Here is a 55,724-nt window from a genome sequence, read left to right as displayed (position 1 = left end):
GCGGAAGGGGCGGCGGGCAGGTACTGGACGCTGAATCCGGTCAGGTCGTAACCGGCGGAGCCGGCGTTGGCCAGCTCGATGAAGTCGCGGCTGAGTGTGGCGCCCGAATTGCCCCCACCGCCGTACACCTCGGAGATCACGGCGGTCGAGGACGGAGCCGCGAATGCGGCGGGCAGCGCGGTGGCCGAGAGTGTGACGGCGACGGCGCCGGCCAGCAGAACGGAACGGGGTCTGGATATGTGCACGGTGAGTTGCTCCCGAAGTGTGGTGAGGGCAAAAGCTATGCGCGTAGAACCGGCCGTGACAAGACATCAGAAGTTAATTCCAGAAATCGCTCCGACGGCAGGGAAGCGTTGTGGGGAAGCGGCGAGGGGTGGGAGGCGCCGGGGCGCGGGGGTGTCTTCCGGCCTCCCTCGGCAGATGGTGGCCGCCCACCGGGGGTCCGGCTCGTGGCGGGTCCGGTGGCTCCGACTCGACGTGCAACCTTAGGGTGGAGAGGAGGGCAGGGGAGCGAGCGGGTGAGGGTGGTCCCGATGGCGGCGACGGACCCGATATTCAGGGCGCTCGCCGATCCGAGCCGCCGGGAGCTCCTCGACCGGCTCGATGCGCGGGGCGGCCAGACCCTGCGCGGGCTGGGCGAGGGCCTGGGCATGAGCCGGCAGGCGGTGAGCGAACATCTGGCGGTGCTGGAATCGGCGCTGCTGGTCACGGTCGTGCGCCGGGGGCGGGAGAAGCTGCACTACCTCGACCCGGTGCCCATCCAGGAGGTTGCCGACCGCTGGACCGACCGGTACGGACGCCACCGTCCGGCCGCACCGTCGCGCCTTGAGCAGAGCCGGGAAGGAACGGTCATGGGCAAGCCCGAGTTCGTCTACGCCATCTACATCCAGACCACCGCCGAGCATCTCTATCAGGCGCTGACCGACCCCGAGTCCATCAAGATCTACATGGGTGGATACGGCCCCGAGTCGACCTGGGAGGTCGGCGCGCCGGTGCGGTGGAAGATGGATCCGGACGGTGAGTTCGAGGAGGTCGGCCAGCGCGTCCTGGAGGCGGAGCCCGGTAGGCGGCTCTCGTACACCTGGCACACCTTGCAGCCCATGCACCGTCAGATGTTCGACTTCGCCTCGGACGAGGAGTGGGAGAAGGCCGTCCGGGAGCGGTCGAAGGTGACCTTCGACATCGAGCCCGCCGACGAGCCCGAGCTGGGTATCAGGCTGACGGTCACCCACGACGGGTTCGACAGCCCGGACAGCAGGATGCTGGAGGGTGTCAGCGACGGCTGGATCGCGATCCTCTCCTCGCTCAAGACCCTTCTGGAGGGCGGGAGGTTCCTCGACGAGCCGGCCTGACGCCGAGGTGCTCCGGCATCGGTTCCGTTCCGGCGTGTCCGCCATGGGGCCGCTGAACGAGGAGCGCCCCCGACGGGCCCGGCCTCGACACGGAACCGCCCGAAGGCGTCCTTGCCGAGGACGAGACCGAGGGGGGCGAAGAGCCGCCGCGCCCGCGTCGATGGACTCGCCCGGCGCGCTCGGCTGAGGAGCCGTCCATGGAACGGGCGGCCCGTCGGACGGCCGGTGCGTTCGGAACCGGCCGGCGTCCCCTGTCGGAGGATCAGGCTCCGGGCACGCGGTCGAGGAAGCCGCTGACCGAGGTGATGCGTCCGTCCTCGGCGAGGGTCAGCACGTCCGACCCGGCGACGGGCGCCGAGCCGTCGGCGGTGGAGACCAGTTCCCAGCTGAAGCGCACGATGTCGTGGTGCCCGTCCGGGGTGCCGGTCGGGCGGAACTCGAAGCCGGGGAACTGCTGGTGGGCTCCGTTGATCGTGGCCGTGAGCTCCTCGTGGCCGCGCACGTCCGCCAGCGGGTCGGTGTAGGTGGCGCTCTCCGTGAAGGCGGCCGCCACGGCCTTCTCCAGGTCCTCGGGGGTGGCCGCGTTCCAGGCGACGAAGTAGCGCTGAACGGCGTCCTCGTATGCGGTCATCGTGCTGTCCTCTCCTCGCGTCCCGACCCCTGGGGCCGGGCTCCCGTGTGCAGGTGAGGAACACGATGTCCGATGGCACGGAATGCGTCGATTACCTCCGAGGTCATGGTCCGGGGCTCGTAGGTGAGGTGTCACATCGCGGCAGGGCGGACGCGAGGAACTGCGGGTGCGGTGCGCGAGGGTGCCGCCGCACAAGGGTTCCGGTGCGCAGAAGTGCCGATGTGAAAAGGGGCGGTGCGCAACTCCCCCGGCGCGAGAGTGTGTTGGCGCGGCGGGGCACGGAGCGGCACGGAGCGGCACGGCTCGGCACGGCGCGGCACGGAGCGGCACGGCGTGGCGGCGCGGCGGAGCGGGCGGAGACGGAGTGGAGCGGGCGGAGGTGGAGCCTCCTCAGACCTGGCTGTTCGGGACCACGTGCATGGCCGCTTCCTCGGCCGATGCCGCCGCTCCGTCGATCCCGACGTCCTCGGCCGTCAGGGTGTCCGGCTCGTTGATGTCCAGCTGCCGGGTGAGCCGGCCGGCACGTACCGTACCGACCTCCCCGTCCCACAGTTCGCCGTCACCGTCGGAGAGATCGCCCAGGCCGTCGCCGGTGATCTCGGACACCTCGGGCAGCTCCCGGGCCAGGCGGCTCTCCAGTGGCTCGCCGCTGTGCTGCTCGGCGGCTGTGGTGCCCTGGTCCTCCACCGCCCATGGCCGCTCGGGCGGGGAGTAGCCCTCGTCGAGCAGATCGGTCAGGCCCCGGTTGTCCAGGGTGTCCTCGATGTCGAGCTGCTCGGTGAGGTCGGAGGCCTCAGGCTGCTGGGGCTGGTAGACATCGTCTCCCATGTCGGCATCCTTCATGGTGTGTCCCTTCCCGGCTCCTGGGTCCCGGTCACGCATGTCGCGCACGTGAACCGGGGGAAAGGGGGCGTATCTGTACCGTGTGCCCGATCGCCGTCGAACCGCCCGTATGGCTTCAGGATAAGTGGACCGGGCATGAGCCCGCAGCCGTGGGCCGTCGGCCGGGCACGACGGGCCGGTCCGAGGGACGATGGAAGGTGCAGGAGAACGAGGAAGGCGCGGGCGGACCTCGTCCCGCGCCGTCCGTATCGGGAGAACCGCGATGGATTACCCGGAGAGCTACCAGTTGGTATTTCAGGCGTCGGCCGTCGAGGACGACACGGTGACCGTCCGGCGTACGGAACAGTCGGGCGCGGGCGGGTATCCGATCTACGAGGACGAGACCGGAATCGTGCGCGCGGAGATCAGTGACCGCGGGGAGGTGCGCATGATCGCCAGCGGCGGACACCAGGTGCTGGGCACCCCGCTGGTGGTGCGGGAGCCGACCACCTGAATGTTCGTGCGGGGGTGTGGTGTCAGCCCTCGGTCCAGCCGTGGTTCTTGGCGAACTGCAGCAACCCGCCCCGGATCTGCAGAATCTGAGCACCCGTCAGTGAGGGGGCCGACTCCAGCAGGACATCGGTCACCGCCCTCGTGTACTCGGCCGCGCTGAGCACGTCGCACAGCGTGTCGTCGTCCACGGATCCGGAGATGCCGACCGCGGCCGGCCGCGGGGGAGTCAGCGGCCTTCCGTCGGGGCCCTCGGCGAGCCGGACGGACGACGCCTTCAGCCCCCGGTCACCGTCCTCGATCTCGAACTCGACCGCCGTGCCCGTGTGCACATAGGACTCGGGGATCAGCATGTCGTTGACATGGAGGAACACATCCTCACCGCCGTGATCGGGAGCGATGAAGCCATATCCCCGTGCGCTGTCGAACCGCACCACGCGACCGGAAACCACACCAACCCCCAAGGAAGAACCGGGCCCCATGCCCCTCGCCACACATGGCTCGACCGGAGAATAGCCCCGTGCGGTCGGGCCGCGCGACCGGATCCCGGTAATCGCGGCGGGCTCACCTGAGCCTGCGGTCGGGCGGCGGCGCGGTCCCGGAGGCCAGCGGGGAGCGGGCCAGCTCGGCACAGCCCACCGTGATCAGGGCGATCGCGACCAGTTCGGGCAGCACCCACCACCCGGTGCGCAGCTCCTCGCCGAAGAGCGTCACCCCGTAGAGGACGCTGATCAGCGCGTCGCCGAGGGTCAGCGGCGGCTGGACGGCGACCAGCATGCCGGCCTGGAGGGCGTTCTGGAGGAGGAACAGCGAGCCCACTCCGGCCACGGCGGTGGCGTACAGCTGCCAGGACGTGAAGAGCGCCGCCGCTCCGCCGCCCCCTTCGAGCCGCGCCATGGCGTCCTTCATGAGCGCGGCCGTGAGCGCGTACCCGCAGGCCGCGGCGAGGCCGAGCAGCGCGCCCCGGGGGTTGCCGCGCGTGCTCAGGGCCGCACCGATCAGCACGGCCTCGAAGATGCCGGTCAGGATGAGTGCGGGCACCCAGACGGCGCCGTGCACGGACGTGACGCCGCCACCCGGTGCCGCCGAGGCCATGCCCAGGGCCAGCCCCAGGGTCACCGCCGCCACCGCGTACCAGAGCGACCGTGGCAGCCGGACCCGCATGACGAACCCGGCCATCAGCAGCGTGGCCGGCAGTTCGATCACGAAGATCGGCTGGACCACGGCGATCGGACCGGTGGCCAGCGCCACGGCCTGACAGACGGCCGCGACGATCACCAGGCCGATCCCGGCGAGCCACACCCGCCGCCGCAGCAGATGCCCGATCAGTGCCAGACGCATCGCCTCGCTGTCGGGGACGGTGCGGGCGGCGCGGCGCTGGAGGACGGAGGCCGCGCCGTTGCTGAAAGCGGTCAGGACGGCGAACAGGACACTGATCACCCACCCATGATGCGGGCGGCGGGCCCGCGATCCCGGGTCCTGCGGTCCGGCGGCATGGCGGGACGCAGGGGCCGGGTCCCGGGCAAGATGCGGACCGAAGTCGTCCGCGATTGCACGTAGCGTGCCATGCATGTCAGCGAAGAAGAACCCCGTCACGCCCGCCGTGCTCTCCCCGCGCGCGCTGGGCCGTGCCACGCTGGAACGCCAGCTGCTGCTGCGCCGGGCCACGATGTCCGCGAAGGGCGCCGTCGAGCATCTCGTCGGTCTCCAGGCGCAGAACACCAAGCCGCCCTACTACCAGCTCTTCGCCCGCCTCGACGGATTCGACCCGGCCGAGCTCGCCGGGCTGATGGAGTCCCGCGAGGTGGTGCGCATCGTCACCTTGCGCTCCACCATCCACCTGCACACCGCAGCCGACGCGCTCACCCTGCGCCCGCTGGTCCAGGCGGCGCGCGACCGGGAGCTCAGGACGTTCCGCAAGGGGCTCGTCGGAGTGGACCCGGACCGGCTCGGCGCGATCGCCAGGAAGGCCGTCGAGGAGCGGCCCCGCACCCCTCGGGAGATTCGTGAGGCACTGCTCGCCGAGTGGCCCGACGCCGACCCGCAGTCCCTGGGGGTGGCCGCCCGCTGTCTGCTGCCGCTGGTCCAGGTCACCCCGCGCGGGGTGTGGGGCAGGAGCGGAGAGGTCGCGCTGACCACCGTCGAACACTGGCTCGGCAGGCCGTCCGGGCCGGTGCCCGCACCCGACGCCACCGTGCTTCGCTACCTCGGCGCCTTCGGGCCCGCCTCCGTCCGGGACATGCAGGCATGGGCCGGACTGACCCGGATGCGCGAGGTCTTCGAGCGGCTGCGGCCACAGCTCATCACCTTCCGGGACGAGAACGGCGTCGAGCTCTTCGACCTGCCGGACGCCCCGCGCCCCGACGAGGACACCCCCGCCCCGCCGCGCTTCCTGCCCGAGTTCGACAATGTACTGCTGGGCCACGCGGACCGTTCACGCGTGATCCCGCCGCGGTACCGGGGGCGCAACGGGAACGGAAACCAGGCGTACGGCACCGTGCTGGTCGACGGATTCCTCGCCGCGGTCTGGCGGTTCGGCGACGGGTCCGGGGCCCGGTCCGGTTCCGGGACACGTTCCGATTCCGGCCCGGCGGCGGCCCTGACCGTGCAGCCGCTCGGCCGGCTGAGCCCGGCCGAGCGCGACGCCGTCACCGACGAGGCCGTACGGATGCTCTCCACCATGGCGAGGGCCGGGACGAACGCGGTCACCGACGCGAACGGATACGACATCCGGTTCGCGACGTTCGTCGACTTCGGGCCCTGAGCGGCGAACGGTGCGCGACCCGTGGCACGACGGCCGCGGTCCGGCCCCGCGCACCCGCCCCTTACGGCAGCAGCCCCGCGCGCCGCGCCGCCACCACCGCCTCCAGACGGGTGTGCGCCCCCAGTTTGCGCATCGCCGAACGCAGATACCCCTTCACGGTCTCCGGCCGCAGCCCCAGCCGCTCCGCCGCCACCGCGTTCGTCGCACCCGCGGCCACACACGCCAGCACGTCCACCTCGCGCGGTGCCAGGTGCACCTCGCAGGGTTTCGGAGCACGGGCCCCGGCCGCCGAGGCGAGCCGCCCGCACACCGCGAGCAACTCGTCGCGCAATGCCGGGTCGATGACCTTCGGGACCAGCGCGCGCAGCTCGCGATGGGCCTCGCGGACGTCCTCCCAGGCCCCCGGCGCGGCCCTCGGGTCCGTGACCTGCTCCCGTGTCACGGCCAGCAGCTGCTGCACCTCGTCGCGTACGACCAGGGCCTGCTCCACATCACGGGCGGCGGCGACCGCCGCGTCGAACGTACGGTCCCCGAGCGTGACCGGCTCGCGCAGCGCCCCGTACAGCACGCCGCGCACCCTGCGCCGCACGACGACGGGCACCGCGACCACCGAGCGCAGCCCCTCCGCGGCGACCGCCATGTCGTACTCGTGGCTGATGTGGCGCGAGGAGCGGTAGTCGGTCACCGCGCACGGCCGGGACAGGGCGATCGACTTGCCGCCCAGCCCACTGCCCGCCGAGATGACGAGCCCGCGCAGGGCGCCGGTCTGCGCCCCGTTCAGCTCGGCGATCCGGGCATGGCGGGCATCCGAGAGCAGCCCGCCGAAGGCCACGGGCACCCCGCTGGTCCGGCGCAGCCGCAGCAGCGCCGCTTGCATCTCCACCGCATCGACGGATTCCGGCACGCTGACGCCCTTCTGCCCGGCTCCCGGGGCCCGGCAGCCCCCGGACAGGCACTGAAGACCTCGGCCGGGCCAGGATCCTCGGCAGCCTTCCGGCTGCACCCCCGTTCGGGGGTGGTGAGACCTCGGTCACTGTTTACATGATGTTAAACGACCGGTCCGCAATGAGGAGGGCACATGTCGGCAACCAGCGCGACGGAGAAGTTCCGGGCCGCCCGGGACTTTCTGCTGCGGCACCGCGAGGACTACCACGCCGCCTACGAGGGCTTCCGCTGGCCGCGGACGGAACACTTCAACTGGGCACTCGACTGGTTCGACGCCATCGCCGAGAACAACGACCGCACCGCCCTGCACATCGTGGAGGAGGACGGCGGCCGTACCGAGGTGTCCTTCGCGCGGATGTCCGCCCGCTCCAACCGGGCCGCGAACTGGCTGCGTGCCCAGGGGGTACGGGCCGGGGACCGGATCCTCGTCATGCTCGGCAACCAGGTCGAGCTGTGGGAGACCGCCCTCGCCGCGATGAAGCTGCGCGCCGTCGTCATCCCCGCGACCCCCCTCCTCGGCCCGGTCGATCTGCGCGACCGGGTGGAACGCGGCCGGGTCCGGCACGTTCTGGTACGGGACACCGACACCGCCAAGTTCACGGAAGTGCCCGGCGACTACACCCGGATCGCCATCGGCGCGGACGTGCCCGGCTGGCTGTCCTACACCGGTGCCGACGCGCAGCCGGAGACCTTCGAGGCGGACCGGGAGACGGACGCCGACGAGCCGCTGATGCTGTACTTCACCTCCGGCACGACCGCCAGCCCCAAGCTCGTCGAGCACACCCACGTCTCCTACCCCGTGGGTCATTTGTCGACGATGTACTGGATCGGCCTCAAGCCCGGGGACGTCCACCTCAACATCTCCTCGCCCGGCTGGGCCAAGCACGCCTGGTCCAACCTCTTCGCACCCTGGAGCGCCGAGGCGACCGTCTTCATCTTCAACTACACCCGCTTCGACGCGGGCCGGCTGATGGCCGAGATGGACCGCTCGGGCGTCACCAGCTTCTGCGCCCCGCCCACCGTCTGGCGGATGCTCATCCAGGCCGACCTCTCCCAGCTGAAGACCCCGCCGCGCGAGGTCGTCGCGGCCGGTGAGCCGCTGAACCCGGAGGTCATCGAGACGGTGCGACGCACGTGGGGCGTCACCATCCGGGACGGCTTCGGCCAGACCGAGACCGCCGTCCAGGTCGCCAACACCCCCGGTCAGCTGCTGAAGGCCGGCTCGATGGGACGGCCCAGCCCCGGTTTCAGGGTCGAGCTCCTCGATCCGGTCACCGGCGAGCCGGGCGCGGTCGAGGGCGAGATCTCCCTCGATCTGTCCGCGCGTCCGGTGGGTCTGATGACCGGGTACCACGGCGACCCGGACCGGACCGCCGAGGCCATGGCGGGCGGCTACTACCGCACCGGTGACATCGGCTCCCGCGACGAGGACGGCTACATCACCTACGTCGGCCGGGCCGACGACGTCTTCAAGGCGTCGGACTACAAGATCTCGCCGTTCGAGCTGGAGAGCGCCCTGCTGGAGCACGAGGCGGTGGCCGAGGCCGCGGTGGTGCCGGCCCCCGATCCGGTACGGCTCGCGGTGCCGAAGGCGTACGTCGTGCTCGCGGAGGGCTGGGAGCCCGGACCCGACACGGCGAAGGTGCTGTTCGAGCACTCCCGCGCGGTTCTCGCCCCGTACAAGCGGATCCGGCGGCTGGAGTTCGCCGAGCTGCCCAAGACCGTCTCCGGCAAGATCCGCCGCATCGAGCTGCGCGAGCGCACGGCCCGCGGCACCGGCACCGAGTACGACGAGGGGGATCTGCGATGAGCGAGCTGTCCTACGCGCACGGCACCGGGACCACGGCGCTGCTCGACGACACCATCGGACGCAATCTGGACCGCGCCGTCGAGGCGGTCGGCGAGCGTGAGGCGCTCGTCGACGTCGTGTCCGGACGGCGTTGGACGTACTCGGAGTTCGGCGCGGCCGTCGACGAGCTGGCCCGTGCGTTGATGGCGTCGGGGGTGGCCAAGGGGGACCGGGTCGGCATTTGGGCGATCAACTGCCCCGAGTGGGTGCTGATGCAGTACGCCACCGCCCGCGTCGGAGCCGTCATGGTCAACGTCAACCCGGCCTACCGGGCGCACGAGCTGGAGTACGTCCTGAAGCAGGCCGGGATCTCGATCCTGGTCGCCTCGCTCTCGCACCGCAGCAGTGACTACCGCGCGCTGGTCGGGCAGGTCCGTGCCGACTGCCCCGCCCTGCGCGCCGTGCACTACATCGGCGACCCGAGCTGGGACGAGCTGCTGGCCGCGGCGGGATCGGTCACGGTCGAACAACTCGCCGCCAGGGAAGCAGAGCTGTCCTGCGACGACCCGATCAACATCCAGTACACCTCCGGTACCACCGGCTTCCCGAAGGGCGCCACCCTCTCCCACCACAACATCCTCAACAACGGCTACTTCGTGGGGGAGCTGGTCGCCTACACCGAACAGGACCGGGTCTGTCTGCCCGTCCCCTTCTACCACTGCTTCGGCATGGTCATGGGGAATCTCGGCATCACCTCGCACGGTGCCTGCATCGTGATACCGGCCCCGGCATTCGAGGCCGCCGCCGTGCTCGCAGCCGTTCAGCAGGAGCGCTGCACCTCGCTGTACGGCGTCCCCACGATGTTCATCGCGGAGCTGAACCTGCCCGACTTCGCCTCCTACGACCTCTCCTCGCTGCGCACCGGCATCATGGCCGGGTCGCCGTGCCCGGTCGAGGTGATGAAGCGGGTCGTCGCCGAGATGCACATGGACGAGGTGTCCATCTGTTACGGCATGACGGAGACCTCGCCGGTCTCCACCCAGACCCGTCGCGACGACGACCTGGAGCGCCGCACCGGTACCGTCGGCCGGGTCATGCCGCACCTCGAGGTCAAGATCGTCGATCCGGTGACCGGCGTGACCCTGGAGCGTGGTTCGGCGGGCGAACTCTGCACCCGCGGCTACAGCGTGATGCTCGGTTACTGGGAGGAGCCCGAGCGCACGGCGGAGGTGATCGACGCGGGCCGCTGGATGCACACCGGGGATCTCGCCGTGATGCGGGAGGACGGCTACGTGCAGATCGTCGGCCGGATCAAGGACATGATCATCCGTGGTGGCGAGAACGTGTACCCGAGGGAGGTGGAGGAGTTCCTCCACCGGCACCCGAAGGTCGCGGACGTACAGGTGGTGGGTGTACCGGACGACACGTACGGCGAGGAGGTCCTGGCCTGCGTCATCCCGAGGGACCCGGCGGACCCGCCGACTCTGGAGGAGGTGAGGGACCACTGCCACGGACAGTTGGCGCACTACAAGATCCCGCGCCGCCTGCAGATCCTGGAGAGCTTCCCGATGACGGTCAGCGGGAAGGTCCGGAAGATCGAACTGCGGGAGGTCTACGGCCGCCAGGCCCCACCGTCCGGATCAGGGCATCTCGGCGAGGGGCACGCGAGCCCGGCCTGACCCGAACGACGGGCCCCGGGTGTGTGCATGGAGATCCCCCGTGGCGTCGTCAGGCGGCCTCGATGATGTCGCCGGCGACGCCCCGGGTCGCCGCCGCCCATTCGATCAGCAGTACCTCGTAGGCGGCGGACTCCACGGAGGACCAGTCCTGGCCGGCTCGCGCGTCGACCAACGCCCGTATCGCCTCGTTCGCCTGGGCGGCGGACGGGGACACAGGTCGGGTGGTGTGCAACGGGTCGGTGGGTGGCATGTGCCGTGGAGTTAAAGCCATGCCCCTACCTTAAGGCCCGCCACCGACAAGAGACCGAACATTTGTGGCCCCTGGCCCGAACGTGACCGATTGCACTCACTGTTGCCGGTCGGTTCCGCTGGGGAGCGGTCCGTGTGCGGCGTGCGGGATCTCGCGTCGCATGCAGACCCTGGGCCAGCGGTCCAGGCCGTGTTCGGCCTCCTCCGCCCTGATCTTCCGCAGGCCGTCGGTGAGTTCGGCGTCCATGAGCACGCGGAAGCCGAGCCGGGTGTAGTACGGGGCGTTCCACGGGACGTGGGAGAAGGTCGTCAGTGTGAGCGCGTCCAGTCGCCGGCCGGCGGCCCACTCGGCGAGGTGGTCGATGAGCGTGCTGCCCAGACCGCGTCGTGCGGCGGAGGGATGGACGGACACCTGCTCGATGTGGGCCGCGCCCTCGACCGGGTCGGCGATCAGATAGCCGACCGGGCGGTCGCCGGCGTCGACGGCCACCCAGGCGCGGCCGGCCCGGCGGTAGTCGTCCAGCAGGTCGAGCGCCGGCGGGTCGTCGTCCGCGATGGCGGACATGCCGAGCGCGCGGAACGGTTCACCGGCGGCGCGCTCGATGTCCTGCAGCAGTGGAAGGTCGGAGCGGCGGGCGGTACGGATACGCATGCGGCCAGTATGGCGCTCCGTAGAACGCGCGGACCGACCGGCGCATGCGGGTGCCGCGCCCGGTGCCGGTGGGTCTCAGGCGCCGGTGCTGATCAGCTCGTCCGCGGGGCTGTTGACCGGCCGCGGCGTTCCCGCCGGGTCCAGCGCGAAGAGCGGCATGCCGAGGCCGTCCGCGCGTGCCCGGGCGTCCTGCGCGTAGCCCGCGAGTGAGAAGAACACGCTGGTGACGGACGTGGTGAGCGCGTTCAGCCAGAGGCACTCGACATCGCGCAGAGCGGTCGGGAGGGGGGCGGTGTCGACCTGGACGATCAGCCCGGTGGCCCGCAGGTCTATCCGGTCCGGGGAACGGTCCGCCGGCCGCAGGACATCGCGGTAGCCCAGCCACTTCAGATACCGGGCGGCGCTCGCGACCGCCTCGTGCGCCGTATGGATGGGCAGGGGCCGGAACGCCGGCCGGGGCGGCGGCGCCGTACGCGGCAGCGGAATGTGTGCGGGACGGTCGGGCCGGGACCGGTCGGCCGGGGCGGGGCCGTCGCCCTCGGCCGACGGACGCACCGGTATCCGCAGCACGGCCCCGCACGGGCAGCACAGCTCCGGCTGCGGCCACTGGTCGTGGCGCCCGCAGGTACGACAGCGCACCGTCACCCAGTCGTCGATCCAGGTGCGGTGCGTGATCGGTACGACCGGGGCGCCGTGCAGCACGGGCGGTGAGGTCGGCGCACCGCACGGGCAGGGGTAGGCCGGCGGGCCGTACGTGTGGTCGCGGCGGCAGGCCGGGCAGCGTACCGGCACCGACTCCACCATGATCTCCCTCCGGCCCGCGCGCCCCTGCGACCGGACACCTCGGCACACCGGAACGCGCCGGCGGCGACCGATACGGGCCGGCTCCGCTCCGTCCCCCCATGGTCCACCAGGAGCGAGGTCCCGGGGAGCGACTTGGCCGACTTCGCGGCCCTGTGCGCGCAGGGGTCCGGTCGCCCGGACTCCCTTGACGGTCGCCCGACCGCGCTTTAGATTTACTTCCGTATAACAGAATCAACTTTCCGTAATGCGGAATTGGTGCTCTCAGGTGGCGCGACAGAGCCCGAATCCACCAGGTCCGAGCAGGAGCACTCAATGCCTCGAATGACCGCTGCCCGAGCGGCAGTTGAGATCCTCAAGCGCGAAGGCGTCAGCAACGCCTTCGGTGTGCCGGGTGCGGCGATCAACCCCTTCTACGCGGCCCTCAAGGCCTCCGGCGGGGTTCATCACACGCTCGCCCGCCATGTCGAGGGCGCCTCCCACATGGCGGAGGGCTACACCCGCGCGCGGCCGGGCAACATCGGCGTCTGCATCGGCACGTCGGGGCCGGCCGGCACCGACATGATCACCGGCCTCTACTCCGCCATCGCCGACTCCGTCCCGATCCTCTGCATCACCGGCCAGGCCCCGACCGCCGTGCTTCACAAGGAGGACTTCCAGGCGGTCGACATCGCCTCGATCGCGGCGCCCGTCACCAAGGCCGCGACGACCGTCCTCGAAGCCGCCCAGGTCCCGGGCGTCTTCCAGCGGGCCTTCCATCTGATGCGCTCCGGCCGTCCCGGCCCGGTCCTCATCGACCTGCCCATCGATGTCCAGCTCACCGAGATCGAGTTCGACCCCGACCTGTACGAGCCGCTGCCGGTGCACAAGCCCGCCGCGACCCGCAAGCAGATCGAGCGCGCGGTGGAGATGCTGAACGCGTCGGAGCGTCCGCTGCTCGTCGCGGGCGGCGGCGTCATCAACGCCGACGCATCCGAACTCCTCGTGGAATTCGCCGAACTGACCGGGGTTCCGGTCGTCCCGACCCTGATGGGCTGGGGCATCATCGCCGACGACCACGAGCTGAACGCGGGCATGGTCGGCCTGCAGACCTCGCACCGCTACGGCAACGCGAACTTCCTGGAGTCCGACTTCGTCCTCGGCATCGGCAACCGCTGGGCCAACCGCCACACCGGCAAGCTCGACGTCTACACCCGGGGCCGCACCTTCGTCCATGTGGACATCGAGCCCACCCAGCTCGGCAAGATCTTCGCGCCCGATCTCGGCATCGCCTCCGACGCCAAGGCCGCGCTGGAGCTGTTCGTCGAGGTGGCGCGCGAGCTGAAGGCGGCCGGACGGCTCAAGGACCGCTCGGAGTGGGCCGCTTCCACCCAGGAACGCCGGGCCACGCTGCAGCGCCGCACGCACTTCGACAACGTGCCGCTGAAGCCGCAGCGGGTGTACGAGGAGATGAACCGGGCCTTCGGTCCCGAGACCCGGTACGTCACCACGATCGGCCTCTCCCAGATCGCCGGTGCGCAGATGCTGCACGTCTACCGGCCGCGCCACTGGATCAACTGCGGCCAGGCGGGCCCGCTCGGCTGGACCATCCCGGCCGCGCTCGGCGTCGCCACCGCGGACCCGGACGGTTCCGTCGTCGCGCTCTCGGGCGACTACGACTTCCAGTTCATGCTGGAGGAGCTGGCGGTCGGCGCGCAGCACCGGATCCCGTACGTCCATGTCCTGGTGAACAACTCCTACCTGGGGCTGATCCGCCAGGCACAGCGCAACTTCGACATCGACTTCCAGGTCAACCTGGAGTTCGAGAACCTCAACTCGCCGGAGCTCGGTGTCTACGGCGTCGACCACGTCAAGGTCGTCGAGGGCCTGGGCTGCAAGGCCATCCGAGTCACCGAGCCGGACCGGCTGCTCCCGGCCTTCGAGGAGGCGAAGAAGCTGGCCGCGGAGTTCCGGGTGCCGGTGGTGGTCGAGGCGATCCTGGAGCGCGTGACGAACATCGCGATGAGCGGTACGGACATCGCGTCCGTCAACGAGTTCGAGGACATCGCGACGGAGCCGTCCCACGCCCCGACCGCGATCCGCCCGCTCGCGGCCTCCTGACCGCACGCCGGTCCGTCCGTGGCCCCCGCCCCCGGGAATAGGGGACGGGGGCCACAGGCATGAGACCCGGCTCGTCCTTCTCCGCCGGCGCGCGAGAACGGAACCCGCTGCGGGCGGGGACCGGCGGGCCGGGGGACCGGGAAGTGAACGGGCTCGCGGACTGCGGGATCGGGGCGTGGACGAGCGTGCCGAGTCCGAGTCCGGGGCCGGGGTGTGGCGAAGGGCGCGTGGCGAGGGGCGCGTGGCGAGGGGCGCGTGGCGAGGGGCGCGTGGCGAGGGGCGCGTGGCGAGGGGCGCGTGGCGAGGGGCGCGTGGCGAAGGGCGCGTGGCGAGGGGCGCGTGGCGAAGGGCGCGTGGCGAGGGGCGTGCGGCCGGCGGAGCGGAACACGAGGAAGGGCGCGGAGTACGGGACCGTATCCGTACTCCGCGCCCTGGCACGGATGGAGCAGAACAGGGGTCGCGGCGGCGGCGATCGGGCCGGAGGGCCTCGTCTCCTTCAGGTCAGGAGGCGGGACACCCCTGCCCTCACCACCGCACTGGCATCGCACGGCCGCCGCGACCTCGTCCTGCCCGCGCCGTACGAGACCCCTCATCCAGGTACGCGGCGCGGGCAGGGCTCAGGGGGAGGCTCAGTCCTCGCGCAGGGCGCGGACGGCCTCCTCCACGCGCTTGCCGTAGTCGGCGTCGGCGGCGTGGAAGTGGGCGAGGTTCTTCTCGATCACGTCGTCGCGGGTCACCTGGGACAGTCCCCCGGCGATGTTGGCGACCAGTCGGCCCTTCTCGTCCTCGGACATCAGCCGGTACAGCTCACCGGCCTGGAAGAAGTCGTCGTCCTTGGTGTGGGCGGGTGCCGCGTGGGTGCCGGTCCAGCCGTGGATCGCGAGCGGGGCGGAGAGCGCCGCGTCGGTCTGGGCGGGGCCCGCGTACGAGTTGGGCTCGTAGTTCTTGTCGTGGCGCCCGCCGTTGCGCGTGGCGTGCAGCCCGTCCCGGCCGTAGTTGTCGACGACCGCGGTGCGCGGCGCGTTCACCGGGAGCTGGGTGTGGTTGACGCCCAGCCGGTAGCGGTGCGCGTCCGCGTAGGCGAACAGCCGGCCCTGGAGCATCTTGTCCGGGGACGGGCCGATGCCGGGCACGAAGTTGTTCGGGGAGAACGCGGCCTGCTCGACCTCGGCGAAGACGTTGTCCGGGTTGCGGTCGAGAACCAGTCGGCCCACCCGCTGCAGCGGGTAGTCCGCGTGCGGCCACACCTTGGTCAGGTCGAACGGGTTGAAGCGGTAGTCGGCGGCCTCGGCGGCCGGCATGACCTGCACGTACAGGGTCCAGGACGGGTTCACCCCGCGCTCGATGGCCTGCAGCAGGTCCGTCTGGTGCGAATTGCCGTCCTTGCCCGCGAGTTCGGCGGCCTGCTCGCTGGAGAGGGAGCGCACCCCCTGGTTCGTCTTGAAGTGGTACTTGACGAAGAAGGCCTCGCCCTCGGCGTTCGTCCACTGGTACGTGTGCGAGCCGTAGCCGTTCATGTGGCGGTACGAGGCGGGGATGCCCCGGTCGCCCATCAGCCAGGTGACCTGGTGCGTGGCCTCGGGGGCGTGGGCCCAGAAGTCCCAGACGTTGTCCGGCTCCTGACGGCCCGTGAACGGGTCGCGCTTCTGCGAGTGGATGAAGTCGGGGAACTTGATCGGGTCCTTGATGAAGAACACCGGGGTGTTGTTGCCGACCAGGTCGTAATTGCCCTCGTCCGTGTAGAACTTGAGGGCGAAGCCGCGAGGGTCGCGCACCGCGTCCGCGCCGCCCAGCGAGTCGGCGACGGTCGAGAAGCGGATGAACGTCTCGGTGCGCTTGCCCACCGCGGAGAGGAAGTCGGCGCGGGTGAAGGCCGTGATGTCGTCGGTCACTTCGAAGTAGCCGTACGCGCCGGAACCGCGGGCGTGGACCACGCGCTCCGGAATGCGCTCCCGGTTGAAGCGCGCCAGCTTCTCCAGGAGGTGCTGGTCCTGGAGGAGGATCGGGCCACCGACGCCGGCGGTGGCGGAGTTCTGATTGTCGGCGACCGGGGCGCCTGACTCGGTCGTAAGCACACGCTGCGTCATGGTGTCGGGGCGACCTTCCGTACGGGAGCTGCTGAGCTGCTGAACTGCGACGGTTCAGGGCTCCAGGAGCGTAGGTACGCCCCGAACCCGACGTCAACAGTTTGTTGAAAATAGGGGTCTGGTGTTCCGGATGGCGTCGACGCCTGGGCGCGACAGGACAGGTGTCAGCGCCGACGCCATCCGGAAGTCTCTGGTTGCCGGGCCCGGCGGGGCCCGGCCGGTCAGGCCCGGACCGGCCGACCCGACAGGCGCTCGACCGAGCGCAGCAGTGCCGAGTGGTCCAGGCCGCCGTCGCCCTGGGCGCGCAGCGAGGCGACCAGCTGGGCGACCACGGCGCCGACGGGCAGCGCGGCGCCGACGTTGCGAGCGGCGTCCGTGACGATGCCCATGTCCTTGTGGTGCAGGTCGATCCGGAAGCCCGGCGCGAAGTCCCGCTTCAGGAAGTTGTCCTTCTTACGGGTCAGGACCGTCGAGCCGGCCAGTCCGCCGTTGAGCACATCCAGCGCGGCGGCGAGGTCCACGCCGGACTTCTCCAGGAAGACGACCGCCTCGGCACACGCCTGGATGTTGACCGCGACGATCAGCTGGTTGGCGGCCTTCACCGTCTGGCCCGAGCCGTGCGGACCGCACAGCACGATGGTCTTGCCGAGTGCCTGGAGGATCGGCTGCGCGGCGTCGAAGTCGGCCTGCTCGCCGCCGACCATGATCGACAGCACGGCCTCGATCGCGCCGGCCTCACCGCCGGAGACCGGGGCGTCCAGCACCCGGATGCCCTTGTCCTTCGCGTTCTTCGCCAGGTCCACGGAGGTCTGCGGCGTGATCGACGACATGTCGATCAGCAGCGCCCCGCGCCTCGCGTTCTCCAGGATGCCGCCGGGGCCGTACGCGATGGCCTCGACCTGAGGGGAGGCGGGCACCATCGTGATGATGACATCGGCGTCCCGGACCGCCTCGGCGATCGAGCCCGCGCCCGTGCCGCCGGCCGCGACCAGCCGGTCGATCTTGTCCTGCTCCAGGGTGTGACCGGTGACGTCGTACCCGGCCTTGATCAGGTTCTCGGACATGGGGGAGCCCATGATGCCGAGTCCGATCCATGCGACCTTGGGGAGGTTGTTGCTCATGAGGGTGCCTTCCGATTGAGCGTGTGTACGAGGGGGAGTTCGCCGCCCTCAGCGGGCGGCCCGCGCGGTGACCGGGAGCCACTCGAAGGCCTCGGCGCTCGGCCGGTCGCCCGGCTTGTACTCCAGGCCGACCCAGCCGTCGTAACCGGCCTTCGTCAGCTCGTCGAGGAGCTGCTCCAGCGGGAGCGAGCCGGTGCCTGGCGCGCCGCGCCCCGGGTTGTCGGCGATCTGGACGTGGCCGGTCCGGTCGGCGTATTCCGCGATGGCCCGGCCGAGGTCCTCGCCGTTCATCGACAGGTGGTACAGGTCGAGCAGGAACTTCGCGTTCCCGAGCCCTGTCGCCGCGTTGACCTTGTCGACGACCTCGATGCCGGCGGGCGCGCTGACCAGGGGGTAGCGCGGCGATTCCGGCTTGTTGAGGGTCTCGATCAGCAGGATCGCCCCGATCCGGTCGGCCGCGCGGGCGGCGACGACCAGGTTCTCCAGGGCGAGTTCGTCCTGCGTGGCCGGGTCCACGCCGTCGACGCGGTTGCCGTAGAGCGCGTTGAGCGCCTTGCAGCCGACCGAGGCGGCGAAGTCGGCCGCCACCTCGATGTTGGCGCGGAAGCGGTCCGACTCCGTGCCGGGCACGGAGAGCGCGCCGCGGTCGGGGCCGGGCAGCTGCCCGGCGTAGAAGTTCAGTCCCACCAACTGTGTGCCCGCGTCGCCGAGCGCCTTCTTGAGGGCGTCGAGCTCGGCCTGCGGCGGAGTGGGGGTCTCGATCCAGGGCCACCACAGCTCGACCGCCGTGAAGCCCGCCGCGGCGGCGGCCGCGGGACGCTCCAGGAGCGGGAGTTCCGTGAAGAGGATCGAAAGGTTCACATCGAAGCGCTGGTCCGGGTAGCCCATGAGGGTTTCGGCGCTCCTTCCGTATAGCGGAAGTTAGTTTCTACTGAACGGAAGATTGCCCGGCGTTGGAGGGCCTGTCAAGGGGGTGCCCGGAATTCGGGCCGGGTGACTTCGTGCGGGTTCTGCGAGGTGGGGCCGGAATTGCGCCGGTTGCCGACGGGGTCCGGGGCGGGCCAGGGTGGCAGGTGCGTCCGATGCCGCCGACCCCCCACACGAGGTGCCTCGCATGAACCACGCCACCAGCCGGCGCACCGTCCTCGGAGCCCTGATCGCCGGTGCCGCCCTGTCCGTGGCCCCCGCCCCGCCCGGCTCCTCCAGGCCTCCGGGGGCAGCGGCGGACCCCGCGCCCGTGGTCGGTTCGCGCTCGGGCACCGTCCGGCGGCTGCTGCTCGGCACATACACATCGGCCGAGGGCGGGGGCAGGGGAATCGGCACGGCCTCGTACGACGCCACCACCGGAGCGATCTCCGCCGGCCCCGTGATCACCGGCGTTGACAACCCCTCCTACCTGGCGATGCATCCCTCGGGAACCACCGTCTACGCGGTCGACGAGCAGGACCGGGGCGGGGTGACGGCCGTCGCCCTGTCGGCGGACGGCACCCATCGGGTGCTCGGAACCCGCGGCACCGGCGGGGCGGGCCCCACCCAACTCTCCGTCCATCCCACGGGAAGGTGGCTGCTCACAGCGAACTACGCCTCCGGCAGTGTCGCGGTGCACCCCATCGGGGACGACGGCTCACTGGGGGAGCGCACGGACCTGGTCGCCCACGCGGCGCCGCCGCCCGGCCCCGGCCAGGACGGGCCGCACGCCCACCAGATCGTCACCACCCCCGACGGCGGCCACGTCCTCGCCGTGGACCTCGGCAACGACGCCGTGTACACGTACCGGCTGGACGAGGAGCGCGGCACGCTCGCCCAGGTCTCGTACGCGGCCCTGCGCCCCGGAGCCGGGCCGCGGCACCTCACGTTCCACCCGGGTGGCCGCCACGCCTACCTGGCCTGCGAGGTCGACAACACCGCCGTCGTCTGCGGGTACGACCCGGCCACCGGCACCCTGTCCCCGGGCGCCCCGCAGTCCACCGGAACCGGTGCCGGGACCAGCTATCCGGCGCAGTTCCTGGTCACCGGCGACGGACGGTTCGCCTACCTGGCCAATCGGGGCCACAACAGCCTGACGCGCTACGCCGTCGAGGACGACGGGGCCGCGCTGAGGCTGCTCGGCACCGTGCCGGTGGGCGGCGACTTCCCCCGGCAGATCGCCTTCTCGCCGGACGGAGGGCTGCTCTTCGCGGCCAACCAGAAGTCGAGCACGGTGACGGTCTTCCGGGTCGACGGGAAGGGCGGGAAGCTGACCCGCACCGGTGGCGCCTTCCCCGCCCCGGTGGCCGTCTGTGTGCTGCCGTACGCGGGGAAGGGCCCGTCCCGCGGCTGAGAGCCTGCCGGGTGACCTTCGACCGGGCGGTCACGCCCCGGCACGCGCGCTTCCCGCGTCGTCGTCGGTCGCCGATGCTCCTTCCCCGAGCTCTCGGCCGCGTTCGAGCAGGGGAGAGCCCATCCGGCTCCCTCCTCCGCCTCAAAGCCGCACGCACCGGACCGCGCCCGCCATCCGGTCCGAGGCCACCCGGCAGGTTCTGAGGCGCATCGTCACCGGACGCCCCCGGTCCCCGTCCGTTAAGGTCGGCCCCGAGTCGTGGCCTCACGCAGGTGCGGCGAGAACATGAGGGAGACACAGTGCGCTTGCGAGTGGAGTTCACCACCGAGCCCTTCGATCTCGACGAGGCGCCCGCCCACGCGGTCGTGGCCCGCGAGGTCATCCAGTCGGCCGACCTGGACGCCGTGGACGTCGGTCCCTTCGGCAACACGGCGGAGGGCGGCGCGGACCAGGTGCTCACCGCGGTGGACTCCCTGCTGCGCAGCGCGCTGGCATCGGGTGCCACCCGGGTGTCGCTCCAGGTCAACGTCATCGGGGAGGAGTCGAAGTGACCGAACCGGCGGACCACCCCCTCGTCACCGCGGTCAAGCCGCTCGTCGACGCCATGGGCGCCGAGCTGCTCGGGCCCGATCAGGCGCAGGCCGACGACATCGTGCTGGCCTGGGAGGGTGAGGACGTCATAGCCGTCCGGCTGCCCCAGCTCTCGGAGTCGCTCGACCACATCCTGGCCGCCATGGAACGCCGCCTCGGCATGCCGCTCGCCGAGCTCGACCGCAAGACCAAACAGTCGGTGGTGCGGACCCTGGAGGCACGCGGTGCCTTTTCCGTGCGGCACGGTGTGGAGACCGTGGCGGGCGCGCTGGGGGTCAGCCGCTTCACCGTCTACAACTACCTCAACAGGGAAAATGCCGCCAAAGGCGAGTAGTTGAGGCCGTAGGCGAGCGAAGGCCGTGGAAGCTCGCCGGAGCCGTCGCCCGGATCACCGGGCGACGGCTCTTTGTCTTCGCGTAATTTCAACAAAGTGTTGACGTGGTGTTGCGGAGGGCGTTAGCTATCCGCAGCCCGACCGACGCGACGCGAAGTACGCACAGCGAAAACAGCCACGGAGGTTCCCGTGACTTCGAGCTCCACACCGGGCCTCGCCCGGTTCAACACCCTGGCGGACGACGAGGCCACCACCGCGTTGCACGAGGTGTGTGCCAGTGCGGCGTGGGGGAGAGCGATCCTCTCCCGGCGCCCGTACGCCACCGCGGAAGCCCTTCTCTCGGCCAGTGACACAGCCACGGCGGCACTGACCCCGGAGGATCTGGCCGACGCGATGGCCGGCCACCCGCCGATCGGCCGCCCGAAGCCCGGAGACCCGACCTCCTCCCGTGAACAGCGGGGGATGGCCGGTGCCACCGAGGAACTCAAGGCCGAGATGCTCGAACTGAACCTGGCCTACCAGGAACGGTTCGGTCACGTCTTCCTGATCTGTGCCACCGGAGCCACCGGTGAGCAGATGCGCGACGCGGTGAAGTCCCGGATCGGGAACTCGCCCGAGCAGGAGCGCGGACACGTGCGCACCGAACTCGGGAAGATCAACCGAATCCGGCTGACCCGTCTTGTGGAAGAGGACAAGGACCGATGAGTACCGAAACCACCGCATCGGTGTCCACGCACATCCTGGACACCAGCGTCGGACGCCCCGCCGAGGGCGTCGCCGTCACGCTCGCGGCCCGTTCGGGCCGCGAAGCCGAGTGGGTGACGCTCGGCGGCTCCGCGACCGACGCGGACGGGCGTTGCAAGGACCTGCCGGCCCTGCCGGAAGGCACCACCCACGTACGGCTCGACTTCGAGGTCGAGACGTACTTCTCCAAGAAGCAAGCCGAGGCGCAGCAGGACGCCCCCCGCGTAAGGGACAGCGGTGCGTTCTTCCCGGAGGTGGCGATCACTTTCGCCGTCGAGCCGGGCGAGCACTATCACGTACCGCTGCTGCTCAACCCGTTCGGCTACTCCGTTTACCGAGGGAGCTAGCAGACATGACAGCCCATTCCCACCAGTCCCGCCCGGTGATCCTCGGCCAGAACCAGTACGGCAAAGCAGAGAACCGCGTCGTCAGGATCACGCGGGACGGCGACACCCACCACATCAAGGACCTGAACGTCTCGGTCGCCCTCTCCGGCGACATGGAGGACGTGCACTACTCCGGCTCCAACGCCAACGTCCTGCCGACGGACACCACCAAGAACACGGTGTTCGCGTTCGCCAAGGAGTACGGCATCGAGTCCGCCGAGCAGTTCGGCATCCACCTCGCCCGTCACTTCGTGACGTCGCAGGAGCCGATCAAGGTCGCGCGCATCCGGATCCAGGAGTACTCCTGGGAGCGCATCGCGACCTCGGACAACAACTCCAGGTTCATCGGCTCGGACGAGGTCAACCACTCCTTCGCCCGCAAGGGACAGGAACTGCGCACCACGCAGATCACCTTCGACGGCGAGAAGTGGCAGGTCATCTCCGGTCTCAAGGACCTCACGGTCATGAACTCCACCAACTCGGAGTTCTGGGGCTACGTCAAGGACAAGTACACGACGCTGAAGGAGGCGTACGACCGCATCCTGTGCACCGACGTCTCCACCGTCTGGCGCTACAACTGGACCAGCGACGCCGACCGGATGCCCAACTGGGAGAAGTCGTACGAGCAGGCCAAGAAGCACATCCTGCAGGCGTTCGCCGAGACGTACTCCCTCTCGCTGCAGCAGACCCTCTACCAGATGGGTTCGCGCGTCATCAACAGCCGCAGCGAGATCGACGAGATCCGCTTCTCACTGCCGAACAACCACCACTTCCTCGTGGATCTGGAGCCGTTCGGGCTCAAGAACGATACCGATGACGGCGCTGTCTACTTCGCTGCGGACCGCCCGTACGGCCTGATCGAGGCCACCGTCCTCCGGGACGGCGTCGAGCCGCAGATCCCGGTCGACATGACCAACCTCTGACGCGGCGCTGAGCCGGTCCCCGCCCGCGCACGGCCGGGCGGTGACCGGCCGGACCGGAGGGAACTCCCATGGCACAGCCTGCACTCGGGCCGGCAGAAGCAGAAGGCCCGTGTCCCACCCCACCGGAGACCTCGGTCCATCCGGTGGACGAAAAGCTCCGCCCCTCGCGGCTGGTCCCCGCCGCGCTCCAGCACATTGCCGCCATGTACGCGGGCGTCGTCACCCCTCCGCTCATCATCGGCCAGGCCGTCGGTCTCGGCACGGCGGGCATGACCCGCTTGATCGCGGCGAGCCTCCTGATCGCCGGATGTGCCACCCTCCTGCAGACCCTCGGCATCGGCGGCTTCGCGGGGAACCGGCTGCCGTTCGTCAATGCCGCGTCCTCCGCCGGAATCGCCCCGATGCTCGCCATCGCCGAGACCAGCGCGCCGGGCCACCAACTCCCCGCGATCTACGGGGCGGTGCTCGTCGCCGGAGGCTTCTGCCTGGCCGTCGGACCGTTCTTCGGCCGGCTGCTGCGCTTCTTCCCGCCGCTGGTCACCGGTGTCGTCATCACCCTCATCGGTGTCACCCTGATGCCCGTCCCGGTCTCCTGGGCCCAGGGGGGCGACAGGAACGCCACCGACTTCGGTGCGATGAAGTACCTCGCGCTGGCCGCCTTCACCCTCGTCGTCATTCTGCTGATCCAGCGCTTCGGACGCGGCTTCCTCAAGCAGGTCGCCCTGCTGATGGGTCTGTTGACCGGCACTCTGGCCGCGATCCCGTTCGGGCTGGCCGACTTCTCCGCGCTGAAGTCCGCACCGGTCGCCGCGCTGCCCACGCCCTTCGCGTTCGGTGCCCCGGAGTTCCGGCCCGCCGCGATCCTCTCGCTCTGCATCGTCATGCTCGTCCTGATGACCGAGTCCTCCGCCGGGATGCTGGCGCTCGGCGAGATCTGCGACCGGCGCACCGACGGCCGGACCATCACCCGCGGACTGCGCACCGACGGCATCGCCACCCTGCTCGGCCCGGTCTTCGGCGGCTTCCCGACGAGCGCCTTCGCCCAGAACGTCGGCGTGGTGTCCCTGACGAAGGTGCGCAGCCGCTACGTCGTCGCGGCGGCGGGTGGAGCGCTGCTGGTCCTGGGCGCCTTCCCGGTGCTCGGCGCGGTCGTCTCGCTCGTGCCGATGCCCGTGCTCGGCGGTGCCGGGATCGTCCTGTTCGGCTCGATCGCGGTGAGCGGCATCCGTACGCTCTCCGAGGCGGGCCTCGACGACAGCTCCAACATCATCCTGGTCGCCGTGGCGCTCGGTGCGGGCATCATCCCGCTCGCCGCGCCCGGCTTCTACGCGGGATTCCCGTCCTGGGCGCAGACCGTGCTGGGCTCCGGTATCAGCGCCGGCGCGCTCGTCGCGGTCCTGCTCAACCTGTTCTTCCACCATCTCGGCACCCACGGTCGCCAGGCCGTGGCACTCAAATCCTCCTAGGGTCCTGCCGTGCCCGCATCGCCGGAAAAGTGAAGGAAGCACCATGGCAGCATCGGCAGCTCATGAGTACGTGGAACGCATCGTCATCGAGAACTGTTCGATCGCGACCGTCGACGCCGACGACACCGAGTACGCCTCGGGCCATGTCGTCGTCGCGGGCAACCGCATCGAGTCCATCGGTGCGGGCCGGGCACCCGAGGGCCTGGAGAACGTCGTACGCCGCGTCGACGGCACCGGACATCTGGTCACGCCGGGCCTGATCAACACCCATCACCACTTCTACCAGTGGATCACCCGCGGTCTGGCCACCGACCACAATCTGTTCGACTGGCTGGTCGCGCTGTACCCGACGTGGGCGCGCATCGACGAGCCGATGGTCCGCGCCGCCGCGCAGGGCTCTCTCGCCATGATGGCCCGCGGCGGTGTCACCACCGCCATGGACCACCACTACGTCTACCCGCAGGGCTCCGGCGACCTGTCCGGCGCCATCATCGGGGCCGCCCGCGACATGGGGGTACGGTTCACGCTCGCCCGGGGCTCCATGGACCGCAGCGTGAAGGACGGCGGGCTGCCGCCGGACTTCGCCGTCGAGACGCTCGACGGTGCGCTCGCCGGCACCGAGGCGACCATCGACGCACACCACGACGCCTCCTTCGACTCGATGACCCAGGTCGCCGCCGCGCCCTGCTCGCCGTTCTCCATTTCCACCGAACTCCTGCGTCAGGGAGCCGAGTTGGCGCGCCGCAAGGGAGTACGCATGCACACCCACGGTTCGGAGACCGTGGAGGAGGAGAAGTTCTGCCACGAGCTGTTCGGAATGGGCCCGACCGACTATTTCGAGTCGACCGGCTGGCTCGGCGAGGACGTGTGGATGGCGCACTGCGTCCATATGAACGACTCCGACATCGCCGCCTTCGCCCGCACCGGAACCGGCGTCGCGCACTGCCCCTCGTCCAACGCCCGGCTCGCCGCGGGCATCGCCCGGGTGCCCGACATGCTCGCCGCAGGGGTCCCGGTCGGCCTGGGCGTCGACGGCACCGCCTCCAACGAGTCCGGCGAACTCCACACCGAACTGCGCAACGCCCTCCTCATCAACCGCCTCGGCGCCCACCGCGAGAAGGCGCTGAACGCCCGCCAGGCCCTGCGCCTGGGAACGTACGGCGGCGCCCAGGTACTGGGCCGCGCCGACCAGATCGGCTCCCTGGAGCCCGGCAAGCTCGCCGACCTGGTGCTCTGGAAGCTCGACACCCTCGCCCACGCATCCATCGCCGACCCGGTGACCGCACTCGTCTTCGGCGCCGCGGCCCCCGTCACCCTCTCGCTCGTCGACGGCAAGCCGGTCGTCGAGGACAACCACCTCATCACCGCGGACGAGGACGCCATCGCCCGCACCACCCGCGACGAGGCCCGCCGCCTCGCGCAGATCGCCGCCGGAGGCTGACCCTCCGGAGCACCCCCGATACCGGTCGGCCGAGGGGGACGGCCCTCGGCCGGCCGCCGTGGACCCGAGCGGGGTCCACGGCAGCCGGTGCAGGGGGCGCGTGCTCGCACGCACGCGTCCCCCGTACCGGTGAAGAAAGCTGCCGCACCAGCTGCACGACCTGCCCCTCCTGCACCAACGCACCACTTGCACCACCTCCCTGACACCCACGTCACCGCAGACGTGTACCCGACCGGAGGAACCGCCGTGGCAGCTACGCCCAGGTTTCGCAACGACGCAGTCGCAGCACCCGCCGACCCCCTCACCGAATCGGGCTCGGCCGACCGGAAACACCCGGTCGACGAAACGCTCCCCCCACTGAAGATGTTCACCAGCGGCCTCCAGCACGTGGCCGCGATGTACGCGGGTGTGGTGGCCCCGCCGATGATCGTGGGCCCCGCCGTGGGACTCAGCGCCCAGGAGACCGCCTTCCTGATGGGGGCGAGCCTGTTCACCGCAGGTCTGGCCACCCTGCTCCAGACGCTCGGCATCTGGCGCATCGGCGCCCGGCTGCCGTTCGTCAACGGGGTCTCCTTCGCCGGTGTCACCCCGATGGTGGCGATCGGAAAGGACCGCGGGCACGACGGCATCGCCGTCATCTTCGGCGCGATCATCGTCGCCGGGCTGCTCGGCTTCCTGCTCGCCCCGTACTTCTGCAAACTGGTCCGCTTCTTCCCGCCCGTCGTCACCGGCACCGTGATCACCCTGATCGGCGTCTCGCTGCTGCCGGTCGCCTTCAACTGGTCGCAGGGCGGCAACGCCAGGGCCGACGACTACGGTTCGACGACCAACATCACCATGGCGGCGGTCACACTGGTGATCGTGCTCGCCCTGCGCAAACTGCTGCGCGGCTTCCTCCAGCAGATCGCCATCCTGCTCGGACTGGTCGCCGGCACGCTGATCGCGATACCGGTCGGCATCACCGACTTCGGTGCCATCAAGGACGCCGACCTCGTCGGCTTCCCGACGCCGTTCCACTTCGGGGCGCCGCAGTTCGAGGCCGCCGCGATCATCTCCATGTGCATCGTGATGCTGGTCTGCATGACCGAGTCCACCGCGGACATGCTGGCCCTCGGCCGGATCGTGGGCCGTCCGGCGGACGAGCGGACCATCGAGGGCGGCCTGCGCGCCGACACCCTGGGCAGTGCCATCAGCCCGCTCTTCAACGGCTTCATGTGCAGCGCGTTCGCCCAGAACATCGGGCTGGTCGCGATGACCAAGGTCCGCAGCCGCTTCGTGGTGGCAGCGGGCGGCGGCATCCTGATCGTGCTCGGGCTGGTCCCCGTCGCCGCGTCCGTCATCGCGCTCGTCCCGCTGCCGGTCCTCGGCGGCGCGGGCATCGTGCTCTTCGGCTCGGTCGCCGCGAGCGGCATCCAGACGCTGGCGACCGCCGCGCTGGAGAAGGGCGAGAACGCGCTGATCGTGGCGGCGGCCGTGGGCGTCGGGCTGATCCCGATCGCCGCGCCGGACTTCTACCACGCGTTCCCGAAGGATCTGCTCGTCGTGCTGGACTCCGGGATATCCACCGGTTGCGTCGTGGCGATCCTGCTCAACCTGGCCTTCAACCACCTCGGCAGGAAGCCTGATCAGGAACCGTCGGAGCCGCGGACGAGCCCGGCGGCCCCGGCCCCGGTGGCCGCACACTGACGAGAAGAGCACCGTCCGGCACGGCACCGTGGCGCGTACGGCGACCCTCGCGGGCGCTGCCGTACGCGCCACGGCCGTGACGGGGGCGCGTCAGCCGATGTGGAAGCTGTCGCCGTACACCTTCCAGTCGAGCGGCGGGTTCAGGCCGAGGTTGCCCTTCTTCAGGAAGACCCGCTGGGCGGTGTCCACCCGGCTGGTGTCCGAGTGGGCCTCCTCCTGCTGCATCGCCCAGACCCTGGCGTCCAGGAAGGCGTTGAGGTACGTCACCTCGTTGCCGCCCTGGGCCGGCGGCTTCGCCTTGGCGAGGGCCCGCTTGCGGATGGAGCCGAAGCCGGTGCTGTCGCCGCCGTCACCGTGCATGACGATGGCGTCGTAGTACGCGAACTGGCCCAGCGTGCCGATACCGTCCGCCTTGCCCTGCTTGACGGCGGGGTTGAAGTACACCCGGTCCCGCTCGTCGTTCTGGGCCTGCTTGAACGCCGAGTCGGACGCCGCGGTCGCCCAGTCCTTCTTGAAGTTCGGGTCGAGACCGCTGTGCGAGTCGGTGCCGTTGACCTTCCGCAGCGCGGGGAGGTACTTCGCGAGGATGTTGCCCGGCTTGCGCTGGGTGTACAGCTCGACGAGGTCGAGCATGTCGCCGGTGCCGGAGCAGAAGCCGATGATGCCCGCGGTGTAGCCGCGGCCGTCGTCGATGTCCTCGATGTACTTGTACTGGGCCTTCCAGTCGAGCGAGGAGTTCTCGGCGCTGGAGACCAACTGCATGGCGATCTCCTTCTTCGCCGGGTCGTCGAGCCCGGTCGCGGCGGCCTGTCGGGCGACCGCCGCCCGCTGGGGCACCGCCTGGTGCGAGGCGCCACCGGCGTGGGCGCTGACGGGTATCGCCGTGAGGGCCAGTCCGACCGTGATGACAGCGATGCGTACGGAGCGGGAGTTGCGACGTGCGGTGCGCTTATGGGGGGTGTGCACCAGTCCTCCAAAGGGAGTTCGTCGTTCCATCATCTGTTAGGAAGCTTTCCTATCAGGGTGGAGCGGGCGTCGTACACCCCTACGACACAGGGAGTCGAGAACATTCCGCCGGAACGCGGAAAGGCCCCGCACCGCGCGGCAGGCGCGGTGCGGGGCCGAAAGACGTGCGGGCCTCAGCAGTTCAGGTACGCCACGTGGATCCAGACGCCCGTGGGACCGCCCCACAGGTCACCCATGACCCAGTTGCCCTGCTTGCCGCGGTAGTTGAGGTTCTGGCCCCGGTTCACCTGGCCGAGGACCGGATAGTCGTTGCCCGGTCCGCCGCGGAAGTTCACCCCGTTGTCGTTGACGGTGCAGACCGCGGCCGGTGCCTTCGCGGCCGGTGCGGCCGCGGGGCTCTGCACGGCCTGGGCGGCGGGGCTCACGGCCAGCCCGATACCGGCGATCAGCACCAGCGCGGCCGGCATCATCTTCTTCATCATGCGGTTCTCTCCTCCGTTGTCCGGCCCACATCCGCGTGTGCCGTTCGTCGGCCTCAACGGCGCTGCCGACCACCGGGTCACGGGTCCGGATCACCCTCTGCGCAGGAGTGAAAGCGCAGGTCGTGCCACGTGCGCACCGGCGTGCGCAGTCAACGCTCCGGGTGCTTCCCGTGCCCGTCGACCGCAGGTTTAGCGGGCGTCTATCCGGTAGCTGTCGCCGTACACCCGCCATCGCAGCGGCGTCTGAAGCCCGAGCCTGCCCTCCTTCACGAACACCCGCTGGGCCGTCTCGACCCGGCTGGTGTCGGAGTGCGCGGCCTCCTTCCGCATCGCCGCGACACGGGCGTCGAGAAAGGCGTTCAGATAGGCCGCCTCGTCCCCGCCGCGCGCCGGGGGAGCAGCCACGGAGAGCGCCTCGCGCCGGATCGTGCGGAAGCCGGCCGCGCCGTCCGAGTCGCCGTACCCGTGCATCACATACGCGTCGTAGTAGACGAACTGCCCCAGGGCGCCGAGTCCGTCCGCCTCGGCGCGGGCGACCGCGGGGTCGAAGTACGACCGGTCGCGCTCGGCGTCCTGTGCCGACCGGAAGGCGGGGTCGGCGGCGGCCTCGGCCCAGGCCTCGGTGAACGGGCGGCCGAGACCGTCGTGCGCGTCACTGCCCCGTACGGCCCGCAGGGCGGGCACGAACCGTGCCAGCGGGCTGTCCGGACGTGCCTTCGCGTACCGTTCGACGACCCTCAGCATGTCGCCGGTGCCGGAGCAGAAGCCGATGATGCCCGCGGTGTAGCCGCGGCCGTCGTCGATGTCCTCGATGTACTTGTACTGGGCCTTCCAGTCGAGCGAGGAGTTCTCGGCGCTGGAGACCAACCGCATGGCGATCTCCTTCTTCGCCGGATCGTCGAGCCCGGCGTCCGATCCCCTGTCGGCGGACCCGCCCGTCGAGCATCCGGAGAGCGCGGAGACGGCCAGGACGGCGGTGGCGACCGCGGCGGTGAGGGCGACGGGCAGCGGGCGCGGAACGATCTTCATGCCCCAACCCTGCCAGGCCGCGCGTCATGGGCGTGCTTCGAAAGTCCCGCCTGCCAGGCGGCGTCCGGCACGCACGCTCGCTGCGTTGTCGGGCTCGCCCCGATACGACCGGTATCGGGGCGACCCTCCGCCTTGTGATCGCACGCACCGGACGCCGCGTGGCCCGCCCTGCGGGCGGACGACGCCACTTTCGAAGCACGCCCATGGTCCTCACCGATTCGGCGGTAGCGTCATGGGTATGGAAGATCAGTCTGTTGTGGATGTCGGCGATGTACGGCTGGCGTATCGGACCTGGGGCGACCCCTTCGGTTCGCCGGTGGTCCTGCTGCACGGCCTCGGCGGCTCGGCCGCGAGCTGGGAGGCGGCCGGGAGCCTGCTCGGTGAGGAGTGGCGGGTGTACGCCCTCGACCTGCGCGGCCACGGTGAGAGCGATTGGCCGGACGAGTACTCCTTCGAGTCGATGCGGGACGACGTGCTCGGCTTCCTCGACGAGTGCGAACTCGACCGGGTGGGCCTGGTCGGCCACTCGATGGGTGGCGTCGTCGCCCACCTGCTCGCCCAGGAGCACGCGGACCGGGTGGAGCGGCTGGTACTGGTGGAGACCCCGCCGCCGTTCCCGAGCGCGCCCGAGCCGGCCGCCGAGTCGGAGGGGCCAGTGGACTACGACCGGGCCGTCGTCGCCCCCATCAGGGCCCAGGTGGCCGACCCCGATCCGGAGTGGGCGGCGGGACTCGGCGAGATCGTCGCACCGACGCTGATGATCGCCGGGGGCCCGGAGTCCACCATGCCGCAGGGACGTCTGCAGGACATGGCCTCGCTGATCCCCGACTGCCGGCTGATCACGATCGCGGGCGGTCATCGGGTGCACGAGGTCCACCCCGACCAGGTGGCCCAGCAGATCACGGAGTTCTTCACCAGCTGACGGGTCGCGGCGGCCGGGCGCTGTCCTGTGGGTCCTCCGCCGTCGGCCGGGGGCCTTGTCACGAGCGGCTGTGCGAGCAGGCGCGGGAGGCGGCGCGCGTGCTCGGCTGAACCGGGCCGCGCCCGCTTACGGCCTCGCCCACGATGGGCAGCGGCGTCGCGGTGTCCCGGAGCTCCGCCTCGGGCGTTGTCGTCGGTCGCCGACGCTCCTTCCCCGAGCTCTCAGCTGCGTTCGAGCAGGGGAGACCCCATCCGGCTCCCTCCTCCGCCTCGGATCCGAAGGCCCCGGACGCCGCTCCTTCTCCCACTGCCCATCGTGGGCGAGGCCGTCTCGGCCTGATCCACTCTCTGTCGTGCACCGGGCCGTCAGGGCGCGGCCCGCCCACCGGCATCCGGCCGGGCCGCGCCCGGCCACCGCGTCCGAGGCCACCGCCCCCTGGGCACCTGGCCTCGGACGCGCCTCCCGGCGGTGTGGCGGCCCATCGGCCTCGGCCGCCGGCCTCCGCCGCCCGCCCGTCAGTCGCCCGGCTGCCAGTCCGGGCGTCGGCCGCTCATGGCGACGGCCCGGTCGACCAGCGGGGCGTCGGCCGCCACCGGAACCGGCGGACCGAAGACGCTCTCCGGCCGGGGGGCGGCGTCACTGGGGGTCAGCATGGCCAGCGAGACACGAAGGCTCGCCTCGTCCGGCTCGTACTTCTGGCCGGTGGACCGGGCCAGGTCCCAGCCGTGGATCACCAACTCGTCCAGCACGACCATCGCGGCCACGTCGCCCGGCAGGTCCACGCCGCCGGCCCTGGTCATCCCCTGCCGGGCGGCGGGGGCGCGCCAGGCCGTCACCAGCTCGTCCAGCAGCGTCGGCAACGTCTCGCGCCAGCCCTCGGCGAGGACCGGAAGCGCGGCGCCCGGGGCGGTGTCGGTCGTCGGCCCGAAATCCTTGCGCGCCGCGTCGCGGAAGGCCGTGGCCAGCCCGGCCACGTGGGCGATCAGCTCCCTCACCGTGTAGTCGGGGCAGGGCGTCGGGCCGGTCAGTTGCTGTTCATGGATACCGGGAAGCAGCTCGGCGATCTGCCGGGCCGCGGGCTCCAGGTCGACTGTGGGAATCGTCGGGGTCGTCCCCGTGTGCTTGTTCATGCAGTGCAGACCGCTCCGGCGCCCGGAACTCATCGCTCATCGCACGACGCGTCCCCGGAGCACGATCCGGCGGGGTCGATTCAGCACGGTGGGGTCCAGGGTCGGGTCGTCGGCGTATGCGACGAGATCGGCGGGCGCGCCGTCGACGAGGCCCGGCAGGCCCAGCCAGGCCCGCGCCGTCCAGGACGCCGCGCCCAGTGCCGCATGGACCGGCAGACCGGCCCGTACCAGCCAGTCCATCTCGCCCGCGACCGTTCCGCACGGGAAGGAGTCCGTTCCCGCCAGTACCGTCACCCCGGCTTCGTGGGCGGCGCGCACATTGCCGAACATGGTGTCCCAGCCCGCCAGCCACAGATCGCGGCGCACGCTCGGCTCCCGCGCCCGCATGGCGTCCGCCTTCGAGCCGAAGACGCCCAGCGTCGGGACGAACGCCGTGCCCTGTGTGGCCATCCGGTCCAGCAGCGCAGGGTCCAGATGCATGCCGTGCTCCAGGCTGTCGGCGCCGGCCAGTACGGCGTTGCGGGTGCCCTCGGCGGTCTGGCAGTGCACCGCCACCTTGCCGCCGGCCGTGTGCACCGCCTCCACCACCGAGGTCAACAGGGCCTGCGGAACGGCAGGTTCGTCGAGGGCCCAGTCGCCGACGACCTTGCACCACCCGGACGAGGCCGCCGCCTCCTCCACGGCCGCCCGCACCAACTCGGCCTCGCTCACGTCACGTCCGAAGCCGGGGAAGAAGCGGCCGGGCGTGGCCAGCCATCGTCCCGCCGATGTCACGCGCGGCAGTTCGGGGTCCTCCTCCACCCACGCGGGCATCCGCTGCGAGGTGCCCGGGGTGCGCACCGCGAGCACCCCGGCGTCCCGGTGCTCGCCCAACTGCCTGCGCAGCAAATCCTCGTCGAAGGGCGCGCCGGGATCCGGTGCTCCGGGGTGGGTGTGCACGTCGACGAGTCCGGGCAGCAGCCACCCGCCGTCGACGATCTTCTCCGCGTCCCTGCCCGCGGTGCCGCCCGGCGGACTGCCCGCACGGAGCACCTCGCCATCGATCCAGAAGGCCCGTTCCTCACGTTCGGGCAGCACGACCCCACGTATGCACAACATCGTCCGACGGTATGTCATCCCCGGTCCCGGTCCAGGAGCCTCGGCCGACGGACCGCGGCACGCACCGGCACCCGGTCCGGGTCGGCCGACGAATCGCCCACGCACACCGGCACATTGCGGAACGTTCCGATCCACCCTCTTGTCGGCGACCCCCGCGTCATGCGATACAGGTCTGGACCATTGCCGCCGGATGGAAGGCACGACCGTGCAACGCCCCCACGCAACCACCGCTTCGGTCTGCTCCGCCGCCCTGCTCCTCGCCGCGCTCACCGCCTGCGGCTCCGCCCCCGAGGCGGACACCCGCGCACCCACCGTGCCGGGCCATGTGACGGCGCAGGCCGGCAGCGCCACATCCGTGCACGTCATGTGGGAGCGGGCCTCGGACGACAGGGCGGTCACCGGCTACGAGGTCTACAACAAGGGCGAGAGAGTCGGATCCGTCCCGGCGGCCAAGGTGATGACCGACGTCGACGGGCTGACCGCCTCGACCGCCTACACCTTCACCGTCCGGGCCCGTGACGCCGCCGGAAACCTCTCCGCCCCGAGCGCCGCAGCGACCGTCACCACGCCCGCCCCGACCCCCGCCGACCACGAGCCGCCGACACGCCCGGTGAAGCTGCGCGGCACTGCGGACGGCAGCCGGGCGGTGAACCTCTCCTGGGGCGGCTCGACGGACGACGTCGGCGTCACCGCGTACGACATCTACCAGGAGGACTCCCGGATCCACAGCGTGCCCGGCACCAGGACGACGGCACATCTGACCGGACTGCGCCCCGGCACCGTCTACACCTTCACCGTCCGGGCCCGCGACGCCGCCGACACCTCCTCGCCGGACAGCAACGCCATCGACCTCACCACCGCGTCCGCTCCGGGCGCACCCGCCGGCACCGCCCCCACCGACCTGCGGATCAGCAACCATGTGCAGGGCAAGGAGTACGCCGTCGACCTGAACTGGAAGCAGCCCGAGACGGGCGGCGAGATCCCCGCGTACCAGCTCTTCATGGACGGCAGGCTGACCACCACGATCGTGTGGGGCGCCACCCCGCCCGCGGGCCGGGCGAGTTACCGGCTCACCGTCGGCGACCCGCGCGGTACCCGCTACTCCATGAAGATCCGCGCCAAGCTCCCCGACGGGAAGTGGGGGGACTTCTCCACCCAGCGGACGGTCGTGCTCGGCGACTGAGCCTGTGGAGGGTCCATCGGGCCCATGCGGTGAGGGCGGCGGTGACGGGACGTCCCCCCACCGGATCAGCCGGCCACGCGCACGGTCTCCACCCACCTCGGGGGCTGCGGGGCGTCCGCGCCGATGAGCGCCGCGACGAGCCGGCACGAGGGGGCCTCGTCCGGCCAGGGCGTGCAGCCGTCGGTCAGGACGATGATGATGTTCGGGCGGTCCCGCGCAGCGAGAGCGGCGGCGATGCCCACGCGCATGTCGGTGCCGCCGCCCCCGCCCAGGGTGATCTGCTCGGCGGCCGTCACCCGCGACACGCTTCGCACATCGGCGTCGCAGGCCAGGACGGTGACGCGATTGCCCCTCACGCCCACCTCCCGCAGCACCCCGGTGACCTCCGCCAGAGCCGAGGCGAGCTCATCGTCACCCATCGACCCCGAGGTGTCGATGACGACGGCGACCCGGGGCAGCGGACGGCGCAGGCTGGGCAGCACGACGCCCTGGAGCGCCGCACTGCGGCGGGACGGGCGACGGTAGGTGTAGTCGATCGCCCCGGCGGCCCACGCCGCGGCCTCCCGGACCGCGCCCGCGAGCGCCTGCCGCCAGTCGACGGTGGGCTCCAGGATCTGGTCCGCCCAGCGTTCCCAGCCCGCCGGGAGGGTGCCCCGGCTGCGCCGGTGCGCCCGCATGGCCTCCGCGGTGTGGCGCCGCAGCGCCTCCGCCTCGACCGGACCGAGACGGGTCGGCCCGTCGGCCCCGGTCAGCTCCCAGGGCACCGGGCGCGCATGGGCGCCCGACCCGCAGTCGAGCGAGTCGGGGCCCGGTGGCAGACCGGGGAGATACGCCTCGAAGAGCTGCCCGGTCGGCAGCCCGAAGAGCCGGGGTTCCATCCGGCCGGCCGGCAGGGGCAGCCCGTCGGAGAGCAGGTCGTCGTTGATCTCGCAGTCCTGGGCCACGTTGAGGCGGTGATGGTCGCGCTGATCGGCGGCGGGCAGCCGTTCGGCGCGTCCATGGTGGTCGCGCAGCAGATGCGCCACCTCGTGCAGCCACACCGCCGCGAGCTCCGCCACCGGTGTCGCGTCGACGAACGCGGGTGACACGTAGCAGCGCCAGTGCCGGTCCACGCCCATGGTCGGGACACCGGTGCTCGAAACCACCGTCAGGGCATAGAGGGCCGACGCCAGATAGGGGCGGTCGGTCGCCGCCCGGTAGCGGGCGGCGAGCAGCTTGGTCATGTCCAACTGGGGCCGCTCCGGGGCGGTTTCCGGTTCCGGCACCGGCGTTCCCGACTCAGCCGCTCTGCGGCAGCGCGCCGGACAGCTGCAGCAGTTCCACGAAGGCGTCGATGCCCTCCGGCACCGGCCAGTCGGTGTTCCGCATCGTCGCCAGGTCCACCGCCGCCCTGGCCGCCACATCGGGCACACCCGCGTCGACGGCCTTCGCCAGCACCGTCCAGCCCGCCTCCCATCGAGGCCTGGTGAGATCGCCCTGGACGGCCGCGACGACCGCGATGAGGAAGGCCAGCTGCCGGTCGCCGCGTTCGGGCAGGGCGAACGCGTCGGGGTTCGCCAGCACGCGGTCGGGATCGGGCAGGTCGAGGTTCTCCAGGTAGGACAGCAGCTCGATGCCCGCGCCGTCCCCGACGGCCCCGGTCAGCGCGGCGGCCAGCGCCTCCCGTCCGGCGCCCGTCGCGTACCCGGTGGCGAGCAGTCGCAGTGCCATGTCCCAGGTCCGGGGGGACGGCCAGGCCCGGCCCCGGCTCTCCGCGTCGGCCGGAATGTGGTGGACGAGCCCCGGCCGCGCGGTCAGGAAACCCGATACCGCGCCGCGGGCCCGCGCCGCGGAACCCGCGACCCTCGTGGCATCGACGACGGGGACGGCCACCTCGGGCCAGGTACCGGCCATGCCGCGCGCGACGGTGCGCGGGTCGTGCGTCCACTGGAGGTGCACGAAACGGTTGGCGAGCGGCGGGCTGAGGTGCCAGCCGTCCGCCGCGCTCGACGGCGGATTCGCCGCCGCCACGATGCGTACGGACTCCGGCAACGTCAGGCTGCCCACACGGCGTTCGAGCACCACGCGCAGCAAGGCCGCCTGCACGGCCGGGGGAGCGGAGGACAACTCGTCGAAGAACAGCAGACCCCGGCCCGCGCGGGCGAGCCGGACCGCCCAGTCCGGCGGGGCCATCGGTACCCCGGTCACCGCCGGGTCGTCACCGACGACGGGCAGCCCCGCGAAGTCGGAGGGTTCGTGCACACTGGCGATGACCGTTTCCAGACCGAGGCCGAGCCCGGCGGCGAGCTGCTCCATGCCGACCGACTTGCCGATGCCCGGCTCACCCCAGAGCAACACGGGCTGATTGGCCGTCACGGCCAGTGCCAGTGCCTCCAGTTGAGGATTGACGGCGGCTTCGGTCCGGGTGGTGCGCAGTCGGCGGTTCAGGTCGTCGGCGGCGTCCAGCGGTCCCGCCGCGGAGCTCGGGTGCGGCGGTACGGGCGGCTGTCCCGGTGCGGTGGGAGGCGTTGGCGCAAGGGGCTGTCCCGGTGTGCCCGGCGCGATGGTGCTCACCCGTCCTCACCCTCTTCGTCCTCGTCGTCTTTCTCCGCCTGCCACTCGTCCCACCAGTCGGCCCCGATGTCCGGATGCTCCTTCTCCACCCGTTCCCGGAGGAAGTCCAGGTCCGTCCGGCGGTATCTGCGGATCAGCTGGTCCAGCGAGAGTTCCATCTGGTCGACGACGTCGATCCGGGCCCCGGCCCCGACCAGCGCCGACACCAGTTCCGCCGAGCCGCCGTCGCTGACGGCCACACAGAGCGGGGTGCGTTCCCGGTGGTCCAGTGCCTCCAGATCGAGACCGGCCGCCAGCAGCCGGGGAAGCAGGGGCTCGTGGTCGAGGAGGTGCAGCACATGGAGAAGACTGCGCTGCCCGCCGTCCCGCACCCAGGGGTCGACGCCCGCGTCCAGGAGTTCCAGGACCGCCGGTGTGTCCCCGTGCTGGGCGCGCAGGAACAGATCCCGTCGCTGCGCCCGCAGGGCCTTGGGCAGTCGGCCGGTGCCGGTGGTGCAGGAGTGTTCCACGGCGAAGCAGCCGGTGACCGCGCCGCCGAAGGCCCGCAGGGCGTGCTCGCGCTGTCGTTCCTGCGGACTGTGCGGGGAGTCGAGCTTCCCGTCACGGAAGACGACCTGATGCCATTCACCCCGGCACCTGACCCGTACCGGCGCGGGAGGCGTCGGCCCCGGCGGTCCCCCTGCCGTGTCGAGGCCGGGGAAGAGGGCCCCGGCGACCAGCGGATGCAGGTGCGCGGGGGACACGGCGCCGGCCCGCAGCAGGTCGAGGTCCGGCAGCCGCTGCCGGAACGCGGGGGGAAGGAAGGGGGCGTCCCCGGCGGCGTCCCGTTCGACCAGCCTTACGCGCAGCCCGCTGTCGCGGCCCGTGAACTCCAGCAGGACGCAAACACGCCAGTCCTCACCGATCTGGGCGCGCGCCGCCGAGGACAGCTCCGCGAACCGCCGGGCCTCGGACTCCAGCCGGGGAACGTCGAGATTCAGCCGGGCCAGGACCGTTTGCGGTTCCGCCCGGTACCACCGCGGCGTGGCCGGCTCGGCCGGATCCAGTTCGATGCCCACCGCCGCCAGGGCGTCGGCCACCCGGCCCCGCTGGTACAGCAGCGTCACCCACTCGTCACGGGCCACCGGATCACCGGCGCCCGGGTCCGCGTCGGGCAGTTCGTCCGGCCCGAGCGGGGTGCCGTCGGCGCGGAGGAACGGCAACCGGTCCGCCCCGCCGGCCCGCGCGCGCAGTTCGTCGCTGCGGCGCGCGTCCCACAGGTACCGGCAGGCCCGCCAGTCCATGACCCCCGCACGGAAGGTACCGGGCGAGCCGCCATGACGCAGCGGTCCGAACCGGAGCGAGATCCGCTGCGGACCGTCGATCATCGGGGGAGTGCGCAGATACAGATACGGGGCGGTGGCCCCGGGCACGTCCGCCGTGACGCCGTAGCCCGCCAGGATCACGATCAGGTCGGTGGCGAGCGTCGAGCGCCCGCCCAGGACGCGCGGCAGGTGCCAGCGCACCAGGTCCGGCACCAGGTGAAGGAGATCGGACTCAAGAGCTCCGGCCACGTCCGGACCGTACCGCGCGGTGACCTCCGGCCGATCGAATGTCACATCGAACCGGGCCGCCTCGCAGGCGCCCCGCCAGTCCCCGGCCGCGCGCCGCTCGGCGGACGCGGCGATCATCCGCCGGGGCACCGCGTACCGGCGGACCTGCCGCAGACTCGCCATCTCCTCCGGATCGAAGAGCTCCGCCGTCGCGTCCCGGCTCACCGGTAGAGGCTCCTGACCGCGCGCAGGTCGGTATGGGTTCCGTGGTCCGGACGCAGTCGCGCCGCGAAGGACCGCTTCACCTTGCGGGGCAGCCCGGGGCCCAACCCCACGTACTCCAGACGGGAGTCGGCGTCGACGGCGGCGAGGAGGGTCTTCGCGCCCCGCCCGGTGAGCCCGGTGTGGCGCAGCTCCAGCCGCCGCAGCGGACTGCCGCGCAGCGCACCGGCCAGCGCGTCGGCCCCGATGTCACCGGTGACATTGGACCGGGCCCCGAGGCTGCGCTCCGAGGGCGGCCGGCCGAGGTCGAGCGCCTCGATCCCGTCGAGCGCGTCGGCCAGCGCCCGGGCCCCGGCGGGCCCGATCCCGTTGCCGCCGAGACCGAGCCGGATCGGGCGGGCGGGGTCGGCGGCGGCCGCGAGCACGGCTGCCCCCGCGTCGCCGAGGTGGTTGGAGGGCAGGTACAGCTCCCGCACCCCGGCGTCCCGGATCAGCGCGGCCAGCAGTGGCGCGGCCTCGGCACCGAGGCCGTTGCCCCCGAGGAACAGCCGCTCGAGGGGCCGGGACCGCTCGGTGAGAACGGCGAGCAGTGCGCCGAGTCCGTCGGTGGTGAGGCCGGTGTTCACCAGATCGAGGGTGCGCAGCACGGTGTTGCGGCGCAGCATCGGGACGAGGGCCCGGACACCGGCGTCCGTCACGGGATTGCGTTTCAGCCACAGCGCCCTGACGGTGTCGTCCTCGCTCAGTGCTTGTGCGAGTGCCGTGACCCCGTCGGTGCCGATGCGGTTGCAGCCGAGATAGACCGTCCGCAGCCCGTGGCCGCCCCGGCCCAGGGCTTCGGCGACGGCCCGTGCCCCTTCGTCGCCGAGCGAGTTGGTGCCGAGCAGCACATGTGTGGCGTGCGGGGAACGGGCGACCGCGGGCATCACCCGGACCGTGCCCGCCGCGCCGAGTCCCTGCTTGCAGAGATCGACCCGTCCGTCCGCCCGCAACGCGCCGAGCGCGAAGGTCTCGTCGGACTCGACGGGGTGCGCCGCTCCCAGCCGCTCCAGCAGCGGATCCAGCAGGGCCGCGTCGGCGAGCGGAATGTCCGGGTGCTCGATCGCGGGACAGCGCACGGGCATCGGCTGCAACATCACTACTCCCCAGGTCCCCCGCCGGCACCCGGCCGGGAGGGGACGACCGCGTCCGCCCGCTCAGGACGAACCGACGCCATCGACTCTCCTCCACGAAAAGGCGGCAAGACCGGTCGGATTCGAACCGACGTCCTCCAGCTTGATGCTAGGGCGCGACGACCTCTGCGCTACAGCCTTGCCACGCGTGAGCATAGCCGCACCGGCATCAAATTCGCACACCAGTACCTCGGTTGGTCCCCGGGGGCGGCTTCGCGGCCGGGGTGCCGGGTGGCCGGTGCCGGAGCCGGGCGCATCGCGGGCTGCGGGCGGTCGACAAATGGTCTGTACCTATTGACGAGTTGGTCCAGACCATTTAGTTTCCCCTGTGCTCCATGGCACCACGGCATCCCGCTCCCCCTCAGGACCGCCTCACCGGTCCCTGCCCCAAGGGAGAACCATGTTCGAGCACATGACCTCCGGAAGGAGAACGGCGACCACCCTCGTCGCCGTCCTCGGACTCCTCCTCGCACTGCTGTCCCTGCAGACCGCACCCGCACACGCGGCGGGCAAGCTCACCGCCACGTTCACCTCCGCCGACAACGGCTCGTGGTGGAAGGGGACCTACGTCCTGCACAACGACACCGACACCGCCGTCACCGGCTGGAGCCTCGAATTCGACCTCCCTGCCGGGGTCGCGATCGACACCTCCTACAACGGCACCGTCACCCCTCGGGGCAGCCATGTCACCGCGGTCAACGCCCACTACAACGGCACGGTCGCCGCGCACGGCACCACCGAGCCGTACAGCTTCTGGTTCGTGGCCACCGGACCGATCGCCGCACCGACCGGCTGCCGGATCAACGGTGACAAGTGCGACGGCTCCGCGGACGTGCCGCCGGGCGCGCCGAGCGGGCTGAAGCAGACCGACGTCACCGCCCGCACCGCCTCGCTGTCCTGGACGGCGGCCACCGCGGGCGACTTCCCCGTGGCGTCGTACGACATCCTGGCCGGCGGCAAGGTGGTCGGCACGGCCACCGCGGCAACCTCGGCCACCGTCACCGGGCTGACCCCGGCCACCACCTACTCCTTCACCGTCCGGGCCAGGGACACCCGCGGCAACACCTCCGCCGGGAGCGCCCCGTCGGCGGTCACCACCGTCGATCCGGCCACCGACACCTCCCCGCCCACCGCACCGGGCTCGCTCCACTCCACAGTGGCCGACTCCTCGTCCGTCACCCTGGCCTGGACCGCCGCGACGGACGACCAGCGCGTCGCGGCGTACGACATCTACCGGGGCGGCGCACTGGCGACCACGGTCTCCGGCACCACGACCACCGCCACCATCGGCGGGCTCTCGCCCTCGACCTCCTACACCTTCACGGTCAAGGCCCGTGACGCGGCGGACAACGCTTCTTCGGCCAGCAACGCGCTCACCGTGAAGACCGACGACATCGTCGGCGCGGGCAACTACGCCAAGGTCGGCTACTTCGTCCAGTGGGGCATCTACGGCCGTCAGTACTTCGTCAAGAATCTCCACGACTCCGGTGCCGCCGACAAGCTCGACATCGTCAACTACGCCTTCGCCAACATCGACCCGACCAACCTGACCTGCCTGAACGGTGTCACCAAGGGCACCACCGCCGACCCCGAGGACCCCGATCAGGGCACCGGCGCCGGTGACGCCGACGCCGACTACGCCCGTCCGTTCAGCGCCGCCCAGTCCGTCGACGGCGTCGCGGACGACGGCTGGGGCAAACTGCGCGGCAACTTCAATCAGTTGAAGAAGCTCAAGAAGCTCCATCCGAACCTGAAGATCGTGGTCTCGCTCGGCGGCTGGACGTACTCGAAGTTCTTCTCCGACGCGGCGGCCACCGACGCCTCCCGCAAGAAGTTCGTCTCCTCCTGCATCGACATGTACATCAAGGGCAATCTGCCCGAGTACGGCGGCGCGGGCGGTCCCGGCACCGCGGCGGGAATCTTCGACGGCTTCGACATCGACTGGGAGTGGCCGGGCACCGGCACCGGACACCCCGGCAACCACTGGTCGCCGAACGACAAGGACAACCTGACCCTGCTGCTCGCCGAATTCCGCAAGCAGATGGACGCCCTCGGCGGCGGCCACCGCCTGCTCACCGCCTTCACCCCCGCCGACCCGCAGAAGATCGGCGACGGCTGGGACCTGGGCAAGGTCTTCGACTCCCTCGACGTCGCCAACGTGCAGGGCTACGACTTCCACGGCTCCGGCAGCGACAACTCCTGGGAGCCCGACCGCACCGGACACCAGGCCAATCTCTACACGGACGACCAGGACCCGTACGACTTCCACTTCAGCGCCGACACCGCCATCAAGGCGTACACGGACGCGGGCGTCGAACCCCGCAAGCTGACCCTCGGCATCCCCTTCTACGGCCGCGGCTGGCAGAACGTCACCGACGGCGGGGCCGCAGGCGAATGGCAGCCCGCGGGAGGCGCGGCCCCCGGCCAGTTCGCGGAGGAGGTTGGCACCCGCGGTTACGCCAACCTGATCGGCGCCTACCCGACCATGACGGTCCACCACGACGAGCAGTCGGTGTCCACCTACGGCTGGACCGGCAACCAGTGGTGGTCCTTCGACGACGCCTGGTCCATCGGCAGGAAGACCGCGTACGTGAAGTCCAAGGGGCTGCTGGGGGTGATGGTCTGGGAGATGTCGGGTGACACGGCACAAGGCACCCTGATGAGCGCGCTGGACACCGGTCTGAAGTAGTCGGCGCGACGGATCGGTCGCCGGTTCGCGGAACTCCGGCGGGTTCCGCGAACCGGTGGTACGTCCACGCCGCGCACGACCCGGCGCCGACATCTCCGGGCTCGTGCCGACGAGGTTCGTGCCCACGACATTCGTGCCCACGACGCCACCCACGCCCTCTCGCCGGCCGGCGCGCTCGATCCACCTCTCGGAGTCCGGGGTGCCCGAGCCGGGAGGCCGGGCTCGATCAGGCGCTCTTCAGCGCGCCTTCGGCGGCGGTGAGGCAGCGCTCGGCCAGCGCCGCGGGCCCCAGTGGCCCCGTCGCCGGGGCGTCGCTCGCCGCCCAGGTCTCCACCGCCACCCGCACCGCAGCGCCGGCGACCCCGGCCGTCAGCCGGACGTCCAGCGGGTCCGCTCCGTCCGGGAGTCCGGCACGCGCGGTGAGTACCGCTGCCAGAGTGATCTCAGAGTCGTGGCACGCGTCGTTCCAGACCGATCGGAGGGCGGGGCTGTCCACCGCCATCCTCAGGAGGGACCGCACCCAGTCCAGGGACTCCGAGGCGGACGCGTCATCCGGATCCGGAGTCAGCGTGCGGGCAGCGGCGTGCCGCAGCGCATCGGGCACGGACAATGCGCCCGGAGCGTCCCGCACCGCCTCCACCCACTGCCAGGCCCCGGCGGTGAGCAGTGGGGCGATGGCCTCCTCCTTGGTCGCGAAGTAGCGGTAGAAGGTGCGCGGGGCGACGCCCGCGGCGCGCGCGATGTCCTCGGCGCGCGTGGTCCGCAGGCCGTGTTCCACGAAGAGCGACGCCGCCGTACGGGCGATGTCCAGTCGGGTCGCGGCCTTGCGCCGCTCCGTCAGAGAGCCACCTTGCATACGGGTCAGGTTATGCCCTGAAGACACCTCTCCAGAAAGGCTTAATGTGCCTATGTGGCAGAATCTGCCAACAAGCAGGGTGCAGCACGAACAAGGGGTGGCAAGAGCGGTGCGTCGGCGGCAGTTCCTTCTCCAGACGGCCGGCCTCGCCGGCACCACGGCCGCGTTCGGGCTCACCGGATGCGCCGAAGGCCGGGACGTGGAACTCGACGTCCTCGTGGCCAGTTACGACAGGAGTGTGGGCGCCTCGCTCGGCGACCAGTGGGACGACGTCGTCTCCGCCTTCGAGCAGCAGCACGCCGGTATCAGGATCAACCTGGAGCGGGTCCCGTACGACAAGATCGACCGGACGCTCGCCCGGCGGGTCGAGGAGGGCCGGGAGCCTGACATCGCGCAGTCGAACGTCTTCGCGCCCTATGCGGAGGACGGCCGGCTCCACAACTTGTCGCAGCTGCTCGACATCGCCACCCAGGCCGACTTCATCCGGTCCTTCACCGAAGCGGGCACGGTCGGCAACGCCACGTACGGGGTCCCCTTCCTGGCCAGCACGCCCCGGCTCTTCTACAACAAGGAGCTCTTCAGGCGGGCCCGCATCGGTGGCGCCCCCACGTCGTGGGACGGGCTGCGCGCGGCCGCCGAGGCCCTGAAGGGGATCGGCGTGAAGACGCCGTACGGCCTCCAGTTCGGCCCCGAGGCGGCCGACGACGAGGCCCTGTCCTGGTTGCTGGCGGCCGGAGGCGGCTATACGGGGGACCTCTCGGGCTACGACTTCGAGACCTCGGTCAACATCGAGGCCCTGACCTGGCTGCGGGACGAGCTCGTCGCCACAGGGCTGGCGGGCCCCGCCCCCGCGGAGCTCGACAGGACGGCCGCGTACGCACAGTTCCTGCGGGGCGGGATCGGGATGCTGATCGCCCACCCCGTGCTGATGGGCGCGGCGGATCGGGCCAAGGTCCCTTACGCGCATGCCCCGTTCCCCAAGAAGAACGGCGGAGCCGCCGCGCCGCTGGGGCTCAGCGACTGGCTGATGGCGTTCAAGCGCAACGGCCACCGCAAGGAATGCGGTGCGTTCCTCGCCTTCCTCTACAGCGGGAAGTCCGCCTTGACCTACGACGGCGGTCAGTCCGCGCTCCCCGTCACCTACACCGCGTCCGACGCGGCGCGCGAGAGGTCCTCCGGACGATCGCTGTGGCCGTTCATCGATCAGCTGACGGACGCGCAGTTCGCGCCGGTGAACACGCGGTCCTGGCCCGCCGTCAGGGGCGTGATACGCACCGATGTGGGCCGGGCCGTGCTGAAGGGCGGAGACCCGGGAGCCGTCCTCAAGTCGCTGGACGAGTCGGCGGTCAAGGCGGACATGGACGCGGCGACCGCCTGACACCCGACCCGACCGCGCCGGCCCGCCTCGACGGTGGGCGCACCTGCGCCCCCGGTGCTGTGCGGTACCGGGGGCGGGGCTCGTCGGCGGGACGGCGCGGGGCTCAGCCCAGCTGCTCGTACGCCGGCAGGGTCAGGAAGTCCGCGTAGTCCTGGTCCAGGGAGACCTGGAGCAGGAGATCGTGGGCCTGCTGCCACTTGCCGGACGCGAAGGCCTCGTCCCCGATCTCGGCGCGGATCGCGGCGAGTTCCTCGGCGGCGACCTCGCGGGCCAGGTCCGCGGTGGCGTGTTCGCCGTTCTCGAAGACGACGTCCGCGTTGATCCACTGCCAGATCTGCGAGCGCGAGATCTCCGCGGTGGCCGCGTCCTCCATCAGATTGAAGATGGCGACCGCGCCCATGCCGCGCAGCCAGGCCTCGATGTAGCGGATGCCGACCGCGACGGCGCCCAGCAGGCCGTCGTACGTGGGCTTCGCGTCCAGGGTGTCGATGGCGATCAGGTCACCCGCGGCCACCGAGACGTCCTCGCGCAGGCGTTCCTTCTGGTTCGGCCTCTCGCCGAGGACCGCGTCGAACGAGGCCATGGCGATCGGGACCAGGTCCGGGTGGGCGACCCAGGAGCCGTCGAAGCCGTCGTGGGCCTCGCGGTCCTTGTCGGCCTTGACCTTCTCGAAGGCGACCTTGTTGACCTCGGCGTCGCGGCGGGACGGGATGAAGGCCGCCATGCCGCCGATGGCGTGCGCGCCGCGCTTGTGGCAGGTGCGGACGAGGAGTTCGGTGTACGCGCGCATGAACGGGGCGGTCATCGTCACCGCGTTGCGGTCCGGGAGGACGAACTTGGCGCCGCCGTCACGGAAGTTCTTGACGATGGAGAAGAGGTAGTCCCAACGGCCCGCGTTCAGCCCGGAGGCGTGGTCGCGGAGCTCGTAAAGGATCTCCTCCATCTCGTACGCGGCGGTGATCGTCTCGATGAGGACGGTCGCGCGGACCGTGCCCCGCGGGATGCCGAGGCGGTCCTGTGCGAAGACGAAGATGTCGTTCCAGAGACGGGCCTCCAGGTGCGACTCCGTCTTCGGCAGGTAGAAGTACGGGCCCTTGCCGAGGTCGATGAGGCGCTGGGCGTTGTGGAAGAAGTAGAGGCCGAAGTCGACCAGCGCGCCCGGCACCGGGGTGCCGTCGAGCTGGAGGTGACGCTCGTTCAGGTGCCAGCCGCGGGGGCGGGTGACGACCGTCGCGAGCTCCTCGGCGGGCTTGAGGGCGTACGACTTGCCGGTCACGGGGTCGGTGAAGTCGATGTTCCGGGTGTACGCATCGATCAGATTGAGCTGGCCGAGGATCACGTTCTCCCAGGTGGGGGCGGACGCGTCCTCGAAGTCGGCGAGCCAGACCCTGGCGCCCGAGTTCAGGGCGTTGATGGTCATCTTGCGGTCGGTCGGACCGGTGATCTCCACCCGGCGGTCGTCGAGCGCGGCCGGGGCCGGCGCGACCTTCCAGGAGTCGTCCGCGCGGATCGCTGCCGTCTCGGGCAGGAAGTCCAGCGTGGACGTACGGGCGATCTCGGCGCGGCGCTCGGCACGGCGGGCGAGCAGTTCGTCACGGCGGGGCGTGAACTGCCGGTGCAGCTCGGCCACGAACGCGAGGGCCGCGTCGGTCAAGACCTCCTCCTGCCGGGGCAGGGGCTCGGCATCGACGATGGCCAGCGGGGACGGCGCTGGTGCGGACATGAGCTGTCACTCCTTCAGCGGGCGGTGCGGGCGGCGTCTCACAGCCGCCGGGTCGCCTGAAATGGCACGGCGTGCCAGGGCTCCGGGATACGGCCGTGGGCGCCGTTTGAGGTGCAGAGGGCTTCTGACCAGTGGATAGTAGTTTCCTCATGGTGGAAGTTCAATGGTTTGTTGATGTCGAGATTCTCCGGGTCGACAGAAGTGGGGTGATGTCGGCGCGGCGTGCCGGCCCGTTCACTCGAGGTGCTTCAGGTCCTCCGCCGTGTCGATGTCGTACGCCTGAGCCACATCGGAACACTCGACGAGCGTGATCGCATCGCGGTGCGCCCGCAGATACGCCCGAGCGCCCTGGTCACCCACCGCTCCCGCCGCGATGTCCGGCCACCGGTCCGCACCGAAGAGCACCGGGTGGCCGCGTTCCCCTTCGTACGAGGCGGCCACCAGACTCGTCCGCGAGCGGTACGCCGATCGCACCCTCGCCACCGCGTCCGCGCCGATGCCCGGCTGGTCGACCAGGAGGACGAGCGCCGCGTCCGCCCCCGTACCGGACAGAGCCCCCAGTCCCGCCCGCAGCGACGAGCCCATGCCCTCGGTCCACCCGGGGTTGACGGTCACCGTGCAGCCGGTGAGGTCGGCACGTGCCACCACCTCCTCGGCCGCGGCCCCCAGGACCACATGGACGTGGTGGCAGCCGCCCTCCCGCAGCACGCGTACCGCGTGCTCCACCAGCGGCCGGCCGCGGTGTTCGAGCAGTGCCTTGGGCTGTCCGCCGAGCCGTCGCCCGCCGCCCGCGGCGAGCAGCAGCCCGGCGACCGACGGTGCTTGTGTTGTTCGGGTCATACGGACTGGATACCTCGGACGCACCCCGTTCGCGCAAGCGGGAACCGGCGGGGAGGGCGTGATTGTCGGGCGGCGACGTCCACGGAACGTTCCGCGCATCACCCGTACGGGACCCCTGATTTCCGTCCGCGGAGTGGCGCTCGACACCTTTCATGGCGTTAACTTGCGGGCATCTCCGGACACTTGACCACGGTCCGGGAAACGGTCGGAAAACTGGCACAAGGATGTGCGAGGGGGAGTGCTTTGTTGCGAAGCGTGGGGCAGACGCGAGTGACCAGCAGTGGTGAGGACCCGAGAGTGACGGAGCTGCGTACGGCGGTCTCCCGACTCCGCCGTGAGCTCGCGGGGCACCCCGCGGAGTTCCCGGACCGGGGGATCGCCGAGGACGAGTTGGCCGCGCTGGACGAGATGGCGACCGGCGGCGCACCCGAGATTCCGCGTCTGCGCCGTTCGCTGCTGCTGATCGCGGGGGCGATCGGCTCGGTCAGCGCACTGGCCTCCGCACTCAGGGACGTACGGGTCGCCGTGGATCTCTTCGGGGAGCCGCCGCGCGGCTGACGGCGGGACGAGCGGCGGATCAGCGGCGGATCAGCCGGCGGGCCGTCGCCGCCGCCACCGCCGAGGTCCGGGAGTCGACGCCCAGCTTGGCGTAGATGTGCACCAGGTGGGACTTCACCGTCGCCTGGCTGAGAAAGAGCTTCTTGCTGATCTGCAGGTTCGACAGTCCCTCGCCGACCAGTTGCAGGACTTCCAGTTCCCGCTTGGTCAGGGCCTGCGCCGGGGTCCGCATGCGGTCCATCAGGCGATGGGCGACGGCCGGCGCGAGAGCCGACCGGCCGCCCGCGGCCGTGCGTACCGCCGCCGCAAGCTCCTCCGGCGGGGCGTCCTTCAGCAGATAGCCGGTGGCGCCGGCCTCGACCGCGGCGAGGATGTCCGCGTCCGAGTCGTACGTGGTGAGGATCAGCACTCTGGGCGCGCCCGCCTCCGCCGTGATGGCCGCGGTCGCGCGGGAGCCGTGCATGCCCGCGCCGAACTGCAGGTCCATGAGGACGACATCGAACCCACCGGTCGCGGCGAGCGCGACGGCCCGCTCGGCGGTGGCCGCCTCGGCGACCACCTGGAAGTCGGGTTCGGCGTCGAGCACGGCCCGCAGCCCCGCCCGTACCACCGGGTGGTCGTCGGCGAGCAGCAGCCTGATGGGGGTGGTCATGCGGCGTCCTGTCCTGGCCGGCCGTCGGGCAGCGGAAGCGGAAGGGTCAGGGCGACGGCCGTGCCCTGACCGGGCGCCGACTCGACGCTGAGCGTGCCGCCCAGCGAACGGGCCCGTGAACGCATCGCGGGCAGGCCGAAGCCGCCGGTGTCCGTCTCCGCGACCACCGGCCCGCTCCCGGGGGTGAACCCACGGCCGTCGTCGACGACGTCCAGCGACACCGAGGTGTCCATGAAGCTGAGAGTGATCTCCGCGCGCCGCGCCCCGGCGTGCCGCACCGTGTTGGCCAACGCGGACTGGGCGGTGCGCAGCAGCGCCACCTCGTACGGGGTCGGCAGCTCCACCGGGCTGCCGCTGACCGCGAACTGCACCATGAGGCCGGGGCCCGTCGTGCGGGACGAGAGCCGTTCCAGGGCGGCTGCGAGGGAGCCTTTCTCCAGATCGGGCGGCGACAGGGCACGGACGAAGCGGCGGGCCTCGGCGAGATTCTCCTGCGCGGCCTCCCGGGCCCGGCGGACGTGCGCGGTGGCGGGAGCGTCGGCGGACAGGGTGCGTTCGGCAGCGCGCAGCAGCAGCTGGATGCTGGACAGCCCCTGCGCCAGGGTGTCGTGGATCTCGCGGGCCAGCCGTTCACGCTCGGCGAGCGTGCCCGCCGTGCGTTCCGCCTCGGCCAGCTCCGCCCTGGTCGACATCAGCTCCTCGATGAGTTCGCGGCGCCGTTCGCTCTCCCGGAACAGCGCCTCATACCCGAGAACCGTCGCGACCGCGACCGCCGCGCCGAGCAGTGGACCGATGAAGGTGCCGGGATTGACGGCCTGGCCGTGCAGCAAGAAGCTCGCGATGGCCGCGACGGCGGTGACCACGACGGCCGGCAGGGCCCAGCGCGTCGGCAGCAGATGCAGCTGCAGGAAATAGAGCGGGAACGCCACCCACAGGGCGTCGGGCGACAGGACGAGCAGCACCAGCCACAGGGCGCACAACAGCGCCAGCCACAGGGCGGCCGCGCGGCTGTGCGGCCGTACGACCGGAGCGAGCGCGCCCGCCGCGTACCCGGCGGCCATCACACAGGTGACCACGACGACCGCGGCGGCGTGCGGCGTCCCGTCGCCGACGGCCCGTAGCGCCGCGAGAGCGAGCAGTCCCACCAGCAGCGCGTGCAGACAGAGCCGCAGCGCGGCGGTGACCGGGGGGTGGGCACGGGAATCCATGATTCCTCCAGCGTAGACGGGTGGTGCCCGGGCCCGGTCAATCGAAAGTTTGATGTCGGGCCCCACCGCCGCGCGATGTTTCCGGGCGTTCGGCGTCCGAGGCTGGAAGCATGTTCGTCGCATGGAGAGATCTCCGGTTCGCCAAGGGCCGGTTCGCGCTCATGGGCACGGTCGTGGTTCTGATCACGCTGCTCGTGGGCCTGCTGTCCGGTCTCACGGCCGGTCTGGCCAGGGAGAACACCTCGGCCGTCACGGGGCTGAACGCAGACCATCTCGCGTTCGCCGCCCCGCCCGACGGCCGGTCGGTGTCCTTCACCGATTCGATCGTCGAGGAGAGTGCCTGGCGCAGCTGGGCTCAGCGGCCCGGTGTGAGCCACGCGGAGCCGCTCGGTATCCGCACCCTCAACGCCGTCACCGTCGAGGGCGGGCGCACGGCCGCCGTCTCGGCGTTCGGCGTCGAGCCCGGCGCGGGACCGGCACCCGAGGGTGCCAGGGCCGTCGGCACGGGGAAGGTGGTGCTGTCCCGAGGGGCCGCGGACGACCTGGCTGCCGGGGCCGGGGACCGGCTGCGCCTCGGCGGCACCGAAGTCACCGTCGCCGCGGTCGCGACGGACGCCTCGTACAGCCATACACCGGTGGTGTGGACCTCGCTCCACGACTGGCAGCGCTTCGGGGCCGACGGTGCCGGCCGGACCCCGCATGCCACGGTGATCGCCCTGACCACCACCGGCGGCGCCGACCTCGCCGCGGGCGACAAGGCGGCGGGCACCAGCACGCTCTCCCTCGGGGACTCCCTCACCGCGATCGGCTCCTACCAGGCGGAGAACGGCTCGCTCCAGCTGATGCGCGGCTTCCTCTTCGCCATCTCGGCCCTGGTCATCGGCGCCTTCTTCACGGTCTGGACGATCCAGCGCAGCGGTGATGTGGCCGTCCTCAAGGCGCTGGGCGCCTCCACGCCGTATCTGCTGCGCGACGCGCTCGGACAGGCCGTGGTGATGCTCGCGATCGGTACCGCGGTGGGCACCGCGCTCGCCTCCGGCATCGGCGCGGTGGTCAGCGGCGGCGCCGTGCCGTTCGTCCTCGACGCGGCGACCGTCCTCGTGCCGGCGGCCGTCATGATCGTCCTCGGCGCCGTCGGGGCGGCGCTGTCCATCCGGCGGATCACCGCCGTCGACCCGCTCACCGCACTCGGGAGTGCCCGATGACCCTGACCCTCGCCGATGTCACCCTCACCTACCCCGACGGCGACGGCCGGCTCACCGCCCTGGACCGGGTCTCGCTGGACGTGCCCGCCGGTTCGCTCACCGCGGTCGTCGGACCGTCCGGCTCCGGCAAGTCCAGCCTTCTCGCGGTGGCGGCGACCCTGGTCACGCCGGACACGGGGCGGGTCGTCGTAGCCGGTACGGACACCGCGGCCCTCGGCCGTGCGGAAAAGGCGGCGCTGCGCCGCGAGAGCGTCGGCATCGTCTTCCAGCAGCCCAATCTGCTGCCGTCCCTCACCGCGGCCGAACAGCTCCAGGTGATGACCCATCTGTCGGGCGGGGCCGTGCGCGGCGCCCGCGGCCGGGCGCTGGAACTGCTGGACGCGGTCGGCCTCGCGGACAAGGCCGACCGCAGGCCCCATCAGCTCTCGGGCGGGCAGCGCCAGCGGATCAACATCGCGCGGGCCCTGATGAACGAGCCGGCGGTGCTGCTCGTCGACGAACCGACCAGCGCGCTCGATCACGAGCGGGGGGCCGCCGTGCTCGAACTGCTGGTCACACTGACCCGGCAGCGGTCGACGGCCACGGTGATGGTCACGCACGACCGGGCCCATCTGGACCGGACGGACCGCGTCGTCACGATGGACGACGGCCGTCTGACGGTGCCCGCAGCGGCTTGAGAGACGTGGGAGGGACGGCCGGGGGGCCGCCCCTCCCACACCTCTCAGCCGGTGGTGCCGCTGCTGGCCAGCGCGTCGGACAGTTCCTTCGCGGCCTGCTGCAGAATCGGCACGATCCGCTCCGTGGCCGCCTCCGTCACCCGGCCGGCCGGCCCCGAGATCGAAATCGCGGCGGAGGTGGGGGAGTCGGGCACCGAGACCGCCAGGCAGCGCACACCGACCTCCTGCTCGTTGTCGTCCACCGCGTAACCGACCCTGCGGACCTGTTCCAGCGCTTCGAGGAAACCGTCCGGAGTGGTGATCGTCTTCTCGGTGGCGGCCGGCATGCCGGTACGGGCGAGCAGTGCCCGCACCTCCTCCGGCGGCGTGTGCGCGAGCAGCGCCTTGCCGACCCCCGTGGAGTGGGGGAGCACCCGTCGGCCCACCTCGGTGAACATGCGCATCGAGTGCTTGGACGGCACCTGTGCCACGTACACGATCTCGTCGCCGTCGAGCAGCGCCATGTTCGCGGTCTCGCCGGTCTCCTCGACCAGGCGCGCGAGATACGGGCGGGCCCAGGTGCCGAGCAGCCGCGACGCGGACTCGCCGAGCCGGATCAGACGCGGGCCGAGCGCATAGCGGCGGTTCGGCTGCTGGCGTACGTATCCGCAGATCACCAGTGTGCGCATCAGACGGTGAATGGTCGGCAGCGGAAGCCCGCTGCTCGCGGAGAGTTCGCTGAGGCCGACCTCGCCCCCGGCGTCCGCCATCCGTTCCAGCAGGTCGAATGCACGCTCAAGGGACTGCACACCACCGCTCGAAGCGGCGGGCTTGGAGTCGGATGTGCTGGCGTGGGACGGCGGCACGTCAACGGTCCTTTCGAGGCGGAAGTGCGGGTGCCCCGCCCGGCGAGGCACCCCGCAGCCTACCGGGCGGTTCCCGATCGGCGCACTGCTCAGGGTGCGGCGTCCTGGCCGGTCAGAGCCCGTTTGTCCCGGTGTCGGCGGCCCGGGGGGGCGGTTCTGCGATGCCGCACTGGTTCCATGTTACGTTCCACTCTCCGGAATCAGGCTTTTACTTTGTGGAAATCTCCAGTTGTGGGTGCGGGTGGTCCGCCGGTCGTCCCGCGAGGAGAGTGGGGTCTTGACGGGTCCGAATCCCGAGTGAAGACTCCTTCAACAGTTCGTTGAATTCGTAGTGGTCGAAAGTCCGAAATGAGGAGCACGGGTGTCCGGTGCGGACGTGAATCTGGTACTGCGCTCGACGCGCGTCGTCACCCCGGACGGGACGCGCCCCGCAGCGGTCGCCGTCGCCGACGGGAGAATCGACGCCGTCCTGCCGTACGACAGCGAGGTGCCGGCCGGTGCCCGGCTGGAGGACTTCGGCGACGACGTCCTGCTGCCCGGACTCGTCGACACCCACGTCCATGTGAACGACCCCGGCCGCACCGAGTGGGAAGGCTTCCACACCGCCACCCGCGCGGCGGCGGCAGGCGGCATCACCACCCTGCTCGACATGCCCCTCAACTCCCTTCCGCCGACCACCACCGTCGACCACCTGCGCACCAAACAGCAGGTGGCGGCCCCCAAGGCGCACATCGACACCGGATTCTGGGGCGGTGCCGTCCCGTCCAACGTCAAGGACCTGAGGCCGCTGCACGAGGCCGGGGTCTTCGGATTCAAGTGTTTCCTCTCGCCCTCCGGCGTCGATGAGTTCCCGGAGCTCGACCAGGAGCAGCTGGCCCGGTCCATGGCCGAGATAGCCGGCTTCGGCGGGCTGCTGATCGTGCACGCCGAGGACCCGCGCCATCTGGCGTCCGCCCCGCAGCGCAGCGGGCCCGCGTACGCCGACTTCCTCGCCTCCCGGCCCCGCGACGCCGAGAACACCGCGATCGAGGGACTCATCGCACACGCCCGGCGGCTGAACGCCCGGGTCCATGTGCTGCATCTGTCCTCCAGCGACGCCCTGCCGATGATCGCCGCCGCCAAGCGCGAGGGCGTACGGGTCACCGTCGAGTCCTGCCCGCACTTCCTCACCCTCACCGCCGAGGAGGTCCCGGACGGCGCGACGGAGTTCAAGTGCTGCCCGCCGATCCGGGAGGCCGCCAACCAGGACACGTTGTGGGAGGGGCTGGCCGACGGGACGATCGACTGCATCGTCTCCGACCACTCGCCGTGCACCACCGACCTCAAGACGCCGGACTTCGCCTCCGCCTGGGGCGGCATCTCCTCCCTCCAGCTGGGCCTTCCCGCCGTCTGGACCGAGGCCCGCAGGCGCGGCCACTCGCTCGACGACGTCGTCCGCTGGATGTCGGCCGCCCCCGCGCAACTGGCCGGACTGACCCGCAAGGGTGCCATCGAGGCCGGCCGGGACGCCGACTTCGCGGTCCTCGCCCCCGACGAGACCTTCACCGTCGATCCCGCGGAGCTCTTCCACCGCAACCAGGTCACCGCCTATGCGGGCAAGACCCTGCACGGCGTCGTGAAGTCGACCTGGCTGCGCGGTGTACGGATCGCGGCCGACGGCAGCGTCGCCGGACCCACCGGGCGCCTTCTCGAAAGGGAGCACTGACCATGACGGCGACAGCCCGCTTCACCGGCGACGCGAACCCGTACGGCGGCGGCGACCCGTACGCCGACTACCGCACGGCCGACTTCCCCTTCACCGCCCTCGTCGACCTCGCCGACCGGCGGCTCGGCGCGGGGGTGGTCGCCGCCAACGACGAGTTCTTCGCCGAGCGCGAGAACCTTCTGAAGCCGGAGCCCGCGGAGTTCGACCCCGAGCGCTTCGGTCACAAGGGCAAGATCATGGACGGCTGGGAGACCCGGCGCCGACGCGGTGCGGGCGCCGACCGGCCGCATCCCGCGGACGAGGACCACGACTGGGCACTGGTACGGCTCGGTGCACCCGGAGTCGTTCGCGGCATCGTCGTCGACACGGCCCACTTCCGCGGCAACTACCCGCAGGCGGTCTCCGTCGAGGCGGCCTGCGTCCCCGGCTCCCCGTCACCCGAGGACCTCCTCGCCCCCGAGGTGAGGTGGACAACGCTCGTACCGCGTACGGCCGTCGGCGGACACGCCGCCAATGGCTTCGCCGTCGCGGCCGGGCAGCGCGTCACCCACCTGCGGGTCAAACAGCACCCCGACGGCGGGATAGCCCGGCTGCGGGTCTACGGCGAGGTCACCCCCGACCCCGGCTGGCTGGCCGCCCTCGGCACCTTCGATCTGGTCGCCCTGGAGAACGGCGGCACGGTCGAGGACGCCTCCGACCGGTTCTACTCACCGGCCACCAACACCATCCAGCCCGGCACGTCCCGCAAGATGGACGACGGCTGGGAGACCCGCCGACGACGCGACCGGGGCAACGACTGGATCCGCTACCGCCTCGTCGAGCAGGCGGAGATCCGCGCCGTCGAGATCGACACCGCGTACCTGAAGGGCAACTCGGCGGGCTGGGCGAGCCTTTCCGCCCGCGACGGGGAGAGCGGCGGCTGGACCGAGGTGCTGCCCCGGACCCGGCTCCAGCCCGACACGAACCACCGCTTCGTTCTGCCCGAGGCGGTGCGGGCCACGCACGTCCGGATCGACATCTTCCCGGACGGCGGCATCTCCCGGCTGCGGCTCTTCGGCTCACCGACCGAGGAGGGGGCCGCGCGACTGGCCGCGCGCCACCGCGAGCTCGGCGGGTAGGGCCTCTCGTCCGGATCACGCCGGCCTGATCCGGACGAAAGACCCAGGGCCTCTCGTCCGGATCACCGGTCGGGCCTTCCCGAGCGCCGGACGAGCCTGAACGCGGTCCGTCCGACTTCATCCTGGTGTGCCCGTCACATCCGCGTTCGGGGCTTGTGCGACCCTGGGCGCATGATCTTCATCGCCGTCAAATTCACCGTCCACAGCGCCGAGCGCGACAACTGGCTCCCGGCCGTCGAGGACTTCACCCTCGCCACCCGGAAGGAGCCCGGCAATGTGTTCTTCGAGTGGTCGTACAGCGTCGAGAACCCGGACCAGTTCGTCCTGCTGGAGGCCTTCGCCTCCCCCGAGGCCGGCGAGGCCCATGTGAAGTCGGAGCACTTCGCGGCGGCCATGGACCGGATGGCGGAGCTCGTCGCCGTGACCCCGGAGATCATCAACGTCGAGGTGCCTGGCGAGGGTTGGTCCCGGATGGCGGAGCTCGTCCCGCGCTCGGTCTGATCCGGAAGTGGGGGGGGGGGGGGCCCCCCCGGGGGGGCCCCCCCCCCCCGCGGGGGGAGGTAAAAATCTGTTTGGCGGCCGGGGGGC

The 55,724-nt window shown here is 71.2% G+C and carries 52 protein-coding genes (1 of these 52 only partly in view); 25 read left to right on the top strand and 27 right to left on the bottom strand.

Annotated elements, in window-relative coordinates; genetic code table 11:
* Positions 1-245, bottom strand: partial view of an endonuclease/exonuclease/phosphatase family protein gene (locus ACIQCZ_RS14595; protein WP_402282436.1) — the beginning only. Its footprint begins 2,173 nt before the window's first position; only the first 245 of its 2,418 coding nucleotides appear in the window; its start codon is at positions 243-245; the stop codon falls past the left edge of the window.
* 288 nt (positions 246-533) lie between these two features.
* Between ACIQCZ_RS14595 and ACIQCZ_RS14590 the strand changes: the two genes are divergently transcribed.
* The gene (locus ACIQCZ_RS14590) at positions 534-1,352 is read left to right on the top strand and encodes an ArsR/SmtB family transcription factor (RefSeq protein ID WP_402282434.1); all 819 of its coding nucleotides are present in this window, start codon (positions 534-536) and stop codon (positions 1,350-1,352) included.
* A 262-nt stretch (positions 1,353-1,614) separates the two neighbouring features.
* Here the strand turns inward: ACIQCZ_RS14590 and ACIQCZ_RS14585 are convergent, their stop codons facing one another.
* Positions 1,615-1,983, bottom strand: coding sequence for a nuclear transport factor 2 family protein (locus ACIQCZ_RS14585; protein ID WP_402282432.1), 369 nt, complete (start codon positions 1,981-1,983; stop codon positions 1,615-1,617).
* A 390-nt stretch (positions 1,984-2,373) separates the two neighbouring features.
* Positions 2,374-2,826 carry a DUF5709 domain-containing protein gene (locus ACIQCZ_RS14580; RefSeq protein WP_402282431.1) on the bottom strand — a complete coding sequence of 151 codons (453 nt, stop codon included), beginning with the start codon at positions 2,824-2,826 and terminating at the stop codon, positions 2,374-2,376.
* A 262-nt stretch (positions 2,827-3,088) separates the two neighbouring features.
* Here ACIQCZ_RS14580 and ACIQCZ_RS14575 point away from each other — a divergent pair, with 262 nt between their 5' ends.
* The gene (locus ACIQCZ_RS14575) at positions 3,089-3,319 is read left to right on the top strand and encodes a DUF6296 family protein (protein ID WP_351073665.1); all 231 of its coding nucleotides are present in this window, start codon (positions 3,089-3,091) and stop codon (positions 3,317-3,319) included.
* Between the two features lie 22 nt (positions 3,320-3,341).
* Here ACIQCZ_RS14575 and ACIQCZ_RS14570 read toward each other — a convergent pair whose 3' ends face one another.
* Positions 3,342-3,767: a cold-shock protein gene (locus tag ACIQCZ_RS14570; protein ID WP_402282429.1), complete on the bottom strand. Its 426-nt coding sequence runs from the start codon at positions 3,765-3,767 to the stop codon at positions 3,342-3,344.
* A gap of 112 nt (positions 3,768-3,879) precedes the next feature.
* Positions 3,880-4,755: a DMT family transporter gene (locus tag ACIQCZ_RS14565; RefSeq protein ID WP_402282427.1), complete on the bottom strand. Its 876-nt coding sequence runs from the start codon at positions 4,753-4,755 to the stop codon at positions 3,880-3,882.
* Between the two features lie 130 nt (positions 4,756-4,885).
* On the opposite strand from ACIQCZ_RS14565, the gene ACIQCZ_RS14560 reads away from it, so the two are divergent.
* Positions 4,886-6,079 carry a winged helix DNA-binding domain-containing protein gene (locus ACIQCZ_RS14560; protein ID WP_402282426.1) on the top strand — a complete coding sequence of 398 codons (1,194 nt, stop codon included), beginning with the start codon at positions 4,886-4,888 and terminating at the stop codon, positions 6,077-6,079.
* Between the two features lie 61 nt (positions 6,080-6,140).
* Here ACIQCZ_RS14560 and ACIQCZ_RS14555 read toward each other — a convergent pair whose 3' ends face one another.
* A complete protein-coding gene (locus ACIQCZ_RS14555) occupies positions 6,141-6,983 on the bottom strand; it encodes a response regulator transcription factor (protein ID WP_402282424.1) in 843 nt (280 codons plus the stop codon).
* A 174-nt stretch (positions 6,984-7,157) separates the two neighbouring features.
* Here ACIQCZ_RS14555 and ACIQCZ_RS14550 point away from each other — a divergent pair, with 174 nt between their 5' ends.
* Positions 7,158-8,834 carry an AMP-binding protein gene (locus ACIQCZ_RS14550; RefSeq protein ID WP_402282422.1) on the top strand — a complete coding sequence of 559 codons (1,677 nt, stop codon included), beginning with the start codon at positions 7,158-7,160 and terminating at the stop codon, positions 8,832-8,834.
* Positions 8,831-10,492, top strand: coding sequence for an AMP-binding protein (locus ACIQCZ_RS14545; protein WP_402282420.1), 1,662 nt, complete (start codon positions 8,831-8,833; stop codon positions 10,490-10,492). Before ACIQCZ_RS14550 ends, ACIQCZ_RS14545 begins: the two co-directional genes overlap by 4 nt.
* 49 nt (positions 10,493-10,541) lie before the next feature.
* Here the strand turns inward: ACIQCZ_RS14545 and ACIQCZ_RS14540 are convergent, their stop codons facing one another.
* From ACIQCZ_RS14540 to ACIQCZ_RS14530, 3 genes are all read right to left on the bottom strand, one after another.
* Positions 10,542-10,763 carry a hypothetical protein gene (locus ACIQCZ_RS14540; RefSeq protein WP_376216526.1) on the bottom strand — a complete coding sequence of 74 codons (222 nt, stop codon included), beginning with the start codon at positions 10,761-10,763 and terminating at the stop codon, positions 10,542-10,544.
* A 75-nt stretch (positions 10,764-10,838) separates the two neighbouring features.
* On the bottom strand, positions 10,839-11,393 hold the full coding sequence (locus tag ACIQCZ_RS14535) for a GNAT family N-acetyltransferase (protein WP_402282419.1): 555 nt from the start codon (positions 11,391-11,393) through the stop codon (positions 10,839-10,841).
* 75 nt (positions 11,394-11,468) lie between these two features.
* Positions 11,469-12,194, bottom strand: a complete 726-nt coding sequence (locus ACIQCZ_RS14530) for a hypothetical protein (RefSeq protein WP_402282923.1) — start codon at positions 12,192-12,194, stop codon at positions 11,469-11,471.
* A 324-nt stretch (positions 12,195-12,518) separates the two neighbouring features.
* Between ACIQCZ_RS14530 and gcl the strand changes: the two genes are divergently transcribed.
* The gene (gene gcl / locus ACIQCZ_RS14525) at positions 12,519-14,294 is read left to right on the top strand and encodes a glyoxylate carboligase (RefSeq protein ID WP_402282418.1); all 1,776 of its coding nucleotides are present in this window, start codon (positions 12,519-12,521) and stop codon (positions 14,292-14,294) included.
* 629 nt (positions 14,295-14,923) lie between these two features.
* On the opposite strand, the gene ACIQCZ_RS14520 is transcribed toward gcl, so the two are convergent.
* The 3 genes from ACIQCZ_RS14520 to ACIQCZ_RS14510 all read right to left on the bottom strand — a co-directional run bounded on the left by ACIQCZ_RS14520 (position 14,924) and on the right by ACIQCZ_RS14510 (position 18,390).
* Positions 14,924-16,381, bottom strand: coding sequence for a catalase (locus ACIQCZ_RS14520; RefSeq protein ID WP_402282416.1), 1,458 nt, complete (start codon positions 16,379-16,381; stop codon positions 14,924-14,926).
* A 221-nt stretch (positions 16,382-16,602) separates the two neighbouring features.
* Positions 16,603-17,502, bottom strand: a complete 900-nt coding sequence (locus tag ACIQCZ_RS14515) for a 2-hydroxy-3-oxopropionate reductase (RefSeq protein ID WP_402282414.1) — start codon at positions 17,500-17,502, stop codon at positions 16,603-16,605.
* Between the two features lie 48 nt (positions 17,503-17,550).
* Complete coding sequence (locus ACIQCZ_RS14510; protein WP_402282413.1) at positions 17,551-18,390, bottom strand: TIM barrel protein; 840 nt, start codon at positions 18,388-18,390, stop codon at positions 17,551-17,553.
* Positions 18,391-18,616: 226 nt separating this feature from the next.
* Here ACIQCZ_RS14510 and ACIQCZ_RS14505 point away from each other — a divergent pair, with 226 nt between their 5' ends.
* The 9 genes from ACIQCZ_RS14505 to ACIQCZ_RS14465 all read left to right on the top strand — a co-directional run bounded on the left by ACIQCZ_RS14505 (position 18,617) and on the right by ACIQCZ_RS14465 (position 27,393).
* Positions 18,617-19,822 (top strand): lactonase family protein, encoded by a 1,206-nt coding sequence (locus ACIQCZ_RS14505; protein ID WP_402282411.1) that lies wholly within the window; start codon positions 18,617-18,619, stop codon positions 19,820-19,822.
* A gap of 299 nt (positions 19,823-20,121) precedes the next feature.
* On the top strand, positions 20,122-20,373 hold the full coding sequence (locus ACIQCZ_RS14500) for a hypothetical protein (RefSeq protein ID WP_376322613.1): 252 nt from the start codon (positions 20,122-20,124) through the stop codon (positions 20,371-20,373).
* Complete coding sequence (locus tag ACIQCZ_RS14495; RefSeq protein ID WP_351073638.1) at positions 20,370-20,747, top strand: helix-turn-helix domain-containing protein; 378 nt, start codon at positions 20,370-20,372, stop codon at positions 20,745-20,747. The genes ACIQCZ_RS14500 and ACIQCZ_RS14495 overlap by 4 nt, the downstream gene beginning before the upstream one ends.
* Before the next feature lie 189 nt (positions 20,748-20,936).
* Positions 20,937-21,452 carry a 2-oxo-4-hydroxy-4-carboxy-5-ureidoimidazoline decarboxylase gene (gene uraD / locus ACIQCZ_RS14490; RefSeq protein WP_402282410.1) on the top strand — a complete coding sequence of 172 codons (516 nt, stop codon included), beginning with the start codon at positions 20,937-20,939 and terminating at the stop codon, positions 21,450-21,452.
* A complete protein-coding gene (uraH, locus tag ACIQCZ_RS14485) occupies positions 21,449-21,838 on the top strand; it encodes a hydroxyisourate hydrolase (RefSeq protein WP_402282409.1) in 390 nt (129 codons plus the stop codon). Before uraD ends, uraH begins: the two co-directional genes overlap by 4 nt.
* Before the next feature lie 5 nt (positions 21,839-21,843).
* Positions 21,844-22,800 carry a factor-independent urate hydroxylase gene (pucL, locus tag ACIQCZ_RS14480; RefSeq protein WP_402282407.1) on the top strand — a complete coding sequence of 319 codons (957 nt, stop codon included), beginning with the start codon at positions 21,844-21,846 and terminating at the stop codon, positions 22,798-22,800.
* A gap of 68 nt (positions 22,801-22,868) precedes the next feature.
* Positions 22,869-24,266, top strand: a complete 1,398-nt coding sequence (locus ACIQCZ_RS14475) for a nucleobase:cation symporter-2 family protein (protein WP_402282406.1) — start codon at positions 22,869-22,871, stop codon at positions 24,264-24,266.
* Positions 24,267-24,309: 43 nt separating this feature from the next.
* Entirely contained in the window at positions 24,310-25,707 is a 1,398-nt protein-coding gene (locus ACIQCZ_RS14470) for an 8-oxoguanine deaminase (protein WP_402282404.1), read from the top strand.
* A 246-nt stretch (positions 25,708-25,953) separates the two neighbouring features.
* Complete coding sequence (locus ACIQCZ_RS14465; protein WP_402282403.1) at positions 25,954-27,393, top strand: nucleobase:cation symporter-2 family protein; 1,440 nt, start codon at positions 25,954-25,956, stop codon at positions 27,391-27,393.
* Between the two features lie 90 nt (positions 27,394-27,483).
* Here ACIQCZ_RS14465 and ACIQCZ_RS14460 read toward each other — a convergent pair whose 3' ends face one another.
* From ACIQCZ_RS14460 to ACIQCZ_RS14450, 3 genes are all read right to left on the bottom strand, one after another.
* The gene (locus ACIQCZ_RS14460) at positions 27,484-28,359 is read right to left on the bottom strand and encodes a chitosanase (RefSeq protein WP_402282402.1); all 876 of its coding nucleotides are present in this window, start codon (positions 28,357-28,359) and stop codon (positions 27,484-27,486) included.
* 173 nt (positions 28,360-28,532) lie between these two features.
* A complete protein-coding gene (locus ACIQCZ_RS14455; protein ID WP_376271647.1) occupies positions 28,533-28,841 on the bottom strand; it encodes an SH3 domain-containing protein in 309 nt (102 codons plus the stop codon).
* Positions 28,842-29,030: 189 nt separating this feature from the next.
* The gene (locus tag ACIQCZ_RS14450) at positions 29,031-29,870 is read right to left on the bottom strand and encodes a chitosanase (RefSeq protein WP_402282400.1); all 840 of its coding nucleotides are present in this window, start codon (positions 29,868-29,870) and stop codon (positions 29,031-29,033) included.
* Positions 29,871-30,108: 238 nt separating this feature from the next.
* Here ACIQCZ_RS14450 and ACIQCZ_RS14445 point away from each other — a divergent pair, with 238 nt between their 5' ends.
* Positions 30,109-30,792 (top strand): alpha/beta fold hydrolase, encoded by a 684-nt coding sequence (locus tag ACIQCZ_RS14445; RefSeq protein ID WP_402282398.1) that lies wholly within the window; start codon positions 30,109-30,111, stop codon positions 30,790-30,792.
* Between the two features lie 515 nt (positions 30,793-31,307).
* Here the strand turns inward: ACIQCZ_RS14445 and ACIQCZ_RS14440 are convergent.
* Both ACIQCZ_RS14440 and ACIQCZ_RS14435 read right to left on the bottom strand, forming a co-directional pair.
* Positions 31,308-31,922: a TIGR03086 family metal-binding protein gene (locus tag ACIQCZ_RS14440; RefSeq protein WP_402282397.1), complete on the bottom strand. Its 615-nt coding sequence runs from the start codon at positions 31,920-31,922 to the stop codon at positions 31,308-31,310.
* A gap of 36 nt (positions 31,923-31,958) precedes the next feature.
* Positions 31,959-33,020: an amidohydrolase family protein gene (locus ACIQCZ_RS14435; RefSeq protein ID WP_402282396.1), complete on the bottom strand. Its 1,062-nt coding sequence runs from the start codon at positions 33,018-33,020 to the stop codon at positions 31,959-31,961.
* A gap of 190 nt (positions 33,021-33,210) precedes the next feature.
* On the opposite strand from ACIQCZ_RS14435, the gene ACIQCZ_RS14430 reads away from it, so the two are divergent.
* A complete protein-coding gene (locus tag ACIQCZ_RS14430; protein WP_402282394.1) occupies positions 33,211-34,203 on the top strand; it encodes a fibronectin type III domain-containing protein in 993 nt (330 codons plus the stop codon).
* A 65-nt stretch (positions 34,204-34,268) separates the two neighbouring features.
* On the opposite strand, the gene ACIQCZ_RS14425 is transcribed toward ACIQCZ_RS14430, so the two are convergent.
* Genes ACIQCZ_RS14425 through ACIQCZ_RS14410 form a run of 4 tightly spaced genes read right to left on the bottom strand, consistent with a single transcriptional unit; the run spans position 34,269 to position 39,646 of the window.
* Positions 34,269-35,426 (bottom strand): VWA-like domain-containing protein, encoded by a 1,158-nt coding sequence (locus tag ACIQCZ_RS14425; RefSeq protein WP_402282921.1) that lies wholly within the window; start codon positions 35,424-35,426, stop codon positions 34,269-34,271.
* A 55-nt stretch (positions 35,427-35,481) separates the two neighbouring features.
* Complete coding sequence (locus ACIQCZ_RS14420) at positions 35,482-36,756, bottom strand: sigma 54-interacting transcriptional regulator (RefSeq protein WP_402282393.1); 1,275 nt, start codon at positions 36,754-36,756, stop codon at positions 35,482-35,484.
* Positions 36,753-38,513: an ankyrin repeat domain-containing protein gene (locus ACIQCZ_RS14415; protein WP_402282391.1), complete on the bottom strand. Its 1,761-nt coding sequence runs from the start codon at positions 38,511-38,513 to the stop codon at positions 36,753-36,755. The genes ACIQCZ_RS14420 and ACIQCZ_RS14415 overlap by 4 nt, the downstream gene beginning before the upstream one ends.
* A complete protein-coding gene (locus tag ACIQCZ_RS14410; protein ID WP_402282390.1) occupies positions 38,510-39,646 on the bottom strand; it encodes a gala protein in 1,137 nt (378 codons plus the stop codon). Before ACIQCZ_RS14410 ends, ACIQCZ_RS14415 begins: the two co-directional genes overlap by 4 nt.
* A 436-nt stretch (positions 39,647-40,082) precedes the next feature.
* On the opposite strand from ACIQCZ_RS14410, the gene ACIQCZ_RS14405 reads away from it, so the two are divergent.
* A complete protein-coding gene (locus ACIQCZ_RS14405) occupies positions 40,083-42,371 on the top strand; it encodes a glycosyl hydrolase family 18 protein (RefSeq protein WP_402282389.1) in 2,289 nt (762 codons plus the stop codon).
* A 226-nt stretch (positions 42,372-42,597) separates the two neighbouring features.
* Here the strand turns inward: ACIQCZ_RS14405 and ACIQCZ_RS14400 are convergent, their stop codons facing one another.
* The gene (locus tag ACIQCZ_RS14400) at positions 42,598-43,227 is read right to left on the bottom strand and encodes a TetR/AcrR family transcriptional regulator (RefSeq protein WP_402282387.1); all 630 of its coding nucleotides are present in this window, start codon (positions 43,225-43,227) and stop codon (positions 42,598-42,600) included.
* A 97-nt stretch (positions 43,228-43,324) separates the two neighbouring features.
* Between ACIQCZ_RS14400 and ACIQCZ_RS14395 the strand changes: the two genes are divergently transcribed.
* Positions 43,325-44,605: an ABC transporter substrate-binding protein gene (locus tag ACIQCZ_RS14395; protein WP_402282386.1), complete on the top strand. Its 1,281-nt coding sequence runs from the start codon at positions 43,325-43,327 to the stop codon at positions 44,603-44,605.
* A gap of 103 nt (positions 44,606-44,708) precedes the next feature.
* On the opposite strand, the gene aceB is transcribed toward ACIQCZ_RS14395, so the two are convergent.
* Together aceB and ACIQCZ_RS14385 are read right to left on the bottom strand one after the other, a co-directional pair.
* Positions 44,709-46,328 (bottom strand): malate synthase A, encoded by a 1,620-nt coding sequence (gene aceB / locus ACIQCZ_RS14390; RefSeq protein ID WP_402282385.1) that lies wholly within the window; start codon positions 46,326-46,328, stop codon positions 44,709-44,711.
* Positions 46,329-46,562: 234 nt separating this feature from the next.
* Positions 46,563-47,168, bottom strand: coding sequence for an NTP transferase domain-containing protein (locus ACIQCZ_RS14385; protein WP_402282384.1), 606 nt, complete (start codon positions 47,166-47,168; stop codon positions 46,563-46,565).
* Positions 47,169-47,411: 243 nt separating this feature from the next.
* Between ACIQCZ_RS14385 and ACIQCZ_RS14380 the strand changes: the two genes are divergently transcribed.
* Positions 47,412-47,726 (top strand): DUF5955 family protein, encoded by a 315-nt coding sequence (locus ACIQCZ_RS14380; protein ID WP_376216573.1) that lies wholly within the window; start codon positions 47,412-47,414, stop codon positions 47,724-47,726.
* 19 nt (positions 47,727-47,745) lie between these two features.
* On the opposite strand, the gene ACIQCZ_RS14375 is transcribed toward ACIQCZ_RS14380, so the two are convergent.
* The gene (locus tag ACIQCZ_RS14375; RefSeq protein WP_402282382.1) at positions 47,746-48,378 is read right to left on the bottom strand and encodes a response regulator; all 633 of its coding nucleotides are present in this window, start codon (positions 48,376-48,378) and stop codon (positions 47,746-47,748) included.
* Entirely contained in the window at positions 48,375-49,586 is a 1,212-nt protein-coding gene (locus ACIQCZ_RS14370) for a sensor histidine kinase (protein ID WP_402282380.1), read from the bottom strand. Before ACIQCZ_RS14370 ends, ACIQCZ_RS14375 begins: the two co-directional genes overlap by 4 nt.
* Positions 49,587-49,696: 110 nt before the next feature.
* Between ACIQCZ_RS14370 and ACIQCZ_RS14365 the strand changes: the two genes are divergently transcribed.
* Both ACIQCZ_RS14365 and ACIQCZ_RS14360 read left to right on the top strand, forming a co-directional pair.
* Positions 49,697-50,791: an ABC transporter permease gene (locus tag ACIQCZ_RS14365; RefSeq protein WP_402282379.1), complete on the top strand. Its 1,095-nt coding sequence runs from the start codon at positions 49,697-49,699 to the stop codon at positions 50,789-50,791.
* Positions 50,788-51,468, top strand: coding sequence for an ABC transporter ATP-binding protein (locus ACIQCZ_RS14360; RefSeq protein WP_402282377.1), 681 nt, complete (start codon positions 50,788-50,790; stop codon positions 51,466-51,468). The genes ACIQCZ_RS14365 and ACIQCZ_RS14360 overlap by 4 nt, the downstream gene beginning before the upstream one ends.
* Before the next feature lie 44 nt (positions 51,469-51,512).
* Here the strand turns inward: ACIQCZ_RS14360 and ACIQCZ_RS14355 are convergent, their stop codons facing one another.
* Positions 51,513-52,313 (bottom strand): IclR family transcriptional regulator, encoded by an 801-nt coding sequence (locus ACIQCZ_RS14355; RefSeq protein ID WP_351080873.1) that lies wholly within the window; start codon positions 52,311-52,313, stop codon positions 51,513-51,515.
* Positions 52,314-52,674: 361 nt separating this feature from the next.
* On the opposite strand from ACIQCZ_RS14355, the gene allB reads away from it, so the two are divergent.
* From allB to ACIQCZ_RS14340, 3 genes are all read left to right on the top strand, one after another.
* Entirely contained in the window at positions 52,675-54,018 is a 1,344-nt protein-coding gene (allB, locus tag ACIQCZ_RS14350) for an allantoinase AllB (protein WP_402282376.1), read from the top strand.
* A gap of 2 nt (positions 54,019-54,020) precedes the next feature.
* Entirely contained in the window at positions 54,021-55,136 is a 1,116-nt protein-coding gene (gene alc / locus ACIQCZ_RS14345; RefSeq protein ID WP_402282374.1) for an allantoicase, read from the top strand.
* A 171-nt stretch (positions 55,137-55,307) separates the two neighbouring features.
* On the top strand, positions 55,308-55,637 hold the full coding sequence (locus tag ACIQCZ_RS14340; protein WP_376223134.1) for a putative quinol monooxygenase: 330 nt from the start codon (positions 55,308-55,310) through the stop codon (positions 55,635-55,637).
* Positions 55,638-55,724 lie beyond the last annotated feature (87 nt).

The organism is Streptomyces sp. NPDC093149, assembly GCF_044754145.1.
Classification (GTDB): Bacteria; Actinomycetota; Actinomycetes; order Streptomycetales; family Streptomycetaceae; genus Streptomyces.
This window is presented reverse-complemented; position numbering and strand designations above follow the sequence as displayed.

Excerpts from the sequence above, each read along its gene's own strand:
- ACIQCZ_RS14590 (WP_402282434.1), top strand. The coding sequence starts at position 534 with ATGGCGGCGACGGACCCGATATTCAGGGCGCTCGCCGATCCGAGCCGC.
- ACIQCZ_RS14585 (WP_402282432.1), bottom strand. The coding sequence starts at position 1,983 with ATGACCGCATACGAGGACGCCGTTCAGCGCTACTTCGTCGCCTGGAAC.
- ACIQCZ_RS14580 (WP_402282431.1), bottom strand. The coding sequence starts at position 2,826 with ATGAAGGATGCCGACATGGGAGACGATGTCTACCAGCCCCAGCAGCCT.
- ACIQCZ_RS14575 (WP_351073665.1), top strand. The coding sequence starts at position 3,089 with ATGGATTACCCGGAGAGCTACCAGTTGGTATTTCAGGCGTCGGCCGTC.
- ACIQCZ_RS14560 (WP_402282426.1), top strand. The coding sequence starts at position 4,886 with ATGTCAGCGAAGAAGAACCCCGTCACGCCCGCCGTGCTCTCCCCGCGC.
- ACIQCZ_RS14550 (WP_402282422.1), top strand. The coding sequence starts at position 7,158 with ATGTCGGCAACCAGCGCGACGGAGAAGTTCCGGGCCGCCCGGGACTTT.
- ACIQCZ_RS14545 (WP_402282420.1), top strand. The coding sequence starts at position 8,831 with ATGAGCGAGCTGTCCTACGCGCACGGCACCGGGACCACGGCGCTGCTC.
- ACIQCZ_RS14540 (WP_376216526.1), bottom strand. The coding sequence starts at position 10,763 with ATGGCTTTAACTCCACGGCACATGCCACCCACCGACCCGTTGCACACC.
- ACIQCZ_RS14535 (WP_402282419.1), bottom strand. The coding sequence starts at position 11,393 with ATGCGTATCCGTACCGCCCGCCGCTCCGACCTTCCACTGCTGCAGGAC.
- gcl (WP_402282418.1), top strand. The coding sequence starts at position 12,519 with ATGACCGCTGCCCGAGCGGCAGTTGAGATCCTCAAGCGCGAAGGCGTC.
- ACIQCZ_RS14520 (WP_402282416.1), bottom strand. The coding sequence starts at position 16,381 with ATGACGCAGCGTGTGCTTACGACCGAGTCAGGCGCCCCGGTCGCCGAC.
- ACIQCZ_RS14515 (WP_402282414.1), bottom strand. The coding sequence starts at position 17,502 with ATGAGCAACAACCTCCCCAAGGTCGCATGGATCGGACTCGGCATCATG.
- ACIQCZ_RS14510 (WP_402282413.1), bottom strand. The coding sequence starts at position 18,390 with ATGGGCTACCCGGACCAGCGCTTCGATGTGAACCTTTCGATCCTCTTC.
- ACIQCZ_RS14505 (WP_402282411.1), top strand. The coding sequence starts at position 18,617 with ATGAACCACGCCACCAGCCGGCGCACCGTCCTCGGAGCCCTGATCGCC.
- uraH (WP_402282409.1), top strand. The coding sequence starts at position 21,449 with ATGAGTACCGAAACCACCGCATCGGTGTCCACGCACATCCTGGACACC.
- pucL (WP_402282407.1), top strand. The coding sequence starts at position 21,844 with ATGACAGCCCATTCCCACCAGTCCCGCCCGGTGATCCTCGGCCAGAAC.
- ACIQCZ_RS14475 (WP_402282406.1), top strand. The coding sequence starts at position 22,869 with ATGGCACAGCCTGCACTCGGGCCGGCAGAAGCAGAAGGCCCGTGTCCC.
- ACIQCZ_RS14470 (WP_402282404.1), top strand. The coding sequence starts at position 24,310 with ATGGCAGCATCGGCAGCTCATGAGTACGTGGAACGCATCGTCATCGAG.
- ACIQCZ_RS14455 (WP_376271647.1), bottom strand. The coding sequence starts at position 28,841 with ATGATGAAGAAGATGATGCCGGCCGCGCTGGTGCTGATCGCCGGTATC.
- ACIQCZ_RS14450 (WP_402282400.1), bottom strand. The coding sequence starts at position 29,870 with ATGAAGATCGTTCCGCGCCCGCTGCCCGTCGCCCTCACCGCCGCGGTC.
- ACIQCZ_RS14445 (WP_402282398.1), top strand. The coding sequence starts at position 30,109 with ATGGAAGATCAGTCTGTTGTGGATGTCGGCGATGTACGGCTGGCGTAT.
- ACIQCZ_RS14440 (WP_402282397.1), bottom strand. The coding sequence starts at position 31,922 with ATGAACAAGCACACGGGGACGACCCCGACGATTCCCACAGTCGACCTG.
- ACIQCZ_RS14435 (WP_402282396.1), bottom strand. The coding sequence starts at position 33,020 with ATGTTGTGCATACGTGGGGTCGTGCTGCCCGAACGTGAGGAACGGGCC.
- ACIQCZ_RS14430 (WP_402282394.1), top strand. The coding sequence starts at position 33,211 with ATGGAAGGCACGACCGTGCAACGCCCCCACGCAACCACCGCTTCGGTC.
- ACIQCZ_RS14425 (WP_402282921.1), bottom strand. The coding sequence starts at position 35,426 with ATGACCAAGCTGCTCGCCGCCCGCTACCGGGCGGCGACCGACCGCCCC.
- ACIQCZ_RS14410 (WP_402282390.1), bottom strand. The coding sequence starts at position 39,646 with ATGTTGCAGCCGATGCCCGTGCGCTGTCCCGCGATCGAGCACCCGGAC.
- ACIQCZ_RS14405 (WP_402282389.1), top strand. The coding sequence starts at position 40,083 with ATGTTCGAGCACATGACCTCCGGAAGGAGAACGGCGACCACCCTCGTC.
- ACIQCZ_RS14400 (WP_402282387.1), bottom strand. The coding sequence starts at position 43,227 with ATGCAAGGTGGCTCTCTGACGGAGCGGCGCAAGGCCGCGACCCGACTG.
- aceB (WP_402282385.1), bottom strand. The coding sequence starts at position 46,328 with ATGTCCGCACCAGCGCCGTCCCCGCTGGCCATCGTCGATGCCGAGCCC.
- ACIQCZ_RS14385 (WP_402282384.1), bottom strand. The coding sequence starts at position 47,168 with ATGACCCGAACAACACAAGCACCGTCGGTCGCCGGGCTGCTGCTCGCC.
- ACIQCZ_RS14375 (WP_402282382.1), bottom strand. The coding sequence starts at position 48,378 with ATGACCACCCCCATCAGGCTGCTGCTCGCCGACGACCACCCGGTGGTA.
- ACIQCZ_RS14370 (WP_402282380.1), bottom strand. The coding sequence starts at position 49,586 with ATGGATTCCCGTGCCCACCCCCCGGTCACCGCCGCGCTGCGGCTCTGT.
- ACIQCZ_RS14365 (WP_402282379.1), top strand. The coding sequence starts at position 49,697 with ATGTTCGTCGCATGGAGAGATCTCCGGTTCGCCAAGGGCCGGTTCGCG.
- ACIQCZ_RS14360 (WP_402282377.1), top strand. The coding sequence starts at position 50,788 with ATGACCCTGACCCTCGCCGATGTCACCCTCACCTACCCCGACGGCGAC.
- alc (WP_402282374.1), top strand. The coding sequence starts at position 54,021 with ATGACGGCGACAGCCCGCTTCACCGGCGACGCGAACCCGTACGGCGGC.
- ACIQCZ_RS14340 (WP_376223134.1), top strand. The coding sequence starts at position 55,308 with ATGATCTTCATCGCCGTCAAATTCACCGTCCACAGCGCCGAGCGCGAC.